This window comes from Sneathiella limimaris, assembly GCF_012932565.1.
Classification (GTDB): Bacteria; Pseudomonadota; Alphaproteobacteria; order Sneathiellales; family Sneathiellaceae; genus Sneathiella; species Sneathiella limimaris.
Genome location: NZ_JABBYJ010000003.1, coordinates 173,015 through 229,324, shown reverse-complemented (window position 1 = coordinate 229,324; position 56,310 = coordinate 173,015). Strand labels below are relative to the sequence as shown.

60 protein-coding genes and 1 riboswitch (2 of these 61 only partly in view) are annotated in these 56,310 nt (G+C 46.9%); of the genes, 23 read left to right on the top strand and 37 right to left on the bottom strand.

Features of this window, described 5'->3' with window-relative positions:
• A protein-coding gene (gene cobW, locus HH301_RS16800; protein ID WP_169570203.1) for a cobalamin biosynthesis protein CobW crosses the window boundary here: on the bottom strand, positions 1-576 show its 5' portion. It extends 462 nt beyond the left edge of the window; only the first 576 of its 1,038 coding nucleotides appear in the window; it begins with the start codon at positions 574-576; its stop codon lies off the left edge, out of view.
• Positions 566-694: a hypothetical protein gene (locus tag HH301_RS17810; protein ID WP_277348935.1), complete on the bottom strand. Its 129-nt coding sequence runs from the start codon at positions 692-694 to the stop codon at positions 566-568. The genes cobW and HH301_RS17810 overlap by 11 nt, the downstream gene beginning before the upstream one ends.
• 14 nt (positions 695-708) lie before the next feature.
• Positions 709-903, bottom strand: a riboswitch (cobalamin riboswitch).
• A 93-nt stretch (positions 904-996) separates the two neighbouring features.
• Between HH301_RS17810 and HH301_RS16795 the strand changes: the two genes are divergently transcribed.
• Complete coding sequence (locus HH301_RS16795; protein ID WP_169570202.1) at positions 997-1,413, top strand: VOC family protein; 417 nt, start codon at positions 997-999, stop codon at positions 1,411-1,413.
• On the opposite strand, the gene cobD is transcribed toward HH301_RS16795, so the two are convergent.
• A complete protein-coding gene (gene cobD / locus HH301_RS16790) occupies positions 1,410-2,426 on the bottom strand; it encodes a threonine-phosphate decarboxylase CobD (RefSeq protein WP_169570201.1) in 1,017 nt (338 codons plus the stop codon). The genes HH301_RS16795 and cobD overlap by 4 nt on opposite strands.
• Positions 2,427-2,494: 68 nt before the next feature.
• Here cobD and HH301_RS16785 point away from each other — a divergent pair, with 68 nt between their 5' ends.
• The gene (locus HH301_RS16785; protein WP_169570200.1) at positions 2,495-3,280 is read left to right on the top strand and encodes an ATP-binding cassette domain-containing protein; all 786 of its coding nucleotides are present in this window, start codon (positions 2,495-2,497) and stop codon (positions 3,278-3,280) included.
• Between the two features lie 75 nt (positions 3,281-3,355).
• A complete protein-coding gene (locus HH301_RS16780; RefSeq protein WP_169570199.1) occupies positions 3,356-4,066 on the top strand; it encodes a hypothetical protein in 711 nt (236 codons plus the stop codon).
• A gap of 9 nt (positions 4,067-4,075) precedes the next feature.
• Here the strand turns inward: HH301_RS16780 and HH301_RS16775 are convergent, their stop codons facing one another.
• Positions 4,076-4,639 (bottom strand): DUF924 family protein, encoded by a 564-nt coding sequence (locus HH301_RS16775; RefSeq protein WP_169570198.1) that lies wholly within the window; start codon positions 4,637-4,639, stop codon positions 4,076-4,078.
• Positions 4,640-4,735: 96 nt separating this feature from the next.
• Between HH301_RS16775 and HH301_RS16770 the strand changes: the two genes are divergently transcribed.
• The 3 genes from HH301_RS16770 to HH301_RS16760 all read left to right on the top strand — a co-directional run bounded on the left by HH301_RS16770 (position 4,736) and on the right by HH301_RS16760 (position 6,377).
• Complete coding sequence (locus HH301_RS16770) at positions 4,736-5,011, top strand: hypothetical protein (protein WP_169570197.1); 276 nt, start codon at positions 4,736-4,738, stop codon at positions 5,009-5,011.
• Positions 5,012-5,014: 3 nt separating this feature from the next.
• Entirely contained in the window at positions 5,015-5,815 is an 801-nt protein-coding gene (locus HH301_RS16765; protein WP_240969638.1) for a trypsin-like serine peptidase, read from the top strand.
• Between the two features lie 214 nt (positions 5,816-6,029).
• Positions 6,030-6,377: a hypothetical protein gene (locus HH301_RS16760; protein WP_169570195.1), complete on the top strand. Its 348-nt coding sequence runs from the start codon at positions 6,030-6,032 to the stop codon at positions 6,375-6,377.
• 53 nt (positions 6,378-6,430) lie between these two features.
• Here HH301_RS16760 and HH301_RS16755 read toward each other — a convergent pair whose 3' ends face one another.
• From HH301_RS16755 to HH301_RS16740, 4 genes are read right to left on the bottom strand one after another with little or no spacing between them, the layout of a single operon-like run.
• Positions 6,431-8,503, bottom strand: coding sequence for an HD domain-containing phosphohydrolase (locus tag HH301_RS16755; protein WP_169570194.1), 2,073 nt, complete (start codon positions 8,501-8,503; stop codon positions 6,431-6,433).
• Positions 8,500-9,189, bottom strand: a complete 690-nt coding sequence (locus tag HH301_RS16750; RefSeq protein ID WP_169570193.1) for a transglutaminase-like cysteine peptidase — start codon at positions 9,187-9,189, stop codon at positions 8,500-8,502. The genes HH301_RS16755 and HH301_RS16750 overlap by 4 nt, the downstream gene beginning before the upstream one ends.
• Entirely contained in the window at positions 9,189-10,517 is a 1,329-nt protein-coding gene (locus HH301_RS16745; RefSeq protein ID WP_169570192.1) for an HlyD family type I secretion periplasmic adaptor subunit, read from the bottom strand. The genes HH301_RS16750 and HH301_RS16745 overlap by 1 nt, the downstream gene beginning before the upstream one ends.
• A gap of 36 nt (positions 10,518-10,553) precedes the next feature.
• A complete protein-coding gene (locus tag HH301_RS16740; protein WP_206378396.1) occupies positions 10,554-12,875 on the bottom strand; it encodes a type I secretion system permease/ATPase in 2,322 nt (773 codons plus the stop codon).
• Between the two features lie 758 nt (positions 12,876-13,633).
• Between HH301_RS16740 and HH301_RS16735 the strand changes: the two genes are divergently transcribed.
• Positions 13,634-14,974, top strand: a complete 1,341-nt coding sequence (locus tag HH301_RS16735) for a TolC family outer membrane protein (protein ID WP_169570191.1) — start codon at positions 13,634-13,636, stop codon at positions 14,972-14,974.
• Between the two features lie 59 nt (positions 14,975-15,033).
• On the opposite strand, the gene HH301_RS16730 is transcribed toward HH301_RS16735, so the two are convergent.
• Positions 15,034-15,660 carry a transglutaminase-like cysteine peptidase gene (locus tag HH301_RS16730; RefSeq protein ID WP_169570190.1) on the bottom strand — a complete coding sequence of 209 codons (627 nt, stop codon included), beginning with the start codon at positions 15,658-15,660 and terminating at the stop codon, positions 15,034-15,036.
• Between the two features lie 200 nt (positions 15,661-15,860).
• On the opposite strand from HH301_RS16730, the gene HH301_RS16725 reads away from it, so the two are divergent.
• Positions 15,861-17,969 (top strand): HD domain-containing phosphohydrolase, encoded by a 2,109-nt coding sequence (locus tag HH301_RS16725; protein WP_169570189.1) that lies wholly within the window; start codon positions 15,861-15,863, stop codon positions 17,967-17,969.
• 22 nt (positions 17,970-17,991) lie between these two features.
• Here the strand turns inward: HH301_RS16725 and HH301_RS16720 are convergent, their stop codons facing one another.
• Positions 17,992-19,011, bottom strand: coding sequence for a DNA-binding response regulator (locus tag HH301_RS16720; RefSeq protein ID WP_169570188.1), 1,020 nt, complete (start codon positions 19,009-19,011; stop codon positions 17,992-17,994).
• Positions 19,012-19,261: 250 nt separating this feature from the next.
• Here HH301_RS16720 and HH301_RS16715 point away from each other — a divergent pair, with 250 nt between their 5' ends.
• Positions 19,262-19,828 (top strand): pseudouridine synthase, encoded by a 567-nt coding sequence (locus HH301_RS16715; protein ID WP_169570187.1) that lies wholly within the window; start codon positions 19,262-19,264, stop codon positions 19,826-19,828.
• 77 nt (positions 19,829-19,905) lie between these two features.
• Here the strand turns inward: HH301_RS16715 and HH301_RS16710 are convergent, their stop codons facing one another.
• On the bottom strand, positions 19,906-20,730 hold the full coding sequence (locus HH301_RS16710) for a universal stress protein (RefSeq protein WP_169570186.1): 825 nt from the start codon (positions 20,728-20,730) through the stop codon (positions 19,906-19,908).
• A gap of 162 nt (positions 20,731-20,892) precedes the next feature.
• Here HH301_RS16710 and HH301_RS16705 point away from each other — a divergent pair, with 162 nt between their 5' ends.
• The gene (locus HH301_RS16705) at positions 20,893-21,450 is read left to right on the top strand and encodes an NAD(P)H nitroreductase (RefSeq protein WP_169570185.1); all 558 of its coding nucleotides are present in this window, start codon (positions 20,893-20,895) and stop codon (positions 21,448-21,450) included.
• Positions 21,451-21,560: 110 nt separating this feature from the next.
• Positions 21,561-22,136 carry an OmpH family outer membrane protein gene (locus HH301_RS16700; RefSeq protein ID WP_169570184.1) on the top strand — a complete coding sequence of 192 codons (576 nt, stop codon included), beginning with the start codon at positions 21,561-21,563 and terminating at the stop codon, positions 22,134-22,136.
• A gap of 12 nt (positions 22,137-22,148) precedes the next feature.
• On the opposite strand, the gene HH301_RS16695 is transcribed toward HH301_RS16700, so the two are convergent.
• The 10 genes from HH301_RS16695 to HH301_RS16650 are packed head-to-tail and all read right to left on the bottom strand — an operon-like array spanning position 22,149 to position 34,557.
• Positions 22,149-23,114 carry an adenosine deaminase gene (locus HH301_RS16695; RefSeq protein ID WP_169570183.1) on the bottom strand — a complete coding sequence of 322 codons (966 nt, stop codon included), beginning with the start codon at positions 23,112-23,114 and terminating at the stop codon, positions 22,149-22,151.
• Between the two features lie 5 nt (positions 23,115-23,119).
• Positions 23,120-24,325: a phosphopentomutase gene (locus HH301_RS16690; protein ID WP_169570182.1), complete on the bottom strand. Its 1,206-nt coding sequence runs from the start codon at positions 24,323-24,325 to the stop codon at positions 23,120-23,122.
• On the bottom strand, positions 24,322-25,659 hold the full coding sequence (gene deoA / locus HH301_RS16685; RefSeq protein WP_169570181.1) for a thymidine phosphorylase: 1,338 nt from the start codon (positions 25,657-25,659) through the stop codon (positions 24,322-24,324). The genes HH301_RS16690 and deoA overlap by 4 nt, the downstream gene beginning before the upstream one ends.
• Positions 25,660-25,664: 5 nt before the next feature.
• Positions 25,665-28,040, bottom strand: a complete 2,376-nt coding sequence (locus HH301_RS16680) for an aldehyde dehydrogenase family protein (protein WP_169570180.1) — start codon at positions 28,038-28,040, stop codon at positions 25,665-25,667.
• A 10-nt stretch (positions 28,041-28,050) separates the two neighbouring features.
• Positions 28,051-29,037, bottom strand: coding sequence for a deoxyribose-phosphate aldolase (gene deoC, locus HH301_RS16675; RefSeq protein WP_169570179.1), 987 nt, complete (start codon positions 29,035-29,037; stop codon positions 28,051-28,053).
• On the bottom strand, positions 29,024-29,890 hold the full coding sequence (locus HH301_RS16670; RefSeq protein ID WP_169570178.1) for a purine-nucleoside phosphorylase: 867 nt from the start codon (positions 29,888-29,890) through the stop codon (positions 29,024-29,026). The genes deoC and HH301_RS16670 overlap by 14 nt, the downstream gene beginning before the upstream one ends.
• On the bottom strand, positions 29,890-30,855 hold the full coding sequence (locus HH301_RS16665) for an ABC transporter permease (RefSeq protein WP_169570339.1): 966 nt from the start codon (positions 30,853-30,855) through the stop codon (positions 29,890-29,892). The genes HH301_RS16670 and HH301_RS16665 overlap by 1 nt, the downstream gene beginning before the upstream one ends.
• A 9-nt stretch (positions 30,856-30,864) precedes the next feature.
• Positions 30,865-31,986, bottom strand: coding sequence for an ABC transporter permease (locus HH301_RS16660; RefSeq protein WP_169570177.1), 1,122 nt, complete (start codon positions 31,984-31,986; stop codon positions 30,865-30,867).
• Positions 31,986-33,551, bottom strand: a complete 1,566-nt coding sequence (locus HH301_RS16655) for an ABC transporter ATP-binding protein (RefSeq protein ID WP_169570176.1) — start codon at positions 33,549-33,551, stop codon at positions 31,986-31,988. The genes HH301_RS16660 and HH301_RS16655 overlap by 1 nt, the downstream gene beginning before the upstream one ends.
• 19 nt (positions 33,552-33,570) lie before the next feature.
• A complete protein-coding gene (locus HH301_RS16650; RefSeq protein ID WP_169570175.1) occupies positions 33,571-34,557 on the bottom strand; it encodes a BMP family lipoprotein in 987 nt (328 codons plus the stop codon).
• Between the two features lie 226 nt (positions 34,558-34,783).
• Between HH301_RS16650 and HH301_RS16645 the strand changes: the two genes are divergently transcribed.
• Together HH301_RS16645 and HH301_RS16640 are read left to right on the top strand one after the other, a co-directional pair.
• On the top strand, positions 34,784-34,960 hold the full coding sequence (locus HH301_RS16645) for a hypothetical protein (protein ID WP_169570174.1): 177 nt from the start codon (positions 34,784-34,786) through the stop codon (positions 34,958-34,960).
• A 13-nt stretch (positions 34,961-34,973) separates the two neighbouring features.
• Positions 34,974-35,537, top strand: coding sequence for a hypothetical protein (locus HH301_RS16640; protein ID WP_169570173.1), 564 nt, complete (start codon positions 34,974-34,976; stop codon positions 35,535-35,537).
• A gap of 3 nt (positions 35,538-35,540) precedes the next feature.
• Here HH301_RS16640 and HH301_RS16635 read toward each other — a convergent pair whose 3' ends face one another.
• Positions 35,541-36,644: a C45 family autoproteolytic acyltransferase/hydrolase gene (locus HH301_RS16635; RefSeq protein WP_169570172.1), complete on the bottom strand. Its 1,104-nt coding sequence runs from the start codon at positions 36,642-36,644 to the stop codon at positions 35,541-35,543.
• Between the two features lie 145 nt (positions 36,645-36,789).
• Here HH301_RS16635 and upp point away from each other — a divergent pair, with 145 nt between their 5' ends.
• Entirely contained in the window at positions 36,790-37,440 is a 651-nt protein-coding gene (gene upp / locus HH301_RS16630; protein ID WP_169570171.1) for a uracil phosphoribosyltransferase, read from the top strand.
• 600 nt (positions 37,441-38,040) lie between these two features.
• Here upp and hemF read toward each other — a convergent pair.
• Together hemF and HH301_RS16620 are read right to left on the bottom strand one after the other, a co-directional pair.
• Positions 38,041-38,889 (bottom strand): oxygen-dependent coproporphyrinogen oxidase, encoded by an 849-nt coding sequence (hemF, locus tag HH301_RS16625; protein ID WP_169570170.1) that lies wholly within the window; start codon positions 38,887-38,889, stop codon positions 38,041-38,043.
• The gene (locus HH301_RS16620; protein WP_169570169.1) at positions 38,882-39,358 is read right to left on the bottom strand and encodes a tRNA (cytidine(34)-2'-O)-methyltransferase; all 477 of its coding nucleotides are present in this window, start codon (positions 39,356-39,358) and stop codon (positions 38,882-38,884) included. The genes hemF and HH301_RS16620 overlap by 8 nt, the downstream gene beginning before the upstream one ends.
• A 146-nt stretch (positions 39,359-39,504) precedes the next feature.
• Here HH301_RS16620 and petA point away from each other — a divergent pair, with 146 nt between their 5' ends.
• The 6 genes from petA (at position 39,505) to HH301_RS16590 (ending at position 44,477) form a co-directional block, all read left to right on the top strand.
• Complete coding sequence (gene petA, locus HH301_RS16615; RefSeq protein WP_169570168.1) at positions 39,505-40,032, top strand: ubiquinol-cytochrome c reductase iron-sulfur subunit; 528 nt, start codon at positions 39,505-39,507, stop codon at positions 40,030-40,032.
• A gap of 13 nt (positions 40,033-40,045) precedes the next feature.
• A complete protein-coding gene (locus HH301_RS16610; protein ID WP_169570167.1) occupies positions 40,046-41,284 on the top strand; it encodes a cytochrome b in 1,239 nt (412 codons plus the stop codon).
• Positions 41,277-42,044: a cytochrome c1 gene (locus HH301_RS16605; protein WP_169570166.1), complete on the top strand. Its 768-nt coding sequence runs from the start codon at positions 41,277-41,279 to the stop codon at positions 42,042-42,044. The genes HH301_RS16610 and HH301_RS16605 overlap by 8 nt, the downstream gene beginning before the upstream one ends.
• Positions 42,045-42,176: 132 nt before the next feature.
• Positions 42,177-43,046: an S-methyl-5'-thioadenosine phosphorylase gene (locus tag HH301_RS16600; RefSeq protein WP_169570165.1), complete on the top strand. Its 870-nt coding sequence runs from the start codon at positions 42,177-42,179 to the stop codon at positions 43,044-43,046.
• Positions 43,047-43,068: 22 nt separating this feature from the next.
• Complete coding sequence (locus HH301_RS16595) at positions 43,069-43,596, top strand: adenine phosphoribosyltransferase (RefSeq protein WP_169570164.1); 528 nt, start codon at positions 43,069-43,071, stop codon at positions 43,594-43,596.
• Positions 43,597-43,616: 20 nt separating this feature from the next.
• Entirely contained in the window at positions 43,617-44,477 is an 861-nt protein-coding gene (locus HH301_RS16590; RefSeq protein ID WP_169570163.1) for a VOC family protein, read from the top strand.
• A 30-nt stretch (positions 44,478-44,507) separates the two neighbouring features.
• Here the strand turns inward: HH301_RS16590 and HH301_RS16585 are convergent, their stop codons facing one another.
• The 13 genes from HH301_RS16585 to lgt form a co-directional block, all read right to left on the bottom strand.
• Positions 44,508-45,170, bottom strand: a complete 663-nt coding sequence (locus HH301_RS16585; protein WP_169570162.1) for a dienelactone hydrolase family protein — start codon at positions 45,168-45,170, stop codon at positions 44,508-44,510.
• Between the two features lie 22 nt (positions 45,171-45,192).
• Positions 45,193-45,654: an NfeD family protein gene (locus tag HH301_RS16580; RefSeq protein ID WP_169570161.1), complete on the bottom strand. Its 462-nt coding sequence runs from the start codon at positions 45,652-45,654 to the stop codon at positions 45,193-45,195.
• Between the two features lie 2 nt (positions 45,655-45,656).
• Positions 45,657-46,631, bottom strand: coding sequence for an SPFH domain-containing protein (locus HH301_RS16575; protein ID WP_206378394.1), 975 nt, complete (start codon positions 46,629-46,631; stop codon positions 45,657-45,659).
• A 93-nt stretch (positions 46,632-46,724) separates the two neighbouring features.
• Positions 46,725-47,189 carry a MaoC family dehydratase gene (locus HH301_RS16570; protein WP_169570160.1) on the bottom strand — a complete coding sequence of 155 codons (465 nt, stop codon included), beginning with the start codon at positions 47,187-47,189 and terminating at the stop codon, positions 46,725-46,727.
• Positions 47,186-47,650 (bottom strand): MaoC family dehydratase, encoded by a 465-nt coding sequence (locus tag HH301_RS16565; RefSeq protein ID WP_169570159.1) that lies wholly within the window; start codon positions 47,648-47,650, stop codon positions 47,186-47,188. The genes HH301_RS16570 and HH301_RS16565 overlap by 4 nt, the downstream gene beginning before the upstream one ends.
• Before the next feature lie 36 nt (positions 47,651-47,686).
• Positions 47,687-48,784 (bottom strand): redox-regulated ATPase YchF, encoded by a 1,098-nt coding sequence (gene ychF, locus HH301_RS16560; RefSeq protein WP_169570158.1) that lies wholly within the window; start codon positions 48,782-48,784, stop codon positions 47,687-47,689.
• 12 nt (positions 48,785-48,796) lie between these two features.
• Positions 48,797-49,402 carry an aminoacyl-tRNA hydrolase gene (gene pth, locus HH301_RS16555; protein ID WP_169570157.1) on the bottom strand — a complete coding sequence of 202 codons (606 nt, stop codon included), beginning with the start codon at positions 49,400-49,402 and terminating at the stop codon, positions 48,797-48,799.
• 17 nt (positions 49,403-49,419) lie between these two features.
• Positions 49,420-50,067, bottom strand: coding sequence for a 50S ribosomal protein L25/general stress protein Ctc (locus HH301_RS16550; RefSeq protein ID WP_169570156.1), 648 nt, complete (start codon positions 50,065-50,067; stop codon positions 49,420-49,422).
• A 94-nt stretch (positions 50,068-50,161) separates the two neighbouring features.
• Positions 50,162-51,097, bottom strand: a complete 936-nt coding sequence (locus tag HH301_RS16545; RefSeq protein WP_169570155.1) for a ribose-phosphate pyrophosphokinase — start codon at positions 51,095-51,097, stop codon at positions 50,162-50,164.
• Between the two features lie 152 nt (positions 51,098-51,249).
• Positions 51,250-51,999: a hypothetical protein gene (locus HH301_RS16540; RefSeq protein WP_169570154.1), complete on the bottom strand. Its 750-nt coding sequence runs from the start codon at positions 51,997-51,999 to the stop codon at positions 51,250-51,252.
• A 206-nt stretch (positions 52,000-52,205) separates the two neighbouring features.
• The gene (gene pgeF, locus HH301_RS16535) at positions 52,206-52,970 is read right to left on the bottom strand and encodes a peptidoglycan editing factor PgeF (protein ID WP_169570153.1); all 765 of its coding nucleotides are present in this window, start codon (positions 52,968-52,970) and stop codon (positions 52,206-52,208) included.
• Complete coding sequence (locus HH301_RS16530) at positions 52,970-54,052, bottom strand: class I SAM-dependent methyltransferase (RefSeq protein WP_169570152.1); 1,083 nt, start codon at positions 54,050-54,052, stop codon at positions 52,970-52,972. The genes pgeF and HH301_RS16530 overlap by 1 nt, the downstream gene beginning before the upstream one ends.
• Positions 54,049-54,855: a prolipoprotein diacylglyceryl transferase gene (gene lgt, locus HH301_RS16525; RefSeq protein ID WP_169570151.1), complete on the bottom strand. Its 807-nt coding sequence runs from the start codon at positions 54,853-54,855 to the stop codon at positions 54,049-54,051. The genes HH301_RS16530 and lgt overlap by 4 nt, the downstream gene beginning before the upstream one ends.
• A gap of 144 nt (positions 54,856-54,999) precedes the next feature.
• Here lgt and HH301_RS16520 point away from each other — a divergent pair, with 144 nt between their 5' ends.
• The 3 genes from HH301_RS16520 to proC all read left to right on the top strand — a co-directional run.
• The gene (locus tag HH301_RS16520) at positions 55,000-55,296 is read left to right on the top strand and encodes an accessory factor UbiK family protein (protein ID WP_206378393.1); all 297 of its coding nucleotides are present in this window, start codon (positions 55,000-55,002) and stop codon (positions 55,294-55,296) included.
• Positions 55,297-55,530: 234 nt separating this feature from the next.
• Positions 55,531-56,037 (top strand): type III secretion system chaperone family protein, encoded by a 507-nt coding sequence (locus HH301_RS16515; protein ID WP_169570149.1) that lies wholly within the window; start codon positions 55,531-55,533, stop codon positions 56,035-56,037.
• Positions 56,038-56,041: 4 nt separating this feature from the next.
• Positions 56,042-56,310 carry the 5' portion of a pyrroline-5-carboxylate reductase gene (gene proC, locus HH301_RS16510; protein WP_169570148.1) on the top strand. The gene runs 544 nt beyond the window's last position, so the window shows 269 of its 813 coding nt (coding positions 1-269); it begins with the start codon at positions 56,042-56,044; its stop codon lies beyond the right edge, outside the window.

The following is a 56,310-nucleotide window of genomic DNA, read 5'->3' as shown; positions in this document are numbered from 1 at the left end:
TTCGGAGAGCATATCCGACTTGTTGAGCAATATCATATCCGCGCAATTGAGCTGATCTTCAAAAAGCTCCTCTAGTGGGCTGTCATGATCCAGATTTTCGTCTGCTTCGCGTTGAGCCTGAACAGCGTCAGGGTTGGCGGCAAACAAACCATCGCGATAGGCAGGTCCGTCAATCACCGTAACAACGCCGTCCACCGTGACCTGGGTCCTGACTTCTGGCCAGCCAAAGGCACGCACCAAAGGTTTGGGGAGAGCGAGGCCAGATGTTTCAACGATAATGTGATCCGGGCGGTTTTCCCGATCCAGTAAGGCCTGAATAGTCGGAAGAAAGTCATCAGCAACTGTGCAGCAGATACAACCGTTTGCAAGCTCCAGAATGTCATCCTCATCGCAGTTTTCGTTCCCGCATCCTTTAAGGACTTCACCATCAACGCCTAGATCTCCAAATTCATTGATGATGAGCGCTAGCCTTTTTCCATTGGCATTCTCAATCAAGTTTCGAATAAGGCTGGTTTTACCTGCTCCCAAGAATCCAGTGATGACGGTTGCGGGGATTTTTTCGCTTTTAGTTTGCATGGGAATAGCCTGCCAATTGGTCAAATGACACATGGAAAAGGGCAGACAGATTAGTCTGCATCAGAATTTCGAGATTTGCGTGCAGCAGAAGCTGCCGAGATGTATCAGCTAACATCATGATCCTCCGTCATGGGACATAAATTATGGATGGCAGGTCTCCTGACTTACGAATGACACCTCAACCGCCCTTCCCGTATAAAACAGTGGGATATGATCAAGGCTAATCGCTTACAGTTGCGGGGACAGTCACGGATTAGATGTCATATCGCACCGTGTTCCCTTTTAATCCCAAGCCTAGGCTCTGGAACCATCGGGATGGACGCTATGCCGCTTCAGGGCTGCTGTCAATTCTTTAAGTGACATGGCCGATTGCTAGGATTAAGTTGTGCCCATCTTTGGTCATTGTAAAAGGTAAGTCTTATGCCCCCATTTCATCTCGCATTTCCTGTCTTGAATATTGAAGATACGCGGCGATTTTATGTAGATCTGCTGGGTTGCATTGTCGGGCGAGAAGCTGAAAAGTGGATAGATTTCAACTTTTTCGGCCACCAGATCTCTGCTCATGTGAAGCCCGAACAATGTGATGGAGCTCGGACGAATGAGGTGGATGGAGATAATGTCCCTGTCCGTCATTTTGGGGCTGTTCTGGATTGGTCAGATTGGGAAGAATTAAGGGACAAGGTTGCGGCGTCGGATGTTCCGTTTTTGATTGAACCAAGAATCCGCTTTGAAGGTCAGGCAGGGGAACAAGGCATTTTCTTCTTGCAGGACCCTTCCGGTAACGCGATGGAGTTCAAAACATTCAAGGATATGGCAAGTCTTTTTGATCGCGGCTAAATGAAGGAATGAAGGGCTTCGCTCAAACGTTGCCAGTCCTCCTCTCGACCTGGATGGCCAAACCGCAAATGAGTGGGCGAGTGATCAAAGGGCCGGACCAAAATCTTTTGTATGCACAGGTGTTGAAATAGGCTTCTCGCTTTTTCATGTCGTGCATACGTAAAGAGCCGGGCCTCTCCTTCAATTCTGAACTTGTTTTGCTGAAGAAGATCACGAAGGCGCTTCTCGTTATTGGCGAGTCGCTGACGTGTTTTTGAAATCCATTCTCGATCGTTTAGAGCTTGCGCCCCGATTTCCATGGCAGGTCCATTTAAAGCCCACGGACCGATAAGTTCCTTCAGTTTCTGGATAATGGTCTCTGGTCCGATCGCAAAGCCAAGGCGAAGGCCAGCAAGCCCAAAAAACTTTCCAAAGGATTTCAAAACGATCACAGGGAGTCCCTCACAATCCTGGTGTAGAAAAGAATTTCCGATTGGATCGACAAAAGCTTCATCGAGGATGAGAATGCCATCTCTGGCTTTTAACTCTTTAGCCCAGTGTATGAGTGCTTCAGTATTTTGAATTTCCCCTGTTGGATTATTGGGGGAGACAACGATTAAAGCCTTTGTGTTTTCAGGGATATCATCAAGTCTGGTTGTTCGGTGCACATGTGCCCCCACCCGTTGCCAGCATGTTTCATGCTCTGCATATGTCGGGCTTAAGACACTCACATGTCGTTGTTTTAAAATTTCTGGTAATAGCTGAATCAGGATCTGTGTGCCTGGTGCCGCCAAAATGTCCATATGCCCTGGAACTTGATAATAGGCTTTCGCTACTTTCAGAAGATTGTTTTCCAGTTGCGAGGAGGGAAGTCTGTTCCAACTTGTCGATGAAACTGCAGGAAGAGGATAGGGTATTGGATTGATACCGGTGCTAAGATCCAACCAATCCTCTTCTTTTCCTCCATATTCGGCGCAGGCGCGGACAATGTCACCGCCGTGATATATGTCTCGATTATAGCTTCCTGCGGTCATATTCCAGTTTCATATCTTTGTTTGATCCTGTAGGTTTATGACAACAAAAAACATGGGGTTCAAGCTAAGTGTCCACTGCAATTCCAAAAATTAGCATTCAAGATCTCGTCAAAACCTTTGACGGTGTGAACGCTCTGGATGGATTAAATTTTCAGGTTTTACCTGGTGAAATTCTCACATTAATTGGCCCTTCAGGGTCAGGCAAAAGTCTTGCTCTGAAATGTATTCTTGGTCTACTTCGTGCCAACAGTGGAACGATCTCGCTGGATGGAAAAGATGTGACAAAACTCCGCGGTGAGGAATACGACAATTATTTGAAGCAGTTTGGCATTTTGTTTCAAAAATCAGGTCTGTTTGACGGGTTGCCGGTATGGGAGAATATTGGGTTTAGACTTTTACAAGAACCTGGTCAGACACGAAAATCTGTCAGAGATCTTGCGGCTCAAAAACTGAAGGCCGTCGGACTTCAGGCGGATGTAGTGGACCTTTTCCCTTCTGAACTTTCAGGAGGCATGCAAAAAAGGGTGGGCATAGCAAGAGCATTGGCGGGGGAGCCACCCATTTTATTTCTGGACGAACCAACGGCCGGTCTTGATCCAATCATGAGTAATGTGATCAATGATCTTATTGTGCGAAATGTCAGAGACCTAGGGAGTACTGCCATTGTCATTACCAGTAATCTGATGACCGCACGGCGGATTTCTGATCATATTGCAATGCTTCATGAAGGCAAATGCGTCTGGACAGGTACTGTTGATGAGGCTGAAACATCAGAAAATCCTTACCTGTATCAGTTTTGGCATAAGAAGAAAGATGGGCCAATTTCCATGCCGGTTGCGTCCATGACCGTCTGAGGTCTCCGGGACAAATTCACAAGACTGCAAAATATGTCGTCGAATGTGCATTTCCAATGAAATGAAAGCATTTGAATGTCATGTCCTATTGATAGCGCTTTTGCTCAATTATTTGAGCCCAGAGAGCTTTCCGACTGGCCAGAGGGCCTCAGCTTGAAAACCCTATGGAGCAATATTCAAATAATGGAGAATGTACCTGCGCGGGAGTTTCGTGCCCACAGGTTTGAAAAAGAAACTGCGCTTCGTCTTGGGGTCATAGAGACGGTTGAAGACAGTATTAGGGGATATAGTTATCAAACCTATCGCTCCTGGATGTCTGATCTTAATTTTATGGCCCGGCTATTCAATGCGGATCAACTCATTGCTTACGCACCAAACTTTGTTGCCCTAGTCGCGCTCATGCCGTTGTCCTTGAAATTGGAGCGGCGCAGTACCCTGAAGCGGTATTTGGAGCGACGGCTTGATTTTGAGGACAGGTTTGTTCGACGCCATGCAAATAAATTTACCAGAAGCGCCGTAATTTTATATCCGGCTGAAATTCTTTTTTCCATGGCTGATGGATTTGTTGGGCTTCTTTCGGAGAATAAAGACCAATCAGCAAGAGCAATTAAGCGTCGGGTGGCGACGATGGTTCGTTCAATCCAACTGATGTCCGATGCTGATATTTTATGTTTGTTTCAATCTGCATCCAATTACACAGATCACTTGCTGTTCTTAAGGGAGCAATGCCTGTACTATCATATGGATGTCGTGGATGTGTTTAGTTTGTCGGATAAGGAAAATTAGCCTGATTTTTTAGAACCCGGCTCCAGGCTGAGCCAAGTATTCTTCTTCTTCAGGCGTATTTTTCCGCCCAAGTGCTTCATTCCTGTGAGGAAAGCGCCCAAACTTTTCAATAATATCTTTGTGCCGAATTGCATAATCAAGTTTGACGGGATCTCCTATTGCTTCGAACAAGGAGACCGAATAAATCTGGTCTTCAATGTCCTCACTATGCTCAAAGGGAAGTGCCGCGAAACACTGTTCTGTCTTGGAGAGCTTTTCATAAAAACCGCTTGAAATCATATGGCGGGCAAGCTCTCGAGCCTTGCCATCACTTTCGAATGCCTGTTTGTCTCCTCTAAACATATTTCGCGTGAACTGATCGAATAGAATGATGAGAGCGAGTGTTCCGGCTTTGTGATCAGTCCAACTTAGAAGATAACCCTGTTTGGCTTTCTCATATACATCCTGAAACTGATCCTTTATTTGGCGATCAAATTCTTCGTTTTTTTGAAACCACTCCGCTCGTTCCCTTCCATGATCGGGATGATTTTCAGGAAGAAACCAAAAATCGAGAATTTCTTGATATGAGGTCATAGGCGCTGGATTTCTCTCTATGGGTTAATCTCCTCTCAATCATATTGGATTAAAATGCTTCCCGTCCAGTTCAGTTCACGAAGGCAAAGAGACCAAATGAAACTGCAGAAGATAAAATTAGGAGCGAAAGAAGCCGGTTTAATGGCTGTTGCATCGTCGCTTGTCCTGGGAGGTTGTTTCGATCCTTCCCAAAAAGAAATTCTTGAGAAGGTTCAAGGACTGAAAAGTGCTGAAAAAATTGCAACAGCACTTGGGCCAGCTGATGAGACTTCTGAAACGGGCGCCATGACCTTGTGGAGATATTCTGCCCAAGAGGGCGATATTTGCTTTTCCGTTGTGCGGGATATGGCACTTCGAATGGCTTGTCGTTAGGAAATGAAACAGACTGCTCTCAAGATCTTTTTCACTCTCTTGTGTGTTTGTTTTTTTCTTGTTGGAAACTCTACTGCGGAGCGACAAGTTTTTCCGCGAGGGATCAAGGGAGCAGATGATCGAGGGCGAGTTAATATCCAAGAGTACCCTTGGAGTTCGATTGGGCGTTTGAATAAGGATGGCGGTTTTTGTACTGCGATATTAATTAGCTCCAATCAAGTTCTGACGGCTGCTCATTGTTTTTGGAACACCCGGACTAGACGCTGGTCTTTGGCCCGATTTTTTCATTTCGTCGTAGGATATGAGAAGGGAAATTATGCGGCGCATGCTAAAGGTGTTTCTTACGTAACTCGATATGGATCTCCACCCACGAAAGCGTTTACTGACTTTCCAAGATCTGAAGATTGGGCGATTTTGACTTTGGATCAGGATCTTGACCCCCAGTTTCGCCCAGTGCCAATCTGGAACGAAAATTCAGTTACATCAAAGCTGAAATCCAAGCGGCCGGCAGTTGTTTATCAAGCAGGCTATAGTCGCGACTATGCGCACGTTCTGACAGTCCATAAGAATTGTCAGATTACATCTAAACAAAAACCTTCTCAAAATTCTGATCCTGTTTTCGTTCACAATTGTGATGCGACGCAAGGCGACTCAGGTTCTCCCATACTGCAATATCAAGAGGAACAGGTGGGTATTGTGGCTATCCACTCAGCAACAGTCCCCTTTAAAAACGGTAACTCTCTGGGGCTTGCGGTCTCCAGTCAGCAATTTATTCGATTCGTGACGTCAGCTTCTGCGAACTGATTTTTTTATCCAAGGCGCTATTTCAGCCAAACCTGGTAAGCGAGTTCCTAATTTTTGGGTAAAATTTTACTAAAAATCATAGAAAACTGTATTCAATACCTCATATGAGGGATGAAACGTTCAAATGTGAAAGCTATGTTAAACAACATAGTGAACTCTAATGAGAAGTCCTTTGACATCTAGGTAAGATGCTCGAGGGAAAGGTGTAAAGGTGATGGCAAATTCGGAAAAATATGAATCCGTTGATGATGCCAATGTGGAAGAGGTTCTGCAGGAAGCAGATAATTCTGATCACAGCGTAAACAATCCGGCAAATACTTCAGCCGCCGTATCTGGTCTCTTGATCGAGGATCAGGAGGAGCTTGTTGACCTGGATGCTTTATTCGATGCCTTAAATATTGCTGCCGAAGATGGTGTGGATGCGATGAGTTATATTGAGGATTCCGATAATGGGAATACTCTGGTTATCCCGAGCGATGCAATAACCACCACTGGACTTGATGAGATCGGTAGCAATCTTGTAGATCCTATAGAAGACAGAATTGTCTCGGATGAATCCTAGAGATCAATATTAATGAATAGATTTTGGCTCCCGATTGTTGATCGGGAGCTTTTTTATTGCATATCTGCGGCAGCCTGTTTCAAAGACTCTTCAAAAGCTTCTCCGGCTTTTGTCCCGAGAAATTGATCAAAGGCCTCGACAATTTTTTCATCATACTTGTCAGGATTTGTTCGAAAGACTTCCATCGCCTCTTCTACGCTGATGGCGCTTCTGTAGCTTCTGGGCGACACACGGGCGACCAAGATGTCTGCCATACCAAGGATTCGAGCAAGCAAATCGATTTGTTGCCCTTCCAAATTGAGGGGATATCCAGATCCGTCTTGGCGTTCGTACATCTGGCATATTGCCGTTATGACAGCTTCATCAATTTCCATCTCTCGCAGCAGAGCCTCTGCTTTCGTTACGTGGCCCTGCATAATCTGCTTTTCAGATTCTGATAGCCTGCCTTCTTTTGTTCGAATTTCGGCCGGGATAGAAATTTTCCCAATCTGCGAGAGGTTAGCACCTGCATGAAGGTTTTCTTTCTGTTCGCGAGTGAGCGAGAGGATATCTGCTACATTGCTTGTCAAAACGCTCATGTGGTTTGAATGCCCAGCAAGATGCGGGTCATTCGCCTCAAGCATGCGAACAAGAATAGAAATGGTTTTTTGACCCAACTCATCTTTGAGTCTTTGGAATGTGATGAAGTCAGTAATGTCGCCACTCACGGTGACGATACCAAGGAATGTGCCGTCATCATCCACCAATTGAGATTTTTCAACGCGGACAATCTTCGATTTTTTCTGAAGCTCCAGCTCCAGGATCTCATTGACTGTTTCTCCGGTCTCAGCCACTTGATTGTCCATCTCTGAGAATTTCCGGGCAATCTTATCACCAAAAAGGTCACGATCTGTTTTTCCAGGTATACTGGTCTCTGGAAAGTCGACAAATCTGGCGAGAGCAGGGTTCGCATATACATACGTTCCATCAGGGCCCTTGAGACTGATCAGATCTTGTACAGTGCTGTTGATATTCCCAAGAAGGCGTCTTTGCGCATTTATCCGCTGGGCCAGATCTTTATATTGATCGGCGAGGTTTTTGGCATTTTGGGTTCTCAAGCTGAACCAGATCCCACTGCCGATACTGCAGACGACCACAAATACGCTCACCGCTAAGCCAAGGACAACATAGCTGTATGTTTTTAAAGGTTGGAGAGCGACATCAGATGGGACTGCCTGTAAAAGCAATATATGTGTGTTTTCAATCGTCCGGCTGACCGTGTAACTATACCCCTGCATTCTGTCGAGTTCACGCTCGGTAAATGAGGTGAGGTCCTCATTTAAAGAAAAGGTCTCTTCAGTTTTTAGAAAAGGCGGACGGTTTGGTGTGACTTCGTTATATCCGGCCTCACCCTTTTGAAAGATAAGCGTTCTTTCCCCTGACATGGACACTGGAGTTCTGGATAGAATTCCTGCCAGCGGATTTGCGGCTGAGAGTGTCATGAGAAAAGCGCCGATCGGCTCGTTCGTGTTTTCAGTCAGTGGTTGAGCTGCTAAGACTGGAATAACAAAATCGATGGCTACCTCTCCGTCGATTAAATGAAGAGGAGATGTGGAATATTCAGAAGCCGAATATTGTTTTTGCGCAAGCTCTCTTTGCTCCCTGCTAAGACTAGGGGAGTTACTAGAAGCAAGGTAAGCACGTCCATCAGATCCGATCATATAGGCCGCAATTAGATTGTTTTCCCGCACAAACTGGTTAATCGCGTTTTGCATGAAAGGGAGTTGAGCCGACAGAGCTGGGGAAAGTTCCTGCCCCTTCAGTGCATGAATTTCCGAAGCAAATAGCTTGATGAGTGGGTTCCCAACCAGTGTATTGGCCTGCTGCGCAGATTGTTCAATCCATGTTCTGAAGACGTCAGCCTTACCATTGAGAGCGATTTGCTGGCGAGTTTCCAAACTGTTCAAGATCTCAGTTTTCTTATCTTGAATGATGACATAAGAAATCCAGGCACAGGCAATTAACAGTAAAAGGATAGATCCCAATGCAATTGAAATGGGCTTGTTCACCCCACTGTTTGATTTTTCCTGCGGGGCTTTTTCTTCAAGAAACCGTTCCAGTTCGAAATGCGCGGTAGCTTCTGTCATTGATCGATCCTCGCTGCGTTACTGGCTGCGATATATTGACTTGGGATATGGGCCCAACGGGTTGTCTCATTCAAGGAATAGAGAGGTACGTAGTACTTGATAAATTTTTCCTGAAAAACAGTGTCGGTTTGAGAGTCGAGAACATATGATTTGTTGTTCAATTGAACACTCAGAATAGTATGCGTTACACCGCGCAGGACATCACGGGTTACAACGATCCGCATTTGCTCAGAAGAAAATCCCAATTCTTTCAGGCTCACATATTTCATGATCGCGAAATCTTCTGAATCCCCTCCAACAGTTAGAAACTCAAGGGGAGAAGCCCAGTAGTCTTGATGGCGATAAGTTGCCCAATCACTGTTATGCTGCCATTTATTCACAAACTGATTGATTTGCCGCATGATAATGCTTTTAGGACTGTGCTCCAGTTCCTGAATTTTTGTCCGCCAAAGTGTCATCTGCTGGGAGTTGCATTTCAAAATATCTTCGTCACACGCTTTCGCCGCTTTCTTCAGGTCGGAAAAGCTTGCTAAAGCTCTGCGCCACTGAGGCAGGGCTTGAAGATCGCTAGACGCAATTTCTAATGTACCAAACAAGCCATCAGCGTCTTGGGCATTGCTGTTGCTACCTGAAAAGGCAAAAGAGCAAATGATGCTGCTCAGTAAGAGGAGTCTGATAACCTTCATCATCTCTCCCTAAGCGCATTATTCTTGGTTTTAAGGATCGGTTTCAGGATGTAATCCAAGACAGACTTATGACCAGTCAAAGTGTCGACTGTTGCAATCATGCCTGGTTTAATGGGGAAAATCTCATCCCCTCTCTTCAATGAGGCTTCCTGAGTGCGCACGATAATTTTATAGAATGTCTGACCCGTTTGTTCATCTACAGTCGTATCTGCACTGATCCGTTCAACGGTTGCCGGAAGACCGCCGTAGATAGAAAAATCATAAGCCGTAATCTTAACTGTCGCCTTTTGTCCGGGGCGAAGGAAGGCGATATCGGATGGGCGAATTTTTGCTTCAACCAACAAGTTATCTTCAATCGGAACAATTTCCACAATATCCTGACCGGGTTTAACAACGCCACCGATTGTTTGAATCTTCAGTTCCTTGACTTCCCCTTTTAACGGTGAACGAACATCCGTCCTGGTAACCCGATCACGTGCTGCCAGGATAGTTTGACGGACAGACTCAAACTCAGCTCTGGCGATACTTAACTCTTGAGAAGCCAGACTTCTAAAATTCAGGATTTTTTCTTCGATGCGTTGATTGGCTTCCTGCAAAGCACCTCTCGCTCTGGGTAACGCGAGGTTGGAGGCTGAAATCTGTCCTTTGAGCTCGTTTGCTTCCCGTTTAAGCTTCAGAAGCTGGACTTTGGGAACAATTCCTTTGGCTGCAAGAGGCTCTGTAATCGATAGCTCTTCATTAACGAGCGCGATACTGGATCTAAGCTGGGTCAAGCGACCCTCGATCTCGGTGATTTCCTGTTTGCGCTGCTGGGCCTGCTGGCGAAGAATAGTAATCTGAGATTGTAATTCCGCTTGGCGCGCATTGAAAAGATTTTGTTCACGGATCGAGATTTGCTGGCCTTCCGCTAACAATTCGGGCGGAAATTCGATACCCTTGCCTTCGGCCTCAGCTTTTAGGCGGGCGATCTTACCCATTAGGTTAAGGTATTTCGCCTCAATTTCACCAAATCGCGCGGCGAAGCCTGTATCATCAATTCTGAGCAGAATTTGTCCCTTTTCGACAATTTCTCCCTCCCGAACGAGCAACTCCTTCAGGATACCCCCTTCGAGATTTTGGATAATTTGAACCTGAGATGAGGGGATAACCTTTCCGTCGCCACGTGTGACTTCATCAAGAATGGCATTGTCCGCCCAAATATAAGCTGCCACGAAGAAGGCAATTACACCAAACAATAGCAGCATGGACTTTGGGTTCGGGCCTTGCATTTTTGCAGCGACCACATCCGAGGCAAAATCGGTATCATTCCATTCAGTTTGATTAGCCATTCTTTTGATCTCTTCCTGTCACAGTCACAATTGCACTCATGATGCTTTGCCAGACTTCTTGTTTGAGCGTTGCCCTACTTTTAGGATTTCATCTCTTGGCCCATCAGCGACAACCTTGCCATGTCCAAGAACGATAATTCGATCAACGACTGAGAAGAGGGAGGTTCTGTGTGTTACAAGAACCAGAGTTTTATTTTCCGCAAATTTCTTGAGCCTGGAGATGAACTGGCGTTCGGAGTTTAGGTCCATGGAACTCGTAGGTTCATCAAACATGAGAATTGGAGGATTGGGTAACAACGCACGGGCAATACCCATTGACTGTCTTTGGCCCCCAGACAAGGTTGCGCCTTTTTCCCCGACCTTCAGATCATAGCCGTGCGGGTGCCGAGAAATAAAATCATGCACTCCAGCCATTTTGGCGGCTTTCAAAATCATTTCATCGTCAGCCTGAGGATGACCCATGGTAATATTCTGGCGAACAGTTCCCTGGAATAGAGTTACATCCTGCATAACGCTTCCCACCGAACGTCGGATGTCAGACGGATCGATTTGCCGTATATCTGTCCCGTCGATTAGAACTGCCCCCTCGTCAGGTTCATAAAGGTTGATCAGCAGGCGGGAAATAGTTGTTTTTCCAGATCCAACGGGGCCAATGATCGCAACTTTTTCACCAGGTCGGATTTTGAAAGAGACGTTGGATAGTGCTGGAAGTTCTGTTCCAGGGTACTTGAAGGTCACGTCTTTAAATTCGATTTCACCATGGATGTTCGGGCGGCTGAGTTGTCGTTTTTCGGCCGCTCTTTCAACAGGTAAAGCCATGATTTGGTTGAGGCCTTTAAGGGCAACCATCGCTTGGTTCAGTCTGGTCAGCAATGCCGCAATTTGACCAAGTGGTGCCATTGTCCGACCTGTCAAAATCGTGGAGGCGATAAGGGCACCAATTGTAATCGTGCTATCTGGTTGTGACATCAGATAAACACCGTAAACGACCACGAATACGGTGACTAACTGCATAGCCGCAGCGGACAGATTAATACCAAGTGTCGCAAAAAAGCGGGAAACAACGCTGGTTTTAGCTGTCTGGCCAACGAACCGTTCCCACTCTTTTTGCATATGCCCTTCGACACCAAGACTTTTCACCGTGTCCAGGGCCGAAATGGTTTCAATGATGACACCGTGTTTTTGAGAACTTTCTTCTGTATTTTTGGCAACAGAACGACGCATTGGCCATTGCAGTAGCAAGCCGATTAGAATGACAACAGGAACGGCTATTGCCGGAACGATGGCTATTGGGCCCCCGATCAGGTAGATTATGAAAAGAAATACCCCAAGAAACGGTAGGTCGACCAAGGCGGTAACTGTTGCAGAGGTGAAGAAATCCCTCAGGGTTTCAAATTCTCGCAAGTGGTTTGCAAATGCACCAGCGGATTGCGGCCTCGCCTTGACCTGAATGTTGAGGACTTGTTCAAAGATACGACTGGATAAAAGCACATCTGCCCGCTTACCCGCATTGTCGACAAAATAAGCCCTTAGCGTTTTTAACAGTAGATCGAAGCAGATTACGGTGATTACACCGAATGCCAAGACAGAGAGTGTCTCAAGTGCTTTGTTAGGCACTACCCGATCGTAAACATTCATGATGAAAAGGGGACTTGCGATGGCAAAACTGTTGATCAAGAACGCTGCCAGGATGACTTGAGAGTAGGTTGGCCAAAACTGCCACATGGTTCCCCAGAACCAGGACCCTTTGCGCTGATAAAGCTTTTCATCCCTCTCAATGCGGAACTGGAAGTTTGGCCGGACAAAAATGGCATAACCGGCATACAAATTTTCCAAATCTTTCAAAGGGATTGACTGATGCCCTTCCCCTGTTTCCGGGAAAATTACTTCCGCTTCGGTATCTGTTTTTTTAAGAAGGACGCAAGCTTTGCGATCTTTAAGCAACAGGACGCTAGGCAAAACAACTGAGGGTATTTTTTCCAGTTTTCTGTTTGTAATCCGGGCGCTTATCCGAACGCGTTCCGCGGCTCGGACGAACAGATTTGGCGTTAGGCGGTTATCTTCAAGCGGCAGCCCGTAAACAAGTGCATCTTCTGTGCGAGGATCTTCAAAGAGTTTGGTGAGTGCAACAAGACATCCGAGCAAAGGATCGCTATCAGTTCGTTTGATATCAGATAAGCGGATATCCCAATCATCCTCGTCATTATCCGCGGAAGATGCTTGAGCCTTATCAGTATTCTCTTTGTCCAGAGAAGGCTTCGGACCTTCTGAGATTGATCGCAATCTTTCCGTTGTTGATAGATCGATAGCGCTCGGTTCGTCAGAAACCCCTCCCGCCATCGTGCGCTTATCTGTCATTCTATGTTCCATATCCCGACATAAGTTCAATTGAGGTCTCTAGAAGAATACTACCCAATTGAATATTCTGTCCGTTTATTAGATCCTGATTTCAAAAGGCCAATGTAGACCCAAGAGTTCAGGAATTCCCCCTCTACAATTCACGTCGCTTCCGTTTGAATGATATACACTCATGGTTGCATTCGACAGCTATATAGAAAGCGATTTTAGTGAAAAACATGTTAACAAAATGAATTCTGACAAAATATTAGATGTGAGCAAGCGGGAATTCCAAATTATGGTTAATATGTTTGAGGGCCTTCTCTGGGATCAATGTGACGCCTACGATCAAATTTACGACCCAAAGAACCTGACAAGCTAAGAAAATCAGATATTTATGATCACATTATATTTGGTTACTCGTCTACTACCGTAAATACTCAACCGATTTGGCCGAATCCAATAGATTTTAAAACAGGTGATGAGCTTTATTACTTGAATCTCAGCTAGTTGCTACGCTTTTTGGAATAATTGGTTTGATTAAATCGTTGCAAAAAAAACACAAAATCGCTTGTCACGAGATTTAATCTTAAGGGGGTAAGGTCACTGTTGCCTATATTTGATTACATACGATACTATCCCGACAATAAATATACCGTGCGCGAAGCTTTCTTTACGCTTTTTTAAAGGGAGTCAGGTGACATGCTTGTGTTTTTGATAAAAGACTTGTTTGTAGCAGGGTACAGTCTTGGAAAGTCCAATTTGATTGGGAGAGGGGCATGAATTCCATTTTGAGCTCTATGAGTGCTCGAAAAGTTTTAACAACAAGTGTGATGGCAGCCATTCTCGCCAGTACCAGTGTTGTTTCTCCAGTACTTGCTGCATCTTTGAAGGATGCAGTCCAAATTACAGTCAACAGTTACCCTGAAATAGGTGAAGCAGCAGCGAACCGCCGGGCAATTGATCAGGAACTGGAACAAGCTCACGGCCTTTATTATCCTTCCGTTGATTTGGCGTTAGGTGGGGGTAAAGAGTGGACAGATACGGTTACAATTGATGACCAGTGGCTGACCCGGACCGAAAGCAGCCTATCTGTTTCCCAAACTCTTTTCGATGGCGGCGCACGCTCTTCAGAAGTTGATCGTCAGTCGAGCCGAGTTGACGGTGCAGCTTATAGGGTTCGTGAGCGGGCTGAAGCAATTGGTTTGGATGCCGTTCAAGCATATCTCGATGTGTTAAGAAATCGGGAGATTGTCAGTCTCGCTCAAGAGAATCTGGAAATCCACAAACGGACTCTTGCTGAAATTACTGATCGGGTCGATGCGGGGCAAAGTGGCGTTGGTGATGTGCAACAAACTGATGCGCGTGTTGCCGCAGCTGAAGCCACCCTTGCAGAAACACTTCGTCAGCTGGATAATTCAGAAATCGCGTATCGTCGGTTGGTTGGTGAATCTCCAAACGATATGACGCAGCCTGAATTTAATGACGGCGTTCTTCCTGAAAACCTGGAAGATATCGTATCGATTGGCTTGGAGAGCAATCCAGACATTCGCTTTGCAAAAGCAGACGTGAAGACAGCTGATGCGGAAATTCGTGCTGCGGAAGCAAACTTCTACCCAACTGTTGCGCTTGAGCTTGATGCAAGCGCTGATCACGACATTGATGGCGTTAAGGGCCACAATGATGATTTTACCGCCATGCTGCGTCTTAGATATAACCTTTACAGAGGTGGCATTGATATCGGTCGCCAGCAGGAAGCTGTCGAAAGAAGTGCGGAAAGTAAACAGCGTCAGGCTCGTTTTGAACGGTTGGTTGAAGAAGAAATTCGTCAGAGTTGGAGTATTCTAGCCCGTTCTAAAGCGCGTGCAGCCGCTCTCGGTGATCAGGTTGTAGCAAATGGACAAGTCGCTTCAACATATCGTCAAGAGTTTCAGATTGGTCAGCGGGATCTTCTGGACATGCTGGATGCTGATAATGAGCTTTTTAACTCACGGACAGCTTTAGCTACTGTTGAATATGCAGTCTTGTTCTCTAAGTACCGTTTGCTTGCGACAATGGGACGCTTGAACAGCACACTTGGAGTAGTGTTGCCAGAGGAAGCTCTTCCAAGCAACGACTAATCGCTCAGTTCAATGAGTTAAAAAAACCCGCCATTCGGCGGGTTTTTTGTTTGGAACTATTAAGAAGGCTTATATCGCCACCAGCCGTTTTCATTCAGGGCGTAGATTGGCCGATAATGCCGAATTCTTTTGGCATCGATCACAAGCCCGATTTGGTTGTCCAAAACCATTTTCTTTTCTTCGAACTTGACAGTTAAGATGGCGTGAGCGATGCGCAAATTCATGTCCTGAAGAACTACAATCTTCATGTCATCTGCATCCCACCCCAGAGCCCGAAGCGTAAAGTATTTTACAATCGCATAATCTTCACAGTCACCAAACTTGGCGAAGAACTCTTTGGGGATTTCCCAATAGTCTTTGATTCCCCAGTTAATGGGGTCAAGAACATATCGGTATAGATTGAGATATGAATTTACTTTGGTAAGTTGATACTTTTTTGGCTCATCTTTCAGTTGGTCGATCAGCTCTTTCCATTTGTCATAAGCGCAGGCATTTAATTGCCCATTTCCACATGGGCCAGGTTCGTTTTTATAAGTATTGAGTACTTTGCGCCACTTAGGGAAGGGTTTTAGGTCTGTGTGTGTATAGGCTTTGAAGCCGAAAATATCTGGGCTTTCGGAAAAAGCGGCAGTCGGCGAGGAAATGAGGCACCCCAAAACAAGAGATGTTCTAAGTAATGTTTTCATAGCAGTTACAAGTTAGGGTCAAATGCTATTCTCATCAAAAGCCGAACTAAAACCAGGTATCTTTTAGCAATGGTCACTTAAAAAGGTAAATAACCATTAACTCTCTATTCAAAAAATTATGAAATTATTGTGAGTTAAAAGCTAACTCGTTACAATAAATAAATTTTTGACGACGGGCGTCAACGAGACAGGAAGCAGATATGTCGGATATCAAAGAAGAAATCAGCACGACAAAACGAACCCATAAAGTCATTGGTTTCGCGATTTTTCTGCTTTTGGTTGTCGTGATTGGAGGTATTTGGGGAACGATTACCTTTGTAAATCAGCAGAGGGAACGGGATCTTCAGAACTGGGAAATCCGTTTGGGAATAGTCGCCGATAGCCGGTTAGCGAGCGTTGAGGAATGGCTGGCAAAGCAAAAGGAGGCTATTATTTCGCTAGCCGAGAACGAGAGTTTGCAAGTTTACCTAACACAGCTGGTCATTGATACAGAGGACAACGGAACCCGAATTGAGGAAGTGCCCGAGGCTGGTTATCTTACGAACTTGCTAAATAACCATGCCGTCATTAGCGGTTTCTGGGAAGCCCCAGAACCTGAAATTAGGGCGAATGTTGCAAGGCCAGGCAGGGCGGGAATTGCCCTGATGGATGCGACAGGGAAGCTTCTTGTTTCCAGCGGAAATATGCCGCCTATGACACCAGAAATACGGGCCGCAATGGCACAGGCTGATAGTGGTGTTTCTGCTGTTATCGACTTATATGAAGGGCTCGATGGTGAGCCAATTATGGGCTTTGTTCATCCGGTTTACGCAATTCAGCAAGATGGTGACGCAGAAAATATCATTGGGTTCATTGTTGGTGTTCGAACTGTAGCAAAATCTTTGTTCCCGAGACTTTATCAACCGGGAGAAACTCATCAAACGAGTGAAACCTACTTGGTCCGCAAGAATGGAAATTTAACAGAGTATATTTCTCCTCTTGCTGATGGAACCGGTCCACTTAAACGTAGGTTGACGACCGATGAGAGCCGCGCGGCTTCCTTTGTCATTGAGAACCCCGGCGCGTTTGGACGAAAGCAAAATTATCTTGCTGATGAAGTTCTGGTGACCGGCCGAGCTGTAACAGGGGCGCCTTGGTTCTTAGTCAGAAGTATCACGACATTTGAGGCACTTTCAGAATCTCAGGACCGTCTGAATACGATGCTCGGCGTTTTTCTGTTGCTAATTCTTGGTGTGACTGGAACGGTTGTGGCGGTCTGGAGACATGGAACCTCAATAAGGGCGGCTGAGCTTGCGGAAAAATACAAGAAGACAGCCGATAGTCTTCAGGAACAGTCTAATTTTTTGAATGTGGTTACAGATAGCCAGCCCACAGGTATCGCTGTTTTTAGTGATAAAAACCGGTTTACTTTTGCAAATAAGGTTGCTGCAGACGCTGTTGAGATGCCTAAGGACGCTGTTGTCGGACGGCGAATAACGACTGTCTATCCTCCAGTTGTGGCGGAACAGATACAGAAGCTATTGCACCAGGCCGGAGAAAATAACCAGAATACCAGTGAACTCATAGAGGTCCCCCAAGGCGAGGAGGATCATATCTGGAAATCTGACATTATTCCGCTCGGAGCGAATAAGGATCAGGTTAATAGTTTTCTTGCTGTTTTTCAGGATATTACTGACGTTGTCACGGAAAGAGAGCAACGAGAAGCTGTTCTTCGGAACCTGGTAACGACATTAGTAGCCTTTTTGGACCGTCGAGATCCCTATTCGGCTAATCAGTCCTCACGCGTGGCAGAGGTTGGTGTTGCTATAGCCGAAGAACTGGGAAGCACGGAACGTGTCATTCGAACCGTGGATATCGCAGGAAATCTCATGAATCTGGGTAAAATTCTTGTGCCTACAGAAATTCTGACCAAGGCCGGAAATCTGACTACAGAAGAAATGGAAATTGTCCGCGATAGTCTTTTTGCGAGCGCCGATCTCTTGGAAGAGGTGAAATTTAACCTTCCTGTCGCAGAGACACTTCGTCAGTTGCAGGAGCATTGGGACGGTACAGGTAAACCGCGCGGCTTGAAAGAAACGGCAATTAATGAGGCTGCTCGAATTATTATGGTTGCAAACGCGTTTGTCGGAATGGTTAGCCCCCGTGCATATCGTGATGCATTTGATTTTAGCAAGGCGGTAGGAATTCTGATGGAAGATGCCGATAAGCGCTATGATCGGCGGCCCATTAGTGCATTAATCAATTATCTTGATAATCGTGGGGGGCGTGACCGCTGGGCACATTATTCCAACCCACCGGAAGCAAATTAATCCTGATTGAGTGCGATTTAAACTAGATGACAGGTCCTGCCTGAAGTGCTGCGGGGCCTGTGAGGATAAGCTTTACTAACTCACTCTGGCGGCTTGTGTCCGTTTTCCGGAATATTTGCCGAAGTTGAGATCGAACGGTGTGCATGCTGACACCCCATTCTTCAGCAAGATCATCAAGCTTATTTCCATTCGTGAGGCCAAGCGCAAGCCGACCTTCCGCGGGTGTCAGAGCATATAGCCTGCAGATGGTATCAATTGAGAGCTCTACCGCCTCACTAGGATCGGAGATAAAGAGAACAGCTCCTTTTCCGGCAACGCCTGTACCGATTGGGGCGACCATGACTGTGAGGGCGGTATCACTCTCTTCTCTTGAAACTGACATGGCAAATTCACCTTCAGCGTTTTCACCAACAGCCGACAAAGCATTACCAAGAAGTTCAGTGAGTTGTTTATTTTCTTTACTGTTGCTGGCGCGGCAGACGCGATTGTTATCCAGCAATAGACCATCCTGACGGTCAAGAAAGGCTTTCGCTTTACCGTTCATGAAAAGTACTCTGGAGGCCGCTGTTACTAGAATGACCCCAAGTGGTAATCTGTTCAATACTGCAGTCGCAGATTCAAGAAGGGGAGTGGTATCGGGGGTGCGCCCTTGACCTTTTTGCCGTTCAATTGCACTAACCAAATTTCGGGCAAGACCGTTTGCCGTTAGTTGATTACGGATCAAGTAATCTTGGGCACCGTTTCGGATTGCAAATTTACCAATGTTCTCTTCATCGTCTGTCAAAAGGACAACGGGGACTTCAGGAAAAACAGAGCGAAGCGCTTTCAACGTTTCGAAATCAGCGTCCCCTGTGCTGTCGGCGTCCAGGAGCAGGACATCAGCACCGGCAATACTGCGTTGGTTTAGAACTGCATCTGCCTCCGGGATATGCATCAACTCAAGTACTGGCTTTGTCACATTTGAAATTAGCCAGCTCAACTGCTGCGCATCACCTTCTTTTCTTCCAATGAAAAGAATTTTACAGGTCGGTGCATCGTTCATCTGGCGTTAAAGCTCCAAAATCCTCTATAACAGTTTTGCTCATTCTGATGGAGGGGTGATCGAAACGGCAAGTCGTCTCAGTAAGACGAGCCTGTCATTATTGTATCCTCCCATTAAGCGCTGTCTTTTCAGCTATATCCGAAGCTACTGGATGAATAGTAACAAAATCGTTTCTTTTTAACGCTGAGTCTTTAAAAAGTTATCGGTTGTGACCAATAGGCCATATAAACCGTGAGGTTGAAACAAGGTTGTGAAGCATCATCAGTATATTGCCTTTAATAAGCCCTATGGTGTGTTGAGTCAGTTCACCAGTGAAGGGGGACATCCGGGATTAAAAGGCTTTAATTTACCGCCCGAAGTCTATCCAGTTGGTCGCTTGGATAGGGATAGCGAGGGACTACTTCTGCTCAGTAATGATGGAAAGTTTATAAAGCGCTTGTTGGATCCAAAATTTAGGCATCCACGGACTTATTGGGTTCAGGTGGAAGGTGAGCCATCCGAGGGCACACTGCAGATTCTTCGGTCTGGTGTTGATATAAAAGGGTATCGAACGAAATCCTGCGATGCCAGTATACTGGACCCGCAACCTGAAGTTCCGGAGAGAGATCCTCCTGTTAGATTTAGAAAAACTGTGCCGACAACATGGATTGAATTGACCTTGAGGGAAGGAAAAAATCGGCAGGTCCGTCGGATGACAGCAGCCGTTGGGCATCCAACTCTAAGGTTGATCCGAAAAAAAATAGGATTATTGGAGTTGTCAAATCTTGCAGAAGGGGCTTATCTAGAGGTGCGAAAAGAGGATATCCTGCCAAGGTGATGGATGGAGTGGAGTTTGGCGGATACCCTCTTTTGCAATTGGGACCTTAATCCCAATATTCTGTTCGTCAGCTCAACTTAATGAGCAAACATGATTGGTGCTGTCATATGGTTAAGAATTTCTTGTGTCGCGCCACCCAGGATCATTTCCCGGATACGGCTGTGACCATAAGCTCCCATTACAAGCATATCGGCATTTAGATCAACAAGTGTGTCGAGCAAGGCGTTCCCAACACCAATGTCTTTCCAGTGCCCCACCTTCATTGTCGCATCAACACCATGGCGTTTTAGATGAGCAATGATAGAAGCGTTTTCATTTGTCTCATCCCTGTCCGGATTAACGCTTAGCAGGGTAACCTTTTCTGCTTTCTGTAAAAACGGAAGGGCATAATGCACAGCCTTTGCAGCTTCCCGCGTATTATTCCATCCGACTAACACGTGCTTGCCAAAGGTTGAAAAATTGCCAGCATAAGGCACGGTGAGAACAGGTTGCGGACAGGTGACCACAAGCTCATCAGCAAGATACTGGTACTGAGATGCCTTTTCATCATCTGAATCGACCTGACCGATCACAACAAGATCTACAGCCAGAGCATGCTTGTTGATAATATCGAGGGCATACCCCTCTTCGATAACAGTCTCAAGAGGCACGTCAACTTTCGCAGCTGCATCCTTGACCTTTGCAACAGCCTCTTCCGCTGCCTTTGTTTCGACCGCTCGGGTTTGCTCGATCAATTCAGGTGGGATATAGCCCATAAACGAGGTGGGAGGGGTTGCTGGAAGAACAGAATAGACTGCCTTGATTGAAGCCCCATTTTCAGTCGCGAGACCTAAGGCCACAGACACTGATTTTTCCAAAGCGTCCGTATTTGTCAAATGTAGTAGGATAGATTTGATTGTCATTGTTCCACTCCTCTTATTTTCCGATCCAATGTGACCACTGTAATAGGTCAATTCCCGTTTTGAATTGATCTCAAGCAATTGGGTTATTATTTTTTATGCAATTCACACGATAAAATGAAAATCGGATTGTTCAAGGCTGGATCTATCCAGAAGGGAAATATTATGGAAGCTCTTGAAGCGCTGCTTAGTCGGAAATCAACTCCACGTCTTTCTGAGCCTGGTCCTGATCAGCAGCAGCTTGAGATATTATTAAGGGCTGCGGTCCGTGCGCCAGATCATGCGGCCTTAAGACCGTGGCAATTTATTGTGTTTGAAGGTAAAGGGCTTGATGATTTAGGTCAGATTTTTTCTGATGCTCTGGCGAGAAAGGATCCGGAAACCTCGGAAGCTGCTCTTGAAAAAGCAAAAAGCCGACCTCATCGGGCTCCAATGATCATCGCAGTCGTGGCTAAAGTGAGCGAGCATCCGAAAGTTCCCGTGATAGAGCAGGTATTATCTGCAGGTTCTGCTGCACAAAATATTCTTTTGGCGGCTCACGCAATGGGTCTAGCGGGTATTTGGCGAACAGGAGATCCTTGTTTCGACCCGTATGTGCGGGAGAGGCTGGGTGCTTCCGGCGATGATCAAATAGTGGGGTTTTTGTATCTTGGAACAGCGTCTGCTGTGCCTCCTGTACCAGAGCTTGAAGTTTCTGACTTCCTCAAAGTCTGGGGAAAATAAGATAAATTCAGGCTAGCTTTGGGTAGCTATTGCTAAGTATGCGGGGCATTTGATATTGTCGTTCCCGAAAATAATGATTACATCCCAAGAAATAGAGACTGGAGTTTTTTGTGACTGACTTTAAAAAAATAGCCATGGGTTTGATGTTATCCCTTGGGCTTGCTATGGCTTCTTATGGAACAACGCCAGCTAGCGCCCAAGAACAAATCCCTGTCGCAAAAGCAGCAGTCGTTGATGTAAATAAAGTCCTCGTGTCTTCCAATGCCTGGAAAGAGGCAGAAGACAAAATGAAGCAGCAAATCCAGTCAGTTCGGGATCAAATTGAACAACGCAATAATTCTCTCAAAGAGAAAGCAGAGGAGTTAAAGCGTCAGCAGGCAATTTTGGCGCCTGAAGTGTTTCAGCAAAAAGCAGCCGCCCTTCAGCAGGAGCAGCGTCAGTTGCAACGTGAAATGCAGGTGACTAACGGTAAACTTAACGAGACCCTTCAGAACGTTCGGGGGCAGTTGAAATCTTTGATTGTGAAAATTGCGGTTGATGTCGCTTCAAAAAAAGGGATGAACATCGGCTTTGACAAAGCTAATGTGATCTTTTTCAAAGACAGCATTGATATCACAGACAGTGTGCTGACTGAGTTCAACGCGGCGAAAATTGAAATCTCGACCGAGCCTGTGAAACAAAACTAAATCATTGGCCGCTTATATCTGAGTGAGGAGTTTTTCTTTCAACTCCTCGTCACAAAAGGCACTTTGGATTGCATTTCTGGTGATTTGTTTGAGGTCTTCCTCTGTCCAATTAAAAGCTGCTGCGGTTCGATCATATTCACGCCCAACAGAGGTAGCAAAAAAAGGTGGATCGTCTGAACTGAGGGTGATCAGACATCCAGCTTCCTTCAATTGATTGACGGGATGTGATTGGTAATCAACATAAAGACCGGTTGATATATTGCTCCCAGGGCAAACCTCAAGCGGGATCTGGCGCTCTGCTAGCTCTTTAACCAAATCCGGGTCCTCGATTGAGCGAACACCGTGACCAATCCGCTTGACAGGCAAGTGATCCAAAGTTGCGCGGATGCTTTCCGGTCCCCCAAATTCTCCTGCATGATTGGTGGTGGCGATACCCGCCTGATCGATCAGATCAAAAGCGGGCTTAAAGTCTGCAGGGTGATACTTTGCTTCATCACCGCCCATTCCAAATCCAACGACGTATGGGTGCGGGTTCTGAAGCACTTGTTCAGCAACAGAGAGAGCTTTTTCAGGACCAAGATGACGAACACAAGTGACAATTATTCGGCACTCGATACCGAAATCACGTCTTGCTTCATCAATACCGGCAATAATTCCGTCTAGGTGATGCTGATAACTCATGCCAGCGGTTGCGGCATGATCTGGTGAAGAGAATGTCTCGACATATATTACGTCTTCAGTCGCACACCGCTTTAAATAATCATAAGTTACGAGGCGATAGTCCTCGGCTGACCGAATGGCCGCTGCCGCCTTATCGTAGCAGTTCAGAAAATCCCAAAAATCCTTCCATTTATACTCACCGTCTGACGCGAAGGTGGAGGGGTCTAGTTCCGCTCCGTTCCGATTGGCCAGTTCCCGGACCAATGCTGGAGTGGCAGATCCTTCAAGATGTAAATGAAGTTCAGCTTTTTTGACCATAGTGGTTATTCCAGAAAACTCGTGCCATGTTTAAGGGGTGATAAACCCAAATGCATGGCTATGGATTGCCCGATATCTGCAAAAGTATCTCTTTCGCCAAGGTTTCGAGCAGGCATTGATTTCGAGTAGGCTATGACAGGAACGACTTCACGAGTGTGATCTGAGCCCGGCCATGTTGGATCGCATCCATGATCAGCAGATAGGATTAAAAGGTCATCTGGCTGCATACGGTTTTCAATTTTAGGCAGGCGGGCATCAAATTCCTCAAGCGCTTGCGCATAACCGGCAACATTGCGTCGGTGGCCAAAGGACTGATCAAAGTCCACAAGATTTGTGAAAATCAAGGCTCCATCTTTCGCTCGGTCCATCGCCTCAAGCGTCGCATCAACAAGCGCCATGTTACCCGAGGCCTTTACAATCTCACCGGTTCCCCGATGGGCAAATATATCGCCAATTTTTCCAACAGATATGACTTCATGCCCAGTTTCTGTTAAGCGGTCCAGAAGGGTGGGCTCTGCAGGAGGAACAGCCAGATCTTTGCGGTTCGCGGTCCGTTCATAGTGCCCTGATGTACCTGTAAAGGGTCTGGCGATGACCCTGCCGATTTCAAGATCATCAACAAGTTTTCGGGCTTCGTTACAAAGATCATAAAGGCGCTGCAGGCCAAAACTTTCCTCGTGTGCTGCAATTTGAAGAACACTGTCAGCGGAAGTATAGAAAATCGGTTTGCCGGTTTTCACATGCTCATCACCTAGGCGCTCTATGATTTCAGTGCCAGAGGCGTGACAATTTCCAAGGATACCAGGCAGGTTGCATTTCTGTATTAAGGCATCGGTTAATTCTGTAGGGAAACAAGGAACGGTTTTGGGAAAATAGCCCCAATCAAACATCACCGGAAAACCAGCCATTTCCCAATGTCCGGATGGGGTGTCTTTTCCCTTACTTTTTTCTTGAGCATATCCATAAAGACCTTGGACATTATTTTCCAAAGCCTTTCCGTTCTTTTTCATCTGATGTGCAGCAAATAAACCAAGCCGCTCCAGATTTGGAAGATTTAGAGGGCCTTGACGTTCCTCATTGTCAGCTTTTCCATTGTCGGCGGCTTCAATGATATGGCCAAAAGTATCAGCACCCTCGTCACCAAAGGTCTTGGCATCCCTTGCTGCTCCTAGACCAAAGCTGTCCAAAACGATCAAAATCGCGCGACTCATAGATCCTCCAGCGTTAGTTTGCGTTTGACCACAGGACGCTTTGCAGGGGCTTCATCGGAGAGAGTTATGGCAGATAATATTCTTTTCTCCGCTCTGTCTGCAGCATCTTGGCTTCTTGCAATGATGGTTGCGACCGGTGCTCGCGGCCCTGTTTTGTCGCCAATGCCTTTGATATTGGTAAGTCCAACGCTGTAATCAATGGCGTCAGTGGCCTTGTGTCGGCCACCGCCAAGGTCCATTACAGCAACGCCCATGGCGCGTGTATCCATTGCGCTGATGAAGCCTCGTTTGGGGGCTATGACATCCTTTTTGATTGGGGCAAGAGGGAGATGTTTGTCCGGGTTAGTCATCAAATCTTTTGGGCCACCAAGAGCCGCGATCATTTGTGCAAATCTTTCTGCGGCACTGCCACTTTTCAATGCACCATGCACAGCAAGAGGAGCTGTAGTCTCATCGGCAATCCCTGTAATGATAAGCATTTCGGAGCACAGGGCTGTTACGACCTCCAGCAATCGTGGATCCTGATGATTACCCATCAGAAAATCAATTGTTTCACGCACCTCAATTGCGTTGCCTGCCGTCGTTCCCAGAACCTGGTTCATGTCTGTCAGTAGGGCCGTGGTTGGCATTCCTGCGCCATTTGCAACGGAGACAATACTCTTTGCCAGTTCTTCAGCGTCTTCATACTCTGTTTTGAATGCACCGGAGCCATATTTGACATCCATGACTAGGGCATCAAGGCCAGCCGCCAGTTTTTTGGACAGAATGGATGCAGTGATCAGCGCAATACTTTCGACAGTGGCAGTCACATCGCGCGTCGCATAAAAGCGACGATCTGCGGGCGCGAGATCTGATGTTTGACCAATGATCGCACAGCCAACAGTTTTCACAACTTTGGTAAGCAAGGTTTGATCTGGGGCTGTATTATATCCGGGCACACTGTCCAGTTTATCTAGTGTGCCCCCTGTATGACCAAGCCCTCGTCCTGAAATCATAGGAACAGCGCCGCCGCAAGCCGCTACGATAGGGGCGAGCATCAGGCTGACTTTGTCCCCCACGCCACCGGTGGAGTGCTTATCCACAACCGGGCGCCCGAGGTCAGCCTTTGTCCAGTCCATTACATCGCCAGACATAACCATGGCCTTCGTTAGCCAGATCCGTTCCTGCATGGGCATATCGCGGAAAAACACTGCCATTGCAAAAGCCGCAATTTGGCCCTCACTGATGCTGTTATCTGTAATCCCACGGACCATAAACTGAATTTCAGCTTCGGTTAAGGGCTGCCCATCCCGCTTTTTCCGGATGATTTCCTGAGGGAAAAAATCTTCAGACATGGAGCTTATTCTCCGTAAGGGATCCAGATATTTTTGATCTGCGTCGCATGATGCAGGAATTCGCGGCCTTCACCTTGCTCCCGATTAAACCAATCTCGGGCTTTGCCATTGCTGACCCAAGTCCGCTTCATGTTGCCAATGGAAGCTGCTTCAACCATCTGACAACCTTCTTTAGGGCCAAAATACCAAACGGCTTTGACATCATCATGATCTGCCAGTGTCTTGGCCAATTCATCCCGGTAGCCGGTGATAATATTAAAACTACCGCCAGGAACATCTGAGGTTTCCAGAACCTGGTATAAATCGGTTGCAATCAGTGGGTAGGCTTCAGAAGCAATGAGAACAATTCGGTTCCCCATTGCCAGAGCAGGCGCTGCCAGAGAGATCATGGACAGTAAAGGGTTTTCGTCAGGGCAGACAATGCCAATGGTTCCCAACGCCTCCTTCATGGCGAGGGTAACGCCTCGCATGGGCGGTGTGTGGATTTGTCCTTCAAATTTGTCGGCCCAGGCGCCATAGGTGAAGAGACGGCTAATGGCAGCATCGACCTCAGCTTCGGCTTGTTTTTTGGTAACACCCGTTAGGTTGACTAAACGCGATGAGAATTCTTCACGCCGAATATCGAGGTTCTCCGCCAGATAATAGAGAACTTGCGCCCGTCCATGGGCTGAGTTTGAAGTCCAACCCGTATTTTTTCGCGCAGCTTCTACAGCGTTGCGAACATCTTTTCGATTGCCATGGCCAACTTCAGCAATCTTCTCTCCTTTTGCGTTGGATACAGACAGACTGTAACCGCTGTCCGGACGAGCTTGCTTGCCACCGATATAGAGTTTTGGCGTTCGGTCTATTTGTATTGAGCCAGCTGAACTTTGGCTAGCTGATGCTTTGATTGCCTTCTGTTTGGGTAGGCCGGACAGGAATGCGGGTTTCAGAACCTCCAGCATGCCTTCACGGCCACCTTCACGACCGTAACCAGATTCCCTGTTACCACCAAAACCACAAGCAGCATCAAATTGATTGGTGCTGTTGATCCACACAACACCGCAATCCAGTTTTGGCGCTACATCCAATGCAAGATTGATACTTTCGCTCCAAATCGAAGCGGCCAGGCCATATCGTGTATTATTGGCAATCTTGATCGCCTCGTCAGGTGTTCTGAAGGTCATGGCGACAACAACAGGACCAAAGATTTCCTCCTGGGCAATTACACATGCCGGCTCCACGTCAGTGAAGAGGCTAGGGGGGTAGAAAGACCCTTCTTTTGGCGCTGCCCAACTGGGTTGCCAGAGGACGGCACCCTCTGATTGCCCTTGAGTAACCAGCTCTTCAATCCGGGCCAATTGGACTGGAGAGACAATTGCGCCCATATCAATGCATTTGTCCAGCGGATCGCCAAGTCGCAGTTTTTCCATTCGCGCTTTGAGTTTCTCTATAAAGCGATCATGAATGCCTTCTTGAACCAGAAGCCGAGAGCCTGCACAGCATACCTGCCCCTGATTGAACCAGATGGCATCAACCACACCTTCGACGGCACTATCCAGATCTGCATCTTCAAAGACAATAAAAGGAGACTTTCCGCCAAGCTCTAAGGTGAGGGATTTTTCACTCCCTGCTGTGGCTTCGCGAATTTTCCGGCCAACAGCGGTGGAGCCTGTAAATGCAATTTTATTTACATCTGGATGTTTGACGAATAGTTCCCCAGTTTGACCATCGCCGGTCACGATGTTGATTACTCCTGCAGGTAATCCAGCATCCTTGCAGATTTCGGCAAAGCAAAGAGCCGTGAGAGACGTATATTCGGCTGGTTTGAGGACGACTGTATTCCCGGCAGCAATAGCAGGTGCGATTTTCCACGCCAGCATCAAGAGAGGAAAGTTCCAAGGAATTATCTGCCCGATCACACCAAGCGGTTCCATGCCAGCAAATTCGGTTTCCTGAAGTTGCGCCCATCCTGCGTGATGGTAGAAATGTCTTGCGACAAGGGGAATGTCTATGTCACGGGTTTCCCTAACTGACTTTCCGTTATCCAATGTCTCAAGTACAGCAAGAAGGCGGGCATTTCGTTGAATGGCCCGTGCCAAACTATAAAGGTGGCGGGCTCGCTGATGACCTGAGAGCCCCGCCCAGTTTTTCTGGGCTTTACGCGCCGCCTTGACGGCTTTGTTCACATCCTCTTCACTCCCAGCCGCAATTTCGGCCAGTTTTTTGCCAGTAGCCGGATTAGCAGTTGTAAACCACTTGCCATTTGCAGGCTTTACCCATTTACCATCGACAAAGTGACTAAATCTGGCGTCTTTAGCTTTTAGCCAGTTCAGTGCTTCCTTATCGTTTTCGGGAGCAGGGCCATATTCCATAGTTTCAAAAATTCGATCAACGTTCATGTCCAAGTCCTCAACCCATTGGGTGACGGAAGTCTGCTGAATAGCGGCCCGTTACATAGTGTTCGAGTTGGCGTTCAATATCAGCGAGCAGGCTGGATGCCCCAATGCGGAAAAGGTCAGGCTGAAGCCAATCATTGCCCAACTCTTCTTTCATCAGGATTTGATAGTTCAGTACATCCTTGGCTGTGCTAATTCCGCCAGCAGGCTTGTATCCTATTTTGATCCCGGTCATTTCTTCATAAGCTCGGATTGCCCGTATCATAACAAGGCTGACGGGGAGTGTTGCGTTTACGCTTTCCTTGCCGGTGGAGGTTTTAATGAAATCGGCACCTGCCATCATGGCAATCATGCTGGCCTTGGCAACATTTCGGAGGGTAACTAGTTCGCCTGTTCCAAGGATTGCTTTTAGGTGGGCCTCTCCGCAGGCTTCCCGAAATATTTTGATTTCGTCATAAAGAGCCTGCCAATTACCGGTGAGGACATGGCCACGGGTAATGACAATGTCTATTTCTTTAGCACCAGCGGCAACAGACGCTTCTATTTCCTGAACCCGAAGATCAAAGGGGCTAAGTCCTGCAGGAAATCCGGTCGAGACAGCAGCGACAGGAATATTTGTCCCTTGTAAGGCTTCAACAGCAGTTTCCACCATCGTGTGGTAAACACATACAGCACCTGTTGTCAGGTGTTTATCCTGCATTCCAAGGGCATCGATCAGGTCGGGCCGCACAGGCTGGCGCGCCTTCGCACATAAGCGGCGGACACGACCAAGTGTATCATCACCACTCAATGTCGTCAGATCAATGCAGGAAATGGCTTTAAGAAGCCAAGCCGCCTGATATTCTTTTTTAACTGTTCGCCGTCCAGGTAGTGTATTCGCCCGGCGTTCGACAGCACTTAAATTCACATGGATGTCTTCAATCGCATCTAGTGAAAATGGCAATCCTGGGTTACGGTCGTGTGAGTGTTCGCTTGGATTTAATTTACTAATTGTTGCCATTGGAATCCTCTTTCAGATGTGCCTTCAAGAGTTCACGTTTCAGGGTTTCCAGAAAAATCGTTACGAGCTTTTCCAAATCGGATGCCGCCAGTTTTGCACATTCCAGGGTTTGTTCATGACTGAGAGTAGTTTTGCTCATTCCTGCAACAAGGTTTGTAATGTTGGAAATACCGGCAACCCGCATCCCACAATGTCGCGCGACAAGAACTTCTGGCGTTGTGGACATTCCAACCGCGTCCGCACCAAGTGTCTTGAAAGCTCTGATTTCAGCAGGAGTTTCAAAATTAGGGCCTGGATAGTGAAGGTAAACGCCTTCTGTGAGTTTGATATCCAGTTCTTTTGCGACCGCTTTGAGATGTTCACGCAACGTTGGATCATAAGCATCTTCCATCGAAAAGAAGCGGGGTCCGAACCGGTCGTCATTCTCACCAATCAAGGGATTGCGGGATGTAAAATTTATGTGGTCTGAAATTAGCATCAGGCTGCCCGGACCAACTTCCTCATGGAAACTGCCAGCAGCATTTGTGACGAGCAGAAATTCGACCCCAATCAGTTTCATTACGCGAATGGGGACCGCCAAATCCTGAGGATCTACGCCTTCGTAAAGGTGGATGCGGCCTTGCATACAGATAATAGGCATCCCGCCGAGGCGACCAAGGATCAATCGTCCTTGATGACCTTCAACTGAGGACTGTGGAAATTCTGGAATTTCCGAGAACTCAACCGATGCCACTTCATCGATTTGATCTGCAAGACCACCTAGCCCTGAACCCAGAATAATCCCAACTTTGGGGGAGAAACCGGGAGCTTTAGTCTTTAAAAATTCTGCGCCAATATGGGGATCTAGCGGCATTATTTTTCCTTGATATAGGGTTGTCCGATTGCTTTAGGTGGATGGGCCTTGCCTACGAAACCTGCGAGCAGCAATACGGTAAGGATATAGGGCAGGGCCTGAATAAATTGTACCGGAATAACGCCGATTACTGGTATTTCAACTCCTTGCAATCGTGCTTGTAATGCATCCGTAAAGGCAAAAAGCAGGCAGGCGAGCAAGGTCGGAACGGGTTTCCATTTTCCGAAAATCAGCGCAGCAAGGGCCAGATACCCCTTACCGGCCGTCATGTCGCGAATAAAACCGGCGCCATGTGCTGTTGATAAGTATGACCCAGCGATGCCGCATAGGAAACCAGTTACGGCCAAGGCTTTGTATCGCATCAACTCGACTGAAATACCTGCAGTATCAACCGCAGAGGGGTTTTCTCCCACAGCACGAACACGTAATCCAAAGCGCGTCCGATAGAGAACATAAGCAACAATAGGAACCGAAATTGCAGCCATATAAACAATGATATTATGCCCAGAAATTAGCTCCGAATAAATATGCCCAATAATCGGCACATCAGCTAGTGCGTCCGCAAAGGGAAGGGTGATTGAGGTGAAACGCTCATCACCGTTCAATGCGGGTGTTCGACCGCCGAGTTTAAACCAGGCAAAGCCAAGCGTAGGGGTTAGGCCAGCAACAACAATGTTGATTGCCATACCGGATACCACCTGATTTCCGTTATGTGTCACGCAGGCATAAGCATGCAGTGAAGACAGGGTCAGTGAAGCTAAGATACCAGCCCCAAGTCCTAGCCAAGCAGAGCCTGTTGTTGTGGCCACAGCAGCTGCAGCAAAAGCTGCACCTAACATTTTTCCTTCAAGGCCGATATCAACAATGCCTGAACGTTCGGAAAACATGCCAGCCATAGCAGCAAGAACCAGCGGTGTTGCAACTCGCAACGTTGCGTCAAATAAAAGGATCAGGACTTCAAACATTTCCATGAGTTAAGCCTCCACCCTGTTAGTTGCGGACTTTCGCTTGAAGAAGCCTTCAATTCTTGGCCGGAACATATTTTCAAGGGCGCCAGAGAAGAGAATAATCAGGCCTTGGATTACAATCACCATTTCCTTGTTGATGTTGCTCATTTCAAATGAAAGTTCTGTTCCGCCTTGATAAATTGCACCAAACAGCAGTGCGGCCATGAATATGCCAACAGGATGGTTCCGCCCCATCAGTGCAACAGCGATACCGACAAAACCATATCCGCCTGTAAAATCCATCAAGACCTTGTGATGCACGCCCAATAGTTCATTTACGGCGACAAAGCCAGCAAGGCCTCCTGAGATAACCATGGCCAGGATGATATTCTTGGAGGGAGAGATACCCGCATAATTGGCCGCATGTTCATTTTGACCGACAACCCTGATTTCATATCCCCAGCGGGTTTTCCATACGAAATAATAAAAAGCGACGCTAAGGAGCAGGGCGAGAATAAAGCTGAAATTTAAGGGACTATCCGCCATTCCAGTAAATTCAGGTGCTTGAACCAGCCAAGCATGCTCTGCAAACTCCCGGGTCTCAGGAGAGCCGCCAGCTTTCGGATTGATGAGCACTTCAACCAATAAGTAATTCATCACTGAAAAAGCGATGAAATTGAACATGATCGTGGTGATCACAATATGGCTACCGCGCTTGGCCTGCAAATAGGCAGGCACATAAGCCCAGCCTGCGCCAAATATTGCTGCCCCTAAAATGGCGAGGGGGATAACAGCCCAAAAAGGCAGAAAATCAAGGTACAACGCAGCTAACCCGAGGCCAAGGCCGCCAATGAAAGCTTGCCCTTCAGCGCCGATATTAAACAGGCCGCAATGAAATGCGATCGCCACTGCAAGCCCGGTAAAAATGAAATTGGTTGTGTAATATAGGGTATATCCAACAGCCTCTGGATAACCAAAAGCTCCATAAATCAAGACTTCTAAAGCCATGATCGGATCATCGCCAACAATCAGGATAACGATGCCTGAGATAACAAAGGCAGCAACCAAATTGACAAGAGGGATGAGGCCAAGATTGACCCACCCTGGAACTTTGGCTGGTGCTCCAAAACCCGCTTTTGACCCTGCCATTAGACGTTTGCCTCACTTACACTGGGGCTTGTATCATTGTCTTCGGCAATGCCAGCCATCATCAATCCTAGTTTTTGCTCAGTTGCGTCCTTGGCATCAAGTTCACCAACGATTGCTCCGTCAAACATCACGGCAATCCTATCGGAGAGCGACATCACCTCATCAATTTCAACAGACACGACGAGGATCGCTTTTCCCTGATCTCGCATGTGGATTAGTTGTTTATGAATGAACTCAATTGCTCCGATGTCGACGCCGCGGGTCGGTTGCCCAACCAATAAAACGTCAGGATCCTGCTCCATTTCACGAGCAAGAACCAGCTTTTGTTGGTTGCCACCTGAAAACCCGGATGCTTTAAGGGTTGGGTCCGGTGGGCGAACGTCGAATTTTTCAATATATTCTTCGCAAGTTGATACCATTTGTGCAGTATCAAGCGTTGTTCCTTTGTTAAACATCGGCAGATCATGATAGCCGAGGGCAGTGTTTTCATTCGCGCTGAATGATAAAACTAATCCCGCCTTGTGGCGGTCCTCAGGGACATGGCCTAAGCCAATTTTTCGAAGGTCACGGGCATTGAATTTCGCGTTGCCAACAAGTTCGTCCCCTTTGAAGATCACGCTGCCTGAAGTGGGTGATTTAATTCCGCCCAAAACTTCCAGGAGTTCAGATTGACCGTTCCCCGAAACACCTGCAATGCCGAGGATCTCCCCCGCTTTGAGGGATAAATTGATATTTTTTAGGCGCGCCACCCCGTCCTCATCGGCATAGTTCAGGTTTGAAACCTTCATGAGTTCCATGCCCGGTTTTGCTTCTTCTTTTTCGACACGAAGGAGAACAGTCCGGCCAACCATCAATTCAGCAAGCTTTTCTCTATCGGTGTCTTTGGTTGCCACGTGAGCCACCATCTCACCCCGTCTCATGACCGAAACATTGTCAGTAATTGCCATGATTTCGCGAAGTTTATGAGTGATCAGGATAACAGTTTTGCCCTGATCGCGAAGGGTGTTCAAAATTCGAAAGAGGTGATCTGCTTCCTGTGGTGTCAATACCCCGGTAGGCTCATCCAAAATCAGGATCTCAGCACCTCGGTACAAGGCTTTCAGGATTTCGACACGTTGACGGAGGCCAACCGGCAGGTCACCGACCAGGGCATCTACGTCAACTTCCAATGTATATTCTTTTTCAAGGCGTTCGAGTTCAGCTCTGGCCTTCTGCATGCCATCTGCCAGACGGTTGCCGCCTTCCACACCCAGGATAATATTCTCCAGAACGGTAAATGTATCGACCAGCATGAAATGCTGATGAACCATTCCGATTCCAGCTTGGATGGAGGCTTGGGGATTGTCTATTTCGCATTGCTCGCCATTCACATAAATTTCGCCTTCATCGGCTTCGTAGAAGCCATAGACGATGCTCATAAGCGTAGACTTGCCAGCGCCATTTTCGCCGATAATTCCATGAATGGTTCCACGGTCCACGGATAAGGAAATGTCCTTATTCGCATGGACCGTGCCGAACCATTTATTCACACGGCGCAATTCAAGCGCCGGGTTCGTTTTTGTCATTTTATAGTCTGGTTTTCTGTTACTGAGCCATGTAATCGGTGACTTTGATCTTGCCGGAAATAATGTCGGCTTTGGCAGCCTCTAATTTGGCAATCATGTCAGCTGTCAGAAGATCTTTGTTAAACTCGTCGACAGAGTAACCAACGCCGCCTTCTGCAAGACCCAGAATTTTGATGCCAGGCTTCCATGTACCGTTCTTGGCTGACATGAAAGCGTCTTGTACAGCAACGTCAACGCGCTTCAGCATTGAAGTCAGCATAGTGCCTGGCTGCAGGTAGTTTTGGTTGCTGTCAACGCCAATCGCCAGTTTGCCACTATCTTTAGCCGCCTGATAAACACCGATGCCTGTTCCACCAGCTGCTGCGTAAACCACATCAGCTCCACGGTCAAACTGGCTTTTTGCCAGCTCACCGCCTTTTGTTGGATCATTCCAAGCGGCAGGTGTTGTACCTGTCATGTTTTCAAACACTTCTGCATCAGAATTGGCATACATCACGCCTTCTTTGTAACCGAGTGCGAATTTCCGAATAAGAGGAATATCCATGCCGCCTACAAACCCGACTTTTCCTGTTTTACTGGCCATCGCTGCGGCCATGCCAACCAAGAAAGAGCCTTCATGTTCTTTAAAGATAACTGATTGCACATTTGGTAAATCGACAACCATGTCGATGATAGTGAATTTTGTGTCTGGGTTAGCTTTTGCGGCTTTTTCAACTGCAGAAGCCTGGGCGAAACCCATCGCGACTACAATGTCGGCACCTTTGCGAGCCATGCGTTTAGTTGCCTGCTCACGTTGGGAAACCTGGGTAACCTCAAACTCCATATACTCAATGCCGGTTTCTTTTTTGAAGGCTTCTGCCCCATTGTAACCAGCTTCGTTAAATGACTTGTCGAATTTACCACCCATGTCAAAGACGATAGCTGGCTTAAAGTCATCTGCTTGTGCGACGCCGGTCACTGCAAATACAGCTGCTGCAATTGCTGTGAGTTTGAGCTTTTTGAACATTCTAGACCTCTCCCTGTCCAAATATGATTGGTTCCTCTATGGTTGGCTCCTGCGGAAGAGCCAAACTTAAAATTTGACTAATTGGTCAGACTTTGTCGAGTCTTCATTTTGAGTATAAAAGGCAAAATCGCTTTGATATAGTTTTTTCACCTTAAGGTAGCGGTGTTTCTGCATTTTCTTTGCGAAGTAGCCCCTGCCTCTAAAATAGTAGGATACAAGAAGCGTAATGTCAGATTCTGAAACAGTCGTTATTGATTTAAAGGACCTTGTGCAGCAACATTTGGATGGTCGCAAGGGATTCGCCAACACTAAGAAACTCAGAAAAATGGGTTTGGAAAAGTATTGTGAATGGAAAGAAGGGGAACTTGCGAAACAGATCGCAGGTAGATCGGCTAAGCTTTAAGAGGCGATTTGTTTTGCGTGTCTTGAATGTATTGTTCTTGCTTGCACTGATAGTGTCAGCTGGGACGTTTTCGGCTCCCTCCTTTGTCGCTGCAAATCCTAAAACTGTTTTGATTTTGTCTGAACCTAACAGTCAAGGGAGCGGTATTTCAGAAATTCTGTTCACAACCGTGGCTAAAAGAATTTCAACGCAACTGGAGCAGGCAGGCTATACAGCTGAACAGGCCGTGAGAGGCTCAGGTTTAACTGATCCCGAATTGCTAGCTGAGTTAAAAGCAGCGCGTGAGAAAGGTAAATTAGGTAGAGTAGCTGATTTTGTTGCCCTAATTCAAATCACAGCAAACACGATCCTTGAGGAAAAAGGCGCCCGTATTCGCGTCGAAATTCAAGGGCGAATGCTGGATGTTGAAACAGGAGATCGATTGGCACTTTTTGAGTTGCCGGTTCCGCAGCAATTAATTGCTCCTGCTGACTGTAACAGGAGCTGCATTTTAAAGCTGCTCCAAGATAACATCGAAAGTTTGGCTGACGGCCTTGGGCTTATTCTGGGGCAGCGATTAAATGCAACAGATCCCTAGGCCTTAGTCCATTAAGCCATAAGTGACAAATTCGTTTTGATCGGGCGGGCCGTCTGAAATATCGATAGTAAGTGCATCAAGATCCAAGATCGCAGCTGTCACAGTAATGGTGCGCATGGCCTCTGGATCAGCCGGATTGGGATGGCGGCAGATTGCCTTTGGATGACCAAATTTATCCTTAAGGCAGCTTTTGAGATGGTCGATATCCCATTTTTGACTGTTTTGGCGGATCAATCGATCGAGGCGAGGGGTGCGATACAGACTGCAGGGCGCTATTCTCTCAAATTCAGTTTCAATGCCTGATCTATTAATGAAATGGTTGCCATGTGTGATGAGACCGTTTTCGGGATAGAGGGTGTGCGCGACCTTCGCTGAGGATTCGATATCCAGGACCTCACCCCCTTTTTGGCCAATCACCCAGTTTGTTGAACAGACTCTATCGGTAGAGAAAATAACTTTAAGGGCATCGTTCAGGTTGGAACTCCTCATAATATCCTGGACACGAATATGAAAGGGGCGATGGTGGAGTTCTTTGCCATCTCCAATCGCCGAAAGACCATTTACGCAGAGCCCAACACCATGTTCATTTAAACCAAACATCCCTGATACGATTCCAGCTTGTGTGAGTACCATATAGTTGGGATGATCATCACTTCGAACACGAAGCAAGCAGACATTTCCCCTCAGGCCTTCGAGCCAATCCCAGTTTTGGCCGATGACTGTGTGACCATTCGCCATATATTCGGGTTGAATTCCAAATGATGTACAGCCTTCAGGTTCAGTAGAAGGGATGTCATTGGCTGCTGCAGCTTCAGAAGTGTATAGCGAGTAAGCAATTTCATATCGGGCGTTTAACAATCCTATTTCTGACAGAGAAATCCCAGAGCCTTCGGCTATTCCTCTCATTTCCTCGAAATAGCCTTCGTCATGGTCTCTAAACCGTTGTGTCCAAGTTTCGGCTTGCTCCATGATTTGGTCTTCAGTCGCACCTCCGATTAGGAATCTGTTTTTGTAGGTTTGTATATTCGCACGGATGTTTTCTTTCATCTCGTGGCCATGGGTGATCCCTCTGTCGAAACTGGTACCGGTAAGCTCTAGTCGTTTCATCGCCTTTGCCTTCTCATTTTTATTTTGAGCTTAAGGCAAGTTTCGACCGTGAAGCCAGTTTTTTCTGATTACAGGGCAATGACGTCTTGCCGCGCCGGAACCAGTGGATATATTCTGGGCGAAATTCAAACGACAGGTGTTCATGATGGCTATAGATCCCAGATTCCCAAATCTTCACATTCTCGATCATCCCTTGATTGTTCATAAACTCAGTCATATGCGGATGAAAAAGACATCAACGAAAACATTTAGGCAGTTGTTGAAAGAGATTGCGTTATTGATGGGTTATGAGATTACACGAAACCTGAAGATGACTACGGAAGATATCGTGACGCCTATATGCCCTATGGAAGCTCCGGTTTTGGCTGGTAAGAAGGCGGCAATCGTTCCGATTCTGAGAGCTGGTCTCGGAATGGCAGATGGATTGCTGGAGTTGATGCCCGCGGCAAGGGTTGGTCACATCGGGATGTATCGAGATCCTGAAACTAAACGCCCTGTTGAATATCTCAAGAAACTTCCCACGGCTGCAGATCGACTATACATCGCAGTGGATCCAATGCTTGCAACCGGTTACACAGCTGCAGCCGGTGTTGATATCCTTTTAGATCATGGTGTGAAAGAAAAAGATATCAGTTTTATGGCGCTGGTGGCCGCTCCAGAAGGGGTGCAGGTGATGTTAGATGCACATCCTAACGTGAAAGTCTATGTCGCTGGATTGGACGAGAAGCTGAATGACAAGGCATATATTGTTCCGGGTCTTGGTGACGCGGGTGACCGACTTTACGGGACACTTTGATCCACTTCACATTCGGAATCAAAAAAGCCCCTCTGTTCATGCAGAGGGGCTTTTTTTGGAAATAATTACGGGGAGACTTCCGAACTAACTTCCAGAACAATTACAGCCTTGGCAGGGTGGCATCATCAGAGATTTGACACGTTTGTCATTCATCGTCTCAATAACGGAAACGGCAAAGTTAAGTAAACTGTATCTAAATCTAATCATGACAAACCTCGTTTGGCTTTCATCGTTTATTTCGAAGCCTAAGGTAGGGAAACTATCCGGTTTTGGCTGTGAGCATAATCACTTAATTTACTGGACTAAAAAGCGGCAAGAAAAAAGGCCCCGGTGGGGGCCGGGACCTTTTCTATGGCGGATTGCCTGTGCTGCTTTTGGGAGGTCGCTTGGCAATCCGTAGTTCAGAAAAAACCTGAATTTACAGGGTGTTAAGATATTTTAGGGGAGCTTAACACGGAGAGGGGTATGTTAAACTCAGGTCATCTGAAACTGATAACGCGCTTGCGTTGATCCACATTTGGGTTGCGCTTTCACAAATTCCAAGAGGCAGAAGTGTGAGCAGTGTCACAGATGTTAAAGTCGGAAAGCGAGGAGTGCGTTTTAGGGCCATTTGACCTCAGGGGGGAGGGACATAAGGATGGCTTCTGTATTGCCACCAGTTTTTAGACCAAATGTTGTTCCTCTGTCGTATAGGAGATTAAACTCCACATATCGTCCTCTCTTAATCAGTTGATGTTCCCGTTGTTCTTCCGTCCAGCTTTCATTCATATGTTCTCGGACAATCTGGGGATATATGTCGGCAAAAGCTTTGCCAACGTCCTGCGCGAAAGCAAAATCAGCATCCCAGTTCGTTTCCAGCTTATCATAGAAAATACCGCCTACCCCTCTCGGTTCTTCTCGGTGGGGTAGATAGAAATAGTCATCGCACCATTTTTTATATTCTGGATAGTAATTTGGGTTGTGGCGGTCGCAGGCTTCTTTCAGTGCTGCGTGAAATTTTGCTGTATCCGATTCATTTGGAATCATAGGGGTCAAATCGGCTCCGCCCCCGAACCAAGACCGCCCCGTGACAATATGTCGCGTGTTCATATGAACGGCAGGTACAAGCGGTGATCGCATATGTGCAACAAGTGAGATTCCGCTGGCCCAGAAAGTCCCGGATTCCTCTGTTCCAGGAATGTTGGCCCGGAATTCTGGTGAGAATTCACCATGGACAATCGAGATATTTACGCCAACTTTCTCAAAGACACGGCCCTTCATTACGGACATTTCGCCTCCGCCCCCTCCAGGTCGGTCCCATTTTGTGACTTCAAATCGACCTGGTGGCAAATCGCTATGCGTCCCGTCCAGCTCATTTTCTAGTTGTTCGAATTTGTTTCGGATGTCGTCCCGTAGTTCCTTAAACCATTGTGAAGCAATAGATTTTTGTTTTTCTACTTGCTCAGTCATCAGTCAGTCCTTGTTTAAATTTAGGGAACGCATTGGTTTGCCTTAAAGCTTCTCCTAGAACCATCGAAGCGGATAACGCGACGTTGATGGACCTGGCACCTTCTTGCATCGGGATTGTCAATCTAGCATCTACAGTCTCATGAACTTCCGCAGGAACACCAGCACTTTCGCGGCCTAGGAGCAGGATATCTGTCGCTTTGAAGCTAAAGTCAACATATGGCTCGCTTGTTTTGGTTGTGAGCAGCAAAATGCGCTGATTTTGGGTGTTTTCCCGAAATTTATCCCATGATGAGTGCCGTGTGACTGTTGCCAGGTTTGCATAATCCATCGCAGATCTGCGCAGGTCTTTTGCCCCAAAAGGGAAGCCGCAGGGTTCAATGATGTGAACCGGAGAATTCATGCAAGCACCCAAGCGAATAAGAGTTCCAACATTAGGGGCTATATCGGGCTGAAAAAGAGCTATTTCCATCAGTTTTTCGTCTATTTTTGTGTGACATTTATAGAGCAAATCTGCCGTCTTTTGACATATTTCGCACCTTGGGACTAGACATTGTGTGAATATGGTGACAAAAAGCGGTCGCTAGAGATTATTTTTTTAAAAGCTGGGGAAGTTTGATGACTGATACCACCCCTGTAGAAGAAGACGGCGTAAAGCGCCGCGATTTTCTATATGTCGCCGCTGGCGGCGTCGGTGCAGTAGGCACCGCTATGGCAATCTGGCCGTTTGTTGACCAGATGAACCCGTCTGCTGATGTGTTGGCTTTGTCCTCTACAGAAGTGGATCTTAGTGTCATAGATGAAGGGTCTGAAATAACTGCTGTGTGGCAGGGTAAGCCTGTATTTATTCGTCACAGGACCGCTAAGGAAATTGAAGAGGCGAATAGTGTCGACGTCAATAGCCTGCCTGATCCGCAAGCTGACGAAGACCGGGCTGAGAAACCTGAGTGGCTGATCATGATCGGTATTTGTACCCATCTCGGATGTGTACCCTTGAAAGAATCCGGTGACTTTGATGGCTGGTTCTGCCCTTGCCACGGATCTCACTATGATACTTCTGGTCGTATCCGGAAGGGTCCGGCTCCAGCCAACCTGGCGATTCCGCCATACGCCTTCCTTGATGATAACACAGTGAAAATCGGCTAAGGGGGGAGCAAGAATGTCATTCGAACCTAAAAATCCAGTCGTAAAATGGGTAGAGCATCGTCTGCCAATTATTGGCATGGTGCACCATGCTCTTTATGACTATCCAACTCCAAAAAACCTTAGCTACTGGTGGACTTTCGGTTCACTGGCTGGGTTTATGCTGGTTGTTCAGATCGTAACCGGTATCGTGCTGTCCATGCACTATACCCCACATGTGGATTTTGCTTTTAACAGTGTTGAGCACATCATGCGTGATGTGAACTACGGCTGGTTGCTGCGCTACATGCATGCTAACGGCGCTTCCATGTTCTTTATTGTTGTGTATCTGCACATCTTCCGTGGCCTCTACTACGGCTCCTACAAGGCTCCACGAGAGCTGCTGTGGTGGTTGGGATTGGTCATCTTCCTTTTGATGATGGCGACAGCCTTTATGGGTTATGTGCTGCCATGGGGACAGATGAGCTTCTGGGGTGCCACAGTTATTACGAACCTGTTCGGTGCAATTCCATTAGTTGGCGATACGATCGTGACTTGGCTCTGGGGTGGTTTCTCCGTTGATAATCCGACATTGAACCGTTTCTTCAGCCTTCACTATTTGCTGCCATTCGTGATCGCTGGTGTCGTGATCCTGCACGTTTGGTCTTTGCATACAAACGGCTCTAACAACCCAACAGGGATTGAGATCAAGGACAAGCAAGACAGCATTCCATTCCATCCTTATTACACAATTAAGGACCTGTTTGGCCTGGGTGTCTTTCTGATTTTCTTCTCAGCCTTCCTGTTCTACGCACCAAACTACTTGGGACATCCGGACAACTACATCCCGGCGAACCCATTGGTTACGCCTGCTCATATCGTTCCTGAATGGTACTTCCTACCGTTCTATGCGATCTTGCGGGCGGTTCCAGACAAACTGGGCGGTGTGCTTCTTATGTTCGGTGCGATTGCTGTTCTGTTCGCGCTGCCATGGCTGGATAAGAGCCGGGTGCGGTCAGCAAAGTATCGTCCGATCTACAAGCAGCTTTTCTGGATCTTTGTCATTGATTGTATTGTTCTGACTTATGTCGGTGGTAAACCGGCAGAAGAGCCATACATCCTCATTGGCCGGATTGCGACAGTCTATTACTTTGTCCATATCCTGATCCTGTTGCCGGTAGTTGGATTGCTTGAGAAACATAAACCGTTACCTTCCAGTATCTCGGAAGCGGTATTGGATAAGAAATCTGGTTCTGAGGAGGCAAGCAATGCTTAAGTTTGTAAAGTCACTAGCTACTGCTGCTCTTCTGTCAGTGGTAACACTGTCCGGTGCAAATGCTGCCGGTGCCAGTGTTGATCTGAAGTCTGTTGATTGGCAGCACACAGGGCTCTTTGGAACCTATGATCGTGCTGCTGCTCAGCGCGGGTTGCAGGTCTACAGAGAAGTCTGTGCGGGTTGTCACGGTTTGAACCTCGTGGCCTTCCGGACTTTGACTGACCTTGGCTTCACTGAGGATGAAGTTAAAGCCTTATCTGCAGAGTACACATTCGTTGACGGACCAAACGACGACGGTGATATGTACGAACGCCCAGGGAAGCCTTTTGACAAATTCCCAGATCCTTTTCCAAATGAAAAGGCAGCACGGGCGTCAAATGGTGGTGCTTATCCTCCTGACCTCTCTCTGATTGTCAAAGCCCGTCCAGGGTTCGAGAATTATCTTTATTCCTTGATGGTCGGTTACGTGGATCCACCAGCAAATTTCGAATTGAATCCTGGTATGAACTACAATGCATATTTCGCAGGTCATCAGATCGCGATGCCTGCACCTCTGTCAGAAGATGCGGTTGAATATGCTGACGGAACACCGGCAACTGTTGACCAAATGGCGAAGGATCTTACAGTATTTCTTGCCTGGGCAGCGGAGCCAAAACTGGAAGATCGGAAACATATGGGTCTTCGGGTTATCCTGTTCCTGCTCATCATGACTGGTATTTTCTTTGCTGCTAAACGTAAGATCTGGGCAGACGTTCACTGATCTTAAGTAGTACGAATTTGAAAAAGGGCGCCTTTGAAAGGCGCCCTTTTTTAATATCTATTCTGGATTTTGGTGCTGACCCACTCACCTGTAATTGCTATGCTAAACTCAGTGTTATGAGAAAGAATTTCCATGAATAAACCAATTATTGGTGTCATTGGCGGAAGCGGCGTTTATGACCTGGATGGTCTTGAGAATAAGCGGTGGGAAGCCATAGAATCGCCTTTTGGCGAGCCATCTGATGAAATATTACGCGGAGCGCTTCAGGGCGTTGAGATGGCCTTTCTTCCGCGTCATGGGCGTGGCCACAGGCTATCCCCTTCAGGTATCAATTATAAGGCAAATATTGATGCACTTAAGAGGGTTGGCGTTACAGATATATTGTCAGTAAGTGCCTGTGGATCTTTCGAAGACCAACTGGCACCAGGCACGTTTGTGATTGTTGATCAATTTATCGATCGGACGTTCGCCCGTGAAAAAAGCTTCTTTGGAAATGGTCTTGTCGCTCATGTCAGTATGGCTGAACCGGTCTGCAGTCGTCTTGGGGATATGTTAGAACAGGCCGCCATAAATGAAGATATTCCCGTGGTGCGTGGCGGGACTTACCTCGCGATGGAAGGACCACAATTCTCCTCCAGGGCTGAGTCTGAGCTTTACAGGCAATGGGGCTGTCAGGTTATTGGGATGACAAATATGCCCGAAGCCAAATTAGCCCGCGAAGCTGAGATTTGCTATGCTACTGTTGCAATGGTTACCGATTATGACTGTTGGCATCCTGATCATGCTCATGTCGACGTGGCAACGGTCATTGAGGTGCTAATCGGAAATAGTGAAAAAGCTCGAAATCTAGTTAAGGCAGTTGCCCCAAAACTTGGTAAGCGGGAAGATAGTTGTCCGCAAGGGTGTGATCATGCCTTGGACAATGCTCTGATTACTGCGCCAGAGGCGAGGAGTGCTGATGTAATCTCTAAGCTAGATGCCGTTGCTGGTCGGGTTCTTTGACGATTGAAAGTAGGAAAGTCGCGTGGATATTACAAAATACATCAGAACAATTCCGGATTACCCTAAGCCAGGAATATTGTTTCGAGACATTACGACGCTTTGGCAGGACGCAGGCGGATTGAGGACTGCGATTGATCAACTGGTTTGGCCATATGCGGGTGTTAGGATTGATAAAGTAGCTGGTATTGAGGCCCGTGGGTTTGTATTGGGTGGAGCGATTGCTCATCAGCTCAGTGTAGGATTTGTCCCTGTTCGGAAAAAGGGAAAACTACCCCATGATGTTATTGGGGAAGAGTATGACCTGGAATATGGCACTGACACTGTTGAAATTCATAAAGATGCAATCTTGGAAGGTGAAAATATTCTGCTTGTTGACGATTTGATCGCGACAGGCGGCACGGCTGAGGCTGCTATTAAGTTGATCCGTCGCGCGGGCGGAACCGTGATTGGCGCTGCCTTTGTGATCGATCTCCCAGATATCGGTGGACGTAAGCGGATCGAAGATTTGGGCGTCAATGTTAGGACTTTATGTGAATTTGAAGGTGAGTGAACTTCAGGCAAGGGGGGGATATGCTCCATAAGATTGAGGGACTAGATCATACGCTGGTCGGTGTTGCAGACCTGGAGCAGGCGAGAGTCCAATATGAAAGACTGGGCTTTACAATAACGCCAAGAGGGTCCCACATTGGCTGGGGGACTGCCAATTACTGCATCATGTTCGATGAAGACTATATTGAGCTTTTAGGGATTGTAGCCCCCTCAAAAGAGAGCAATGGTCTGGACGCCCAGTTGGAAGATCGTGGCGAGGGAATGCTTGGGCTAGCTTTTGCGAGTTCTGATCCAGAAGAAACTGTTAGGTCCATGAAACTGGCAGGACTAGAGCCAACAGGCCCTCATGATCTCAAGCGAAAGCTGGAGTTACCTGAGGGGGATGTTATCCCCGAGTTTAAGCTGATCCGGTTTCCAACTCAGGGGCTCTCGAAACGGGGTCTGTTCATCTGCCATCATTTGACGCCAGAAATGATCCGGGAGCCGGAATGGCTCGAGCATGCCAATGGCAGCCAGTATATTCAGTCCGTTGTCGTGTTGGTGGAAGATCCAGCGTCTTTGATACCTCATTATACCCAGCTTTGTGGGTCTCTAAATGTTACGACTACAGATGCAACTATTACAGTGAGCGTCGGCCGACTAAACCTAATTTTCGTGAAAGAGCAGGATCTGGATCTTTTGTTTCCAGGGCTTTTCATTTCAGATGAACTCCCCGAGCTGCCACATATACTTTCAATGTCTATCGCAGTTGAAAGCCTTTCTGATACGGCTGACTATCTGAAGAAAAAAGATGTGGCTGTGCAAGATATATCAAGCGGTAGGGCGCTCCGAATTCAGCCAAAGGATGCTTGCGGCGTCTTGCTGGAATTTGTCGAGGCTTAGGAGATTTAGGCGAAGCTTTGAAGGCGCTATTTAAGCGCCTTCAATGAATTTCAGGGTTCTGTCTAGAGCAAGGTCAGCAGATGCTTTGTCATAGCTTCCTCTGGCATCGCAGTTGAACCCATGTCCAGCGGCGTAGATATGAACCTCAACTTCTGGATGAGCTTTTTTTACAGCTTCGACTTCATCAAGCGGGATCGCATGATCCTGATCGCCAAAATGAAGCAGTGTTGGAACCTGGGGCGTGTTGTCTACATAGTTGCCGATGCCACCGCCGTAATACCCAACAGCTTTGAAAATACCATCCAATTTACAGGCAGAAAGATAGGTTAGAAGACCGCCCCAGCAATAACCGATGACAGTAACTTTGCCGACGCTGGAAATGTAATCTACGGCAGCCTTAACGTCTTTCAAGGCCGTATCTGGTTCAATCGTGTTCTTGTATTCGAGGCCTGTTTTTACACCCTCTTCGGTATAGCCGAGTTCAATTCCTGGCTTGATCCGATCAAAAAGGGCCGGGGCAATGGCTGTGTATCCTGCTTTTGCATAGCCATCACACACAGATTGAATATGCGGATTTACACCAAATATTTCCTGAATAATGACAATTGCGCCTTTTGCGTTTCCTTCGGCTTTTGCGACATATGCCATCAAATCATGCCCGTCTTCAGCCTTTAGATCGACAAAATTTCCCATCTTCTCCCCTTTACTTTTTTCGTTAGTTTATTGCTTCCACAATCAAAAGCGTTCCATCATTCCCCGTAACGCGGACAACAGTTCCTTCTGGCAAGTCAGGTCCAGACACGGTCCATTGACTGTCATCAACATGGATTTTCCCGCGCCCATTTTCGATTGCTTCCATCAGTTTGAACTGTCGTCCTACATATTGTGCGCCGCGTTGGTTCAGTTTGAAATTATCCTCTGTACCGGAATTTTTCTTAAAGAAGTTCCGTGCCACAACCAGACTAACCACGGAGAAAATAGCAAAAAATGTCCATTGATATTCCCAAGTCATGCTGGGGAATATCAAAGTAATTAGACCGACAATACCTGCTGAAATCCCAAGCCATAACAAAAAGAAGGTGGGAGCAAAAATTTCGAGGATGACAAATATAACGGCCACCGTCCACCACGCCCAGTGTCCAAGATCTGCTATCCATGAGACGATTTCATTAAACATAATTAGTCACTCGATGGAACTGAACCTGTAGAAATTCGGGGTTTGCCGGAGCCATCGTCATTGAATACTTGTTTTGCAATCTCTGAGATGCCGCCGAGGGTACCAATTAGGGCTGTGGCCTCCATTGGCATGAGCACGACTTTAGAGTTCCGAGCTGAGCCAATTTCCTGCATGGCTTCAACATATTTTTGAGCCACAAAGTAATTAATGGATTGGATATCACCTTTTGCGATAGCTTCGGACACATCCAGTGTTGCCTTTGCCTCAGCTTGAGCTGCACGCTCACGGGCCTCTGCGTCACGGAACGCTGCTTCCCTCCGGCCTTCTGCTTCAAGGATTGTCGATTTCTTTTCACCTTCAGCTTTTAGAATTTCTGATTGGCGAACACCTTCAGCTTCCAAAATGACAGCACGCTTTTCACGTTCTGCTTTCATTTGACGTGCCATCGCTTCCACCAGATCAGCCGGCGGAGTAATGTCTTTAATTTCCACTCGAGTGACTTTGATACCCCAAGGATTGGAGGCTTGATCGATAACCGTCAGAAGGCGAGTGTTTATGCTATCCCGCTGACTTAATGCCTCGTCCAGATCCATAGAGCCAAGAACAGTTCTCAGGTTTGTTTGAGCTAGGTTCTGGATCGCTCTTTGCAGATCACGAACTTCATATGCTGATTTTGCTGCATCGAGGACTTGAAAGAACAGGACCCCGTCAACTTCGACCATAGCGTTGTCCTTGGAAATCACTTCTTGTGTAGGGATATCCAGAACCTGTTCCATCATGTTGATTTTAGCGCCAACGCGATCGATAAAGGGCATGAGAAAACCTAACCCGGGCGTCAGACTTTTTGTATATCGACCAAAGCGTTCGATTGTGTATTGGTAACCTTGGGGGACGACAGTCACCCCCATGAAGACGATGACAATAGCCAGAATTACTAGGAAAATGACAAGAACGGCAAAGCCGGAAAGCATGTCCATCGGTTTCCCCCAAAATGATGAAAGTATGATTTGATCAGATCATATCATAGATGGGGGGGAATACTAACGCGTTAAAGAAAAAAACAAATCAACCTAAAATTTTAAGGGGGTCTGAGGTCGACACTGCGTCAGGCCAATACTCTCAAAACTCATGACCATTTCATCATTTTGGTTGAAGACTTCAATCTTTCCGAAAATAGTTCCCATCGTTGTCCGGGACTGCGATCTTTTTTTACTCATTACTTCGGAGCGAACGCGAAGAGTGTCTCCTGGTCTAACCGGTTTGTACCACCTCAAATTATTTACACCAGGGGATCCAAGAGAAGCGCTGGTATCGATCATGTTGTCTACCATCATCCGCATGGTCACAGAAGCCGTTTGCCAGCCAGAGGCAATTATTCCCCCAAACTGGGATGACTTTGCTGCTTCTTCATCGATATGAAAGGGCTGCGGATCAAATTTCTCAGCAAAGGAGATAATTTCTTCTTTGCTTAAAGTTCGGGAACCAAATTCTTGACTGTCCCCAATCTGCACGTCTTCAAAATATCGGCTGCTCATAGTTTAGGTTCCTTATTTGGGTTTTTGCCAAATAGGATACTGGAGACCATTGTCATTTTGATTTCATCCGCGCTATTCAAAACGGTGTGACGAAATTTTACAAATCCCCGATCATTTTTGTATTTGTGAGGTGTGCTAGACAAGACCTCACTTGCCACATGGAGGGTTTCGTTTGGCCGAACTGGCTTCACCCATCTTAACTCGTCGATGCCAGGGGAGCCCATAGAACTTGAATTGGCAATTTGGCCATCCACGATCATTCGCATGAGGGAAGAGCCTGTATGCCAGCCAGATGCGATAATCCCACCAAAGAAATGTTCTTTCGCAGCAGCTGGATCAATATGAAAGGGCTGCGGGTCATAGTCTGTGGCGAATTCGATAATCTCAGCTTCAGAGAGAGTTTTTTCCCCAAAGATTTCCGTGTCGCCAACGCGGAAATCTTCAAAGTATTTTTTTGTCATTCTTAAGTCTCCGATTGGGACCTTAAGGATAGAAGTTTAATTGGCAAAACGGAAGTGAAGAACGTCACCATCCTTGACGATATATTCTTTACCCTCAAGGCGCATTTGTCCTGCTTCCTTCGCGCCGCTCTCTCCACCATTACCAACATAGGCGTCATAAGCGATGGTTTCGGCGCGGATAAAGCCTTTTTCAAAGTCTGTGTGAATAACGCCGGCGGCCTGCGGGGCTTTTGTTCCAGCAGGGATCGTCCAGGCCCGACATTCTTTTGGGCCAACAGTGAAGTATGTTACGAGGTTTAACAGGTTGTAACCCGCGCGAATGATGCGACCAAGACCTGTTTCTGATAGGCCTAGTTCTTCAAGAAATTCTGCGCGTTCTTCATCATCTAACTGAGCAACTTCTGCTTCAATCGCTGCAGAAATGATAACAACACCTGCATTTTCATTCGCTGCTTTTTCTTCCACTTTTTTGGAGTAGTCATTTCCAGTTGCAGCGCAGTCCTCATCGACATTGCACACGTAAAGGACAGGTTTGGATGTGAGCAGCTGCAGGTTTTTGAAAGCCCGGATTTCATCGTCGGCCAACTCAACTACTCGGGCTGGTTTTCCATCTTTTAGAACTTCCAGGGCTCTGTTGATCAGATCGGATTGAACTATCGCTTCCTTATCGCCACCGCGTACCTTTTTGACAATGCTCTCTGCGCGTTTTTCAAGGCTTTCCAAATCGGCAAGCATTAGTTCTGTTTCAATGGTTTCTATATCAGCAATTGGATCGACTTTGCCATCGACATGGGTGATGTCATCATCTTCAAAACAGCGAACAACCTGAATGATCGCATCGACTTCCCGGATATGGGCAAGGAACTTGTTGCCAAGACCTTCGCCGCTGGCTGCACCGCGCACCAAGCCTGCAATGTCCACAAAAGTCAGCTGTGTTGGAATTAGTTCTTTTGATTTGGCAAGCTCAGAGAGTTTTTGCATGCGCTCATCTGGTACAGGGACTTGGCCCAGGTTAGGCTCGATGGTGCAAAAAGGATAATTTTCCGCGGCAGCCTGAGCTGTTTGTGTCAGGGCGTTGAACAAGGTTGATTTCCCAACGTTGGGCAGTCCTACAATTCCACATTTAAAGCCCATGAAGGAACTCCTTTATTTATCGTCGGCTTTAGCCGGTTTTTTCGGTTTTGCAGGGGCTGTGTCGAGGGCAACTTTATTCATGAAGCCTGCATCGTCACCATCTGCAAGTAATTCAATATGCTTTGCAACGCTGTCAATCATGGTATTTGCGACAGTCTGCTCTGACTTGGAAAAATCTTTTAGGACGTATGAGGCCACTAGGTTTTTATCACCAGGATGGCCAATACCAAGGCGCACGCGCTTAAAGTTTTTGCCCATATGAGCCTCAATGGATCGAAGACCATTGTTGCCACCGTGGCCACCACCAATTTTTACCCGCATTTTTCCGAGTGGTAGATCCAACTCATCATGGAGAACAATGATGTCCTCTGGCGGAATTTTGTAAAAACTAGAAGCTTCCCGAACTGCACGCCCGGATTCATTCATATAGGTGGTTGGTTTGAGGATAAGTACTTTTTCCGTACCAAGCCTGCCTTCAGAGACAAGACCCTGAAACCGGATTTTTTCAGCTGAAAATGAATAGCGGCGAATGATTTCATCCGCCGCCATAAATCCATAATTATGCCGGTTTTGAGCATACCCTTTACCAGGATTGCCAAGTCCAACCAGCAAAATCATTTCTTATTCCTGTGCTGTTATTCGCTGTCTTCAGAAGTTTCCGGAGCGGCTTCAGCTGCAGCTTCGTCTTCACCTTCTTCGTCTGTTGTTTCAGTAACAACAGTCGGTGCCGCAATTGTCGCAACTGTAAAGTCACGATCCGTAATTGTTGGCTCTGCACCATCTGGCAGGTCGAAGTCAGAAATATGGATACTGTCACCAATATCGAATTTAGACAGATCAACTTCAATGGCCTCTGGAATTGCTGTCGCAGAGACCATCAGTTCCACTTCATGCCGAACTACGTTCAGAACACCACCGCGAATGAGACCCTGACATTTGTCTTCATTCAGGAAGTTCACTGCAACGTTCACAGCGATTTGGGATTTGGCGGAAACGCGAAGGAAGTCAACGTGAACTGGGCTGTCCTTTACAGGGTGCAGCTGAATATCACGAGGCAGGACTTGATATTTGTCCTTTCCAACCTGCACATTGCAGATTGTGGAGAGGAACCCACCTCTGTTGATGTACTTGACCAGTTCTTTCATTTCCAATGAAATAGAAACAGGCTCTTTTTTGTCTCCATAAATTACCGCAGGGGTGCGGCCTTCACGACGCAAAGCACGGGAGGTCCCCTTTCCTACCCGGTCGCGTTTTTCTGCAAGCAGTGTTACAGTATCGCTCATTACAATTCTCCTTACGAACGAGCAACACCGGGCAAAACCCGGTGCTAGTTAAGTGCGTGCCTCCAGGGGTGCCCGCACAATGATACCTGAATGATTAATCAAACAGGCTGGAAACCGAAGTTTCCTGTGAAATCCGTTTCATTGCCTCACCGATCAGGGGGGCAACTGAAATCTGGCGCATTTTTTCAGAAACCTTGAAGGCTTCTGTTGCCAGAATACTGTCTGTTGTGACCATTTCGACCAGAGCAGAATCTTTGATCCGGTTGATTGCGCCACCAGAAAGGACACCATGCGTCACATATCCAACGACGCGTTTGGCACCCTTTTCCATCAACGCACCAGCGGCATTACAGAGAGTTCCCGCACTATCAACGATATCATCGACCAGAATACAGGTCTGGCCTTCAACATCGCCAATGATATTCATAACTTCTGAAACGCCCGCGCGTTCCCGGCGCTTATCGACGATTGCGAGATTGGCGTCAAGTCTTTTAGCGAAAGCACGGGCACGAACCACCCCACCAACGTCCGGGGAGACAATCGTAATGTCTTCACCTCGGCCGTAATGTTCTTCAATATCTGGTACAATAACGGGCGCTGAAAACAAGTTATCGGTTGGAATGTCAAAGAAACCCTGGATCTGACCTGCATGCAGATCCATTGTCAGGACCCTGTCTGCACCAGCTGTTGTGATCAGGTTTGCAACAAGTTTGGCAGAAATTGGTGTTCTAGGTCCGGGCTTACGATCCTGACGGGCGTACCCGAAATAGGGGACAACAGCAGTGATTCGCTTTGCTGACGCGCGTCTCAAAGCATCGGTTGTGACCAGGAGTTCCATTAAATGGTCGTTGGCAGGGTATGATGTTGGCTGGATGATAAACACATCTTCACCGCGAACATTTTCATGGATTTCGACAAAAATTTCATTGTCAGAGAAGCGCCGGATCGCGGCATTTGTAAGTGGCAGTTCCAAATATTTAGCGACCGCTTCCGAGAGGGGAAGGTTGCTGTTACCTGACAGGATTTTCATTTGAACAGTCCTCTAGCCATTAGGCTCAGTTCAACTCTAATACACAAACTTGTAACGAGACTATGATAAGCGCGCTCAAGCGGGGCGGAACTTACCAAGGTGATCCCATCCTGTAAACGGTTTATGAGCTAAAAAGATGAATCAAAGCTGCATTATTTTGACTTGCGACTGAAATAGGCAGCTTCCACTTCATTCAGGAGCTTAAAGATACCACTTGCTCCGCCTTTTGCGGCAGCAATCGCAACCGGGCCCCAAGGACCATTTAACGAGCCTGCCCTGATTCTGTTGCGTTGTTCAACTTTGCCGACATATTCACCATTTTGGCGTTCGAGTTGCCACAGAATGCTGATGACTTGAGATCCTTTCTTGGCCGGGGTCATCGAGACCTTACCTTTAAGGATATAACTGGCATGCCAAGGCTCAGGCAAAACATCTAACCCTAAGGCAATAATGTTCTCTTGCATTGCTGCGGCGAGGCTTTCTGAACCGTCACCAGGTGCGCCCTCGACAATGGGAATGAAGAGCGTGGGTTTTTTCAATGCATCAAAATTGACACCCGAGCCTCCAAGCAAGACGTCGATTTCACTCGCACTCTTTAGCGCAATAGGCTCTAGATCATTGTCAAAAAGACAGGGCCCTGTGGCCACACTGCCTATTTCCTGAGTTGTTGCTAGCCCAATTTCCTGATCTAAAGGATTGAAGATTTTCCAGGTCACATAGCTTTTGCCCTGCTCAAGGAACACTTCACCTTTAACGCTATACCTGTTTGTGATTGGTTCACCTGTAAAGGCAGCAATACCTAGTTTTTGAAGCTGCTTAGCTAGATCTTCTCGGAGATCCTCCGGACCGTTTTTGATGGAAGGGACATATAATGAAGCACGAGGACCCGGCGCGTTTGCCACGCTTGTTTTCTGCCGAGGTTGAAAGGGGCGTTCCAACGGCTGGCAGGCCATTAACGCAGCGCAGAGGCATAGAAATACTGTTCTTTTTATAAATTTAGAGAGCACAGGTCGCTAAAAGCCCAAGAATACAGAGGAAGATGAAAATGATGAGGTGAGGCATGGGATAATATATCTGAAGCTTCGTGTTGGATCGCTAACGACTTTTCCTAAACGAGGGTAATGGCAGAAAGTTGGCGCCCATAGTCAGGTTCCTTTCGATGGCAAGTTCGCCGATAACTGTAAAAAAGATCTTCTTCTTTATATGTGTCCAAAGTGAGTCGTTCTACTGATTTCAAAGGAAGCGAGTTTAGATCATCAAGAACCAGCCCGGTCAAATCGAATAAGAAATGACCACTTTTTGAAGAGGGTATAAAATATTTCCGGTTTTCAGAGTTCTTTTTCAGAAACGGTTCAGGAAATTCCGGGCCAACTTCATAAGATGGTTGTTGGATAGAAGGACCAATAGCTGCGTGTATTTCTTTAACCTCAGCGCCAAGCGAAACCATTTCATCAATTACATTTTCAAAAATACCTGAAAGTGTGCCTTTCCATCCTGAATGTGCCGCGCCAATAACGCTGTTTTTTGCATCGTAGAACAGAATGGGCACACAGTCGGCAGTGAGTATTCCAAGTGCGACGTTCCTTTGGTTGGTCACCATCGCATCCCCCTTTGGGCGCGTGTTCGGATCACTGTTTTCGTCGATGGCAATTACATCAGCACTATGAATTTGATAGAGGGTGTAGAGATTGGCTGCAGGCACATTCAGTTCTGCCATGGCACGCTTTCTATTCTCTGCAACGGCCACAGCATCATCGTTTGACCCCGGTCCACAATTAAGGCCTGCATATATACCCTCTGAAACCCCGTTTTCGCGGGTGAAAAAGGCATGTTGTACACCAGCATTAGTCAGATTTTTGGCTTTCACATACATTAGCTAAATCCGGCAGGCCCTTCATTCATTCCATGATGAAAACTGAATGCTTTGAACAGCGTACCCATTCCTGAGTTGCTGACAAGACGTTTTAAATCCTCAGTAATTCGTTTTTTCGTGGCTTCATCAGCATTTCGAGAAAGTGACAAGGCTCTGGCTTCAATGCCAAGACGCTCGAGAAAACGACCTTGTGTGGCAATTGGGGTAGGGGAGCAGCCCTGCTTTTTCGCGACCGAAGCTAGCTTGGCAAAATCCACATGCGCCGTTAGATCATGAGATCCTGGGTTGGCTAATGGATCTACAAACTTGTGATTTTTTACGGCCTGGAAGCTGTCGCCAAATCCACTTTCCATTGGGCCATAATCAATAAATAGAGCCACACCGTTTTGATTAGATAATCGCAGAGCAAGATCTTTAACAACGTCCATTGCTGCTGCGGGCAACTCAAAGATAACTCCCTTTTCAATCCCCGAGATAGAAGGCAGCTCAGTATTGGTGCGCACATCTGCAACAGGTTCTGTCACTAAAGTAAGAGCGGTGTCTAAAAGGGCGACTTTTCGCTCCAACCAACAGTCTTCAGTGGCTTCAAACTGGCGAATTGGAAGGGCGTCAAGAAATTCGTTTCCAATCAGGATCAACGGAAGATCGCTTGGAAGGTCCTGTATGGACTGGTGCCAAGTGACAGTATAATCGCGGAGAGTCGCTTGCTGGACTGTTTGAAGTTTCCGGCTTCCCTCAACCAAATGAATATCTGCTGCTTCCAAGAACTCTGGAACCAGACTGGCGCTTCTAAGCGCATCCTGCATGAGAGTCCCTTGACCGGGTCCCACTTCAGCTAAAATAAATTTATTTGGCGCTCCCAGCTTTACCCAGCAATCCACACACCATAGTCCAATCAATTCTCCAAACATCTGGCTAATATCTGGTGCTGTGATGAAATCTCCTTTTGCACCAAGTGGATTGGCTCTTTGATAATAGCCATGTTCCGGATGCATGAGCGCCAAATTCATAAACTCATCCAGCGGCATTGGACCTTTTTCCTGGATCTGGGCCCAAATAATTTGATCTAGCGGAGTTGTCATGATTTGCGGGCTGAATGCCAAATAAGCAACAGACCAATGAGGATCATGGGAACGGATAGCAGCTGCCCCATGGTTGAGCCTCCGATTAGGAAACCTAAATGAGCATCAGGTTGGCGGAAAAGCTCTACGAAAGATCTGGCAAGTGCATAACCAATCAAAAAGAGACCAGAGAGAACTCCGGGCTTGGATCCAAATGGAGTTCTTCGCACTATCATTATGATCAGGAAAAGAAGAAGTCCCTCCAAAATCGCTTCATATAGCTGGCTGGGGTGACGAGGGAGTGGGCCTCCGTTTGGAAAGACCATCGCCCATGGCGCATCACTGACCCGGCCAAAAAGCTCACCATTAATAAAATTCGCGACACGACCGAAAAAAAGGCCGATAGGCGCGACCGTTGCCAGCATATCTGCAAGTTCCAGGGTCGGAAGCTTGTGTTTACGGCAGAAAAGAAATGCCGAAATAACAACGCCCAAAAATCCTCCGTGGAAAGACATTCCACCTTGCCATACTTTGAGAATTTCAACTGGGTTTGCGATATAGAATTCAGGTTTGTAAAAAATTACATAGCCTAATCGACCTCCCAGAATAACGCCCAATGTCGCCCACATCAGAAAGTCGTCGATATGTGCAGGGGAAATTGAACTTTTTGGAGATTTTGCGAAATGGATCATCAATCGCCAACCAATTACAAGGCCGGCAATGTAAGCTAGCGCATACCAGCGTATTGCGAACGGACCAATACTGAAAAGTATCGGATCAATTTCGGGGTATGAAAGTGCAGATAGTGAAGATATCCAAGTCATGGCGCTAGACTATATCGTGTGCTTCCAAAACCGCAATAAGAACTGCTGTTGTGATCGGGATTTATCTGAAGTCCAGAGTTCTAACGACTTGCATTTTTTGTCGCAGCAACTCATATTGTTGTTGTAGAATGAAGGACTTATGTGATGCAATCTGACTCAAAAATTTTCGACGACTTTGCCAAACTCGCCTCTGGTGCTCTTGGTACAGCTCAAGGCATGAAAGCGGAGATGGACAACTTGATGCATCAGCAGATGGAGCGGATGCTTTCTAAGATGGACCTCGTCCCTCGCGATGAGTTTGATGCTGTCAAAGCAATGGTTGTTTCCCTCAGTGATAAGGTGGAGCAACAGGAAGAGGTGATTAAGGAGTTGAAAGCTCAGTTGGCCAAAAAGGCACCGGCAAAAAGGTCTGCCTCCTCGACCTCGAAAAAGAAAAGCTGAATTTTTGCAGATTTCTCCGATCTGTTTCAGTTTCAGGCAGGTTATCCACAAGAAAAATGAATTTTAACCACCTTTTGACTTGCGCGACATAGAAGCGTTGGTTACGCTATATATATGGTTGCTGAATATTGAAGCTACCATATATGGCCCGAACCGGAATTTCTGTGTTTATAGGTGGAAATGCGGGCGCATTTGACCCAAGGCGCGGAAACTTCTGAAAGATGGAGACCCGCCATGACGACACTTCTTCTGTCATCTGAAGAAACAGATGTATGCAATCCACTGGATATTGTTGAAACTATTATTGACCAAAATGACTGGGATTATGACCGTCAGGGCAATAATGAGCTGACTGTTGGGGTGGAAGGCAGTTGGTGCCAATATCACCTTTGGTTTTCATGGAGGCCAGATCTCCGCGCAATCCATTTTTCCTGCGCTTATGATATAAAGATACCTGACAAGAATATGGCCGTTATTTATGAATTGATGGCTATGATTAATGAGCGTCTGTTTGTTGGCCATTTTGATGCTTGGCGTGATGAAGGGTTGCTCATGTTCCGTCATGCGTTACTTCTCAACAAGAGTGGCGATCTGGAAGAAGAGCAGGCGCAAACCCTCCTTGAAATGGGCATGAAAGAACTGGATCGCTTTTACCCAGCAATTCAATTCTGCATTTGGGGTGGAAAGTCACCTGAAGATGCGCTAGATGCAGCCATGTTAGAAACTATGGGTGAAGCTTAATCAAATGAGCATGTCAGTATTGTTGGTTGGGTGCGGTAATATGGGCCGTGCCATGTTGGGTGGCTGGATTGAACAGGGGGTCAAACCTAATGATATTGTCGTTGTTGATCCTTCATCAGATAATCGAGAAAAAGCTGCGAACCTCGGAAGCCGGACTTTCTCCTCACCTCTATTGATTGAGGAAGGCTATTGTCCGGACGTTCTCATCTTAGCAGTGAAGCCTCAGGTTATTGCAGATGTATTGGAGAGTTATCGGGGATATGCGGATCAAGG

What these genes read in the sequence shown, in the direction of transcription:
- HH301_RS17810 (WP_277348935.1), bottom strand. Translation starts at nt 694, where the DNA reads ATGATGTTAGCTGATACATCTCGGCAGCTTCTGCTGCACGCAAATCTC.
- HH301_RS16795 (WP_169570202.1), top strand. Translation starts at nt 997, where the DNA reads ATGCCCCCATTTCATCTCGCATTTCCTGTCTTGAATATTGAAGATACG.
- cobD (WP_169570201.1), bottom strand. Translation starts at nt 2,426, where the DNA reads ATGACCGCAGGAAGCTATAATCGAGACATATATCACGGCGGTGACATT.
- HH301_RS16780 (WP_169570199.1), top strand. Translation starts at nt 3,356, where the DNA reads ATGTCATGTCCTATTGATAGCGCTTTTGCTCAATTATTTGAGCCCAGA.
- HH301_RS16775 (WP_169570198.1), bottom strand. Translation starts at nt 4,639, where the DNA reads ATGACCTCATATCAAGAAATTCTCGATTTTTGGTTTCTTCCTGAAAAT.
- HH301_RS16770 (WP_169570197.1), top strand. Translation starts at nt 4,736, where the DNA reads ATGAAACTGCAGAAGATAAAATTAGGAGCGAAAGAAGCCGGTTTAATG.
- HH301_RS16765 (WP_240969638.1), top strand. Translation starts at nt 5,015, where the DNA reads ATGAAACAGACTGCTCTCAAGATCTTTTTCACTCTCTTGTGTGTTTGT.
- HH301_RS16760 (WP_169570195.1), top strand. Translation starts at nt 6,030, where the DNA reads ATGGCAAATTCGGAAAAATATGAATCCGTTGATGATGCCAATGTGGAA.
- HH301_RS16755 (WP_169570194.1), bottom strand. Translation starts at nt 8,503, where the DNA reads ATGACAGAAGCTACCGCGCATTTCGAACTGGAACGGTTTCTTGAAGAA.
- HH301_RS16750 (WP_169570193.1), bottom strand. Translation starts at nt 9,189, where the DNA reads ATGAAGGTTATCAGACTCCTCTTACTGAGCAGCATCATTTGCTCTTTT.
- HH301_RS16745 (WP_169570192.1), bottom strand. Translation starts at nt 10,517, where the DNA reads ATGGCTAATCAAACTGAATGGAATGATACCGATTTTGCCTCGGATGTG.
- HH301_RS16740 (WP_206378396.1), bottom strand. Translation starts at nt 12,875, where the DNA reads ATGACAGATAAGCGCACGATGGCGGGAGGGGTTTCTGACGAACCGAGC.
- HH301_RS16735 (WP_169570191.1), top strand. Translation starts at nt 13,634, where the DNA reads ATGAATTCCATTTTGAGCTCTATGAGTGCTCGAAAAGTTTTAACAACA.
- HH301_RS16730 (WP_169570190.1), bottom strand. Translation starts at nt 15,660, where the DNA reads ATGAAAACATTACTTAGAACATCTCTTGTTTTGGGGTGCCTCATTTCC.
- HH301_RS16725 (WP_169570189.1), top strand. Translation starts at nt 15,861, where the DNA reads ATGTCGGATATCAAAGAAGAAATCAGCACGACAAAACGAACCCATAAA.
- HH301_RS16720 (WP_169570188.1), bottom strand. Translation starts at nt 19,011, where the DNA reads ATGAACGATGCACCGACCTGTAAAATTCTTTTCATTGGAAGAAAAGAA.
- HH301_RS16710 (WP_169570186.1), bottom strand. Translation starts at nt 20,730, where the DNA reads ATGACAATCAAATCTATCCTACTACATTTGACAAATACGGACGCTTTG.
- HH301_RS16705 (WP_169570185.1), top strand. Translation starts at nt 20,893, where the DNA reads ATGGAAGCTCTTGAAGCGCTGCTTAGTCGGAAATCAACTCCACGTCTT.
- HH301_RS16695 (WP_169570183.1), bottom strand. Translation starts at nt 23,114, where the DNA reads ATGGTCAAAAAAGCTGAACTTCATTTACATCTTGAAGGATCTGCCACT.
- HH301_RS16690 (WP_169570182.1), bottom strand. Translation starts at nt 24,325, where the DNA reads ATGAGTCGCGCGATTTTGATCGTTTTGGACAGCTTTGGTCTAGGAGCA.
- deoA (WP_169570181.1), bottom strand. Translation starts at nt 25,659, where the DNA reads ATGTCTGAAGATTTTTTCCCTCAGGAAATCATCCGGAAAAAGCGGGAT.
- HH301_RS16680 (WP_169570180.1), bottom strand. Translation starts at nt 28,040, where the DNA reads ATGAACGTTGATCGAATTTTTGAAACTATGGAATATGGCCCTGCTCCC.
- deoC (WP_169570179.1), bottom strand. Translation starts at nt 29,037, where the DNA reads ATGGCAACAATTAGTAAATTAAATCCAAGCGAACACTCACACGACCGT.
- HH301_RS16670 (WP_169570178.1), bottom strand. Translation starts at nt 29,890, where the DNA reads ATGCCGCTAGATCCCCATATTGGCGCAGAATTTTTAAAGACTAAAGCT.
- HH301_RS16665 (WP_169570339.1), bottom strand. Translation starts at nt 30,855, where the DNA reads ATGTTTGAAGTCCTGATCCTTTTATTTGACGCAACGTTGCGAGTTGCA.
- HH301_RS16660 (WP_169570177.1), bottom strand. Translation starts at nt 31,986, where the DNA reads ATGGCAGGGTCAAAAGCGGGTTTTGGAGCACCAGCCAAAGTTCCAGGG.
- HH301_RS16655 (WP_169570176.1), bottom strand. Translation starts at nt 33,551, where the DNA reads ATGACAAAAACGAACCCGGCGCTTGAATTGCGCCGTGTGAATAAATGG.
- HH301_RS16650 (WP_169570175.1), bottom strand. Translation starts at nt 34,557, where the DNA reads ATGTTCAAAAAGCTCAAACTCACAGCAATTGCAGCAGCTGTATTTGCA.
- HH301_RS16645 (WP_169570174.1), top strand. Translation starts at nt 34,784, where the DNA reads ATGTCAGATTCTGAAACAGTCGTTATTGATTTAAAGGACCTTGTGCAG.
- HH301_RS16635 (WP_169570172.1), bottom strand. Translation starts at nt 36,644, where the DNA reads ATGAAACGACTAGAGCTTACCGGTACCAGTTTCGACAGAGGGATCACC.
- upp (WP_169570171.1), top strand. Translation starts at nt 36,790, where the DNA reads ATGGCTATAGATCCCAGATTCCCAAATCTTCACATTCTCGATCATCCC.
- hemF (WP_169570170.1), bottom strand. Translation starts at nt 38,889, where the DNA reads ATGACTGAGCAAGTAGAAAAACAAAAATCTATTGCTTCACAATGGTTT.
- HH301_RS16620 (WP_169570169.1), bottom strand. Translation starts at nt 39,358, where the DNA reads ATGGAAATAGCTCTTTTTCAGCCCGATATAGCCCCTAATGTTGGAACT.
- petA (WP_169570168.1), top strand. Translation starts at nt 39,505, where the DNA reads ATGACTGATACCACCCCTGTAGAAGAAGACGGCGTAAAGCGCCGCGAT.
- HH301_RS16610 (WP_169570167.1), top strand. Translation starts at nt 40,046, where the DNA reads ATGTCATTCGAACCTAAAAATCCAGTCGTAAAATGGGTAGAGCATCGT.
- HH301_RS16605 (WP_169570166.1), top strand. Translation starts at nt 41,277, where the DNA reads ATGCTTAAGTTTGTAAAGTCACTAGCTACTGCTGCTCTTCTGTCAGTG.
- HH301_RS16600 (WP_169570165.1), top strand. Translation starts at nt 42,177, where the DNA reads ATGAATAAACCAATTATTGGTGTCATTGGCGGAAGCGGCGTTTATGAC.
- HH301_RS16590 (WP_169570163.1), top strand. Translation starts at nt 43,617, where the DNA reads ATGCTCCATAAGATTGAGGGACTAGATCATACGCTGGTCGGTGTTGCA.
- HH301_RS16585 (WP_169570162.1), bottom strand. Translation starts at nt 45,170, where the DNA reads ATGGGAAATTTTGTCGATCTAAAGGCTGAAGACGGGCATGATTTGATG.
- HH301_RS16580 (WP_169570161.1), bottom strand. Translation starts at nt 45,654, where the DNA reads ATGTTTAATGAAATCGTCTCATGGATAGCAGATCTTGGACACTGGGCG.
- HH301_RS16575 (WP_206378394.1), bottom strand. Translation starts at nt 46,631, where the DNA reads ATGGACATGCTTTCCGGCTTTGCCGTTCTTGTCATTTTCCTAGTAATT.
- HH301_RS16570 (WP_169570160.1), bottom strand. Translation starts at nt 47,189, where the DNA reads ATGAGCAGCCGATATTTTGAAGACGTGCAGATTGGGGACAGTCAAGAA.
- HH301_RS16565 (WP_169570159.1), bottom strand. Translation starts at nt 47,650, where the DNA reads ATGACAAAAAAATACTTTGAAGATTTCCGCGTTGGCGACACGGAAATC.
- ychF (WP_169570158.1), bottom strand. Translation starts at nt 48,784, where the DNA reads ATGGGCTTTAAATGTGGAATTGTAGGACTGCCCAACGTTGGGAAATCA.
- pth (WP_169570157.1), bottom strand. Translation starts at nt 49,402, where the DNA reads ATGATTTTGCTGGTTGGACTTGGCAATCCTGGTAAAGGGTATGCTCAA.
- HH301_RS16550 (WP_169570156.1), bottom strand. Translation starts at nt 50,067, where the DNA reads ATGAGCGATACTGTAACACTGCTTGCAGAAAAACGCGACCGGGTAGGA.
- HH301_RS16545 (WP_169570155.1), bottom strand. Translation starts at nt 51,097, where the DNA reads ATGAAAATCCTGTCAGGTAACAGCAACCTTCCCCTCTCGGAAGCGGTC.
- pgeF (WP_169570153.1), bottom strand. Translation starts at nt 52,970, where the DNA reads ATGTATGTGAAAGCCAAAAATCTGACTAATGCTGGTGTACAACATGCC.
- HH301_RS16530 (WP_169570152.1), bottom strand. Translation starts at nt 54,052, where the DNA reads ATGACAACTCCGCTAGATCAAATTATTTGGGCCCAGATCCAGGAAAAA.
- lgt (WP_169570151.1), bottom strand. Translation starts at nt 54,855, where the DNA reads ATGACTTGGATATCTTCACTATCTGCACTTTCATACCCCGAAATTGAT.
- HH301_RS16520 (WP_206378393.1), top strand. Translation starts at nt 55,000, where the DNA reads ATGCAATCTGACTCAAAAATTTTCGACGACTTTGCCAAACTCGCCTCT.
- HH301_RS16515 (WP_169570149.1), top strand. Translation starts at nt 55,531, where the DNA reads ATGACGACACTTCTTCTGTCATCTGAAGAAACAGATGTATGCAATCCA.